Source organism: Geomonas diazotrophica (genome assembly GCF_018919385.1).
GTDB classification, from domain to species: domain Bacteria; phylum Desulfobacterota; class Desulfuromonadia; order Geobacterales; family Geobacteraceae; genus Geomonas; species Geomonas diazotrophica.
Genome location: NZ_JAHLMF010000008.1, coordinates 1 through 57,671, shown reverse-complemented (window position 1 = coordinate 57,671; position 57,671 = coordinate 1). Strand labels below are relative to the sequence as shown.

Annotated in this window: 54 protein-coding genes (1 of these 54 running past the window's edge); 40 read left to right on the top strand and 14 right to left on the bottom strand. The window is 60.0% G+C overall.

What is annotated here, in order from left to right; all coding sequences use genetic code 11:
- Together KOM00_RS10220 and KOM00_RS10215 are read left to right on the top strand one after the other, a co-directional pair.
- On the top strand, positions 1–954 hold the 3' portion of the coding sequence (locus KOM00_RS10220; protein WP_236026879.1) for an OFA family MFS transporter. Its footprint begins 303 nt before the window's first position; 954 of the gene's 1,257 nt are visible here — the last part of the coding sequence; the start codon falls outside the window, past its left edge; its stop codon occupies positions 952–954.
- Positions 955–1,040: 86 nt separating this feature from the next.
- Positions 1,041–1,208, top strand: coding sequence for a hypothetical protein (locus KOM00_RS10215; protein WP_216498821.1), 168 nt, complete (start codon positions 1,041–1,043; stop codon positions 1,206–1,208).
- Between the two features lie 805 nt (positions 1,209–2,013).
- Here the strand turns inward: KOM00_RS10215 and KOM00_RS10210 are convergent.
- Positions 2,014–2,598 (bottom strand): superoxide dismutase, encoded by a 585-nt coding sequence (locus tag KOM00_RS10210; protein WP_216498820.1) that lies wholly within the window; start codon positions 2,596–2,598, stop codon positions 2,014–2,016.
- A 286-nt stretch (positions 2,599–2,884) separates the two neighbouring features.
- Between KOM00_RS10210 and KOM00_RS10205 the strand changes: the two genes are divergently transcribed.
- The 6 genes from KOM00_RS10205 to KOM00_RS10180 all read left to right on the top strand — a co-directional run bounded on the left by KOM00_RS10205 (position 2,885) and on the right by KOM00_RS10180 (position 8,833).
- Positions 2,885–4,150: an efflux RND transporter periplasmic adaptor subunit gene (locus KOM00_RS10205; protein WP_216498819.1), complete on the top strand. Its 1,266-nt coding sequence runs from the start codon at positions 2,885–2,887 to the stop codon at positions 4,148–4,150.
- Complete coding sequence (locus KOM00_RS10200) at positions 4,151–4,873, top strand: ABC transporter ATP-binding protein (protein ID WP_236026878.1); 723 nt, start codon at positions 4,151–4,153, stop codon at positions 4,871–4,873.
- On the top strand, positions 4,873–6,102 hold the full coding sequence (locus KOM00_RS10195; RefSeq protein WP_216498818.1) for an ABC transporter permease: 1,230 nt from the start codon (positions 4,873–4,875) through the stop codon (positions 6,100–6,102). The genes KOM00_RS10200 and KOM00_RS10195 overlap by 1 nt, the downstream gene beginning before the upstream one ends.
- Positions 6,103–6,133: 31 nt before the next feature.
- A complete protein-coding gene (locus tag KOM00_RS10190) occupies positions 6,134–7,615 on the top strand; it encodes a TolC family protein (RefSeq protein ID WP_216498817.1) in 1,482 nt (493 codons plus the stop codon).
- A gap of 80 nt (positions 7,616–7,695) precedes the next feature.
- Complete coding sequence (locus tag KOM00_RS10185) at positions 7,696–7,953, top strand: hypothetical protein (protein ID WP_216498816.1); 258 nt, start codon at positions 7,696–7,698, stop codon at positions 7,951–7,953.
- Between the two features lie 103 nt (positions 7,954–8,056).
- Positions 8,057–8,833, top strand: coding sequence for a tRNA threonylcarbamoyladenosine dehydratase (locus tag KOM00_RS10180; protein ID WP_216498815.1), 777 nt, complete (start codon positions 8,057–8,059; stop codon positions 8,831–8,833).
- Positions 8,834–8,938: 105 nt separating this feature from the next.
- Here the strand turns inward: KOM00_RS10180 and KOM00_RS10175 are convergent, their stop codons facing one another.
- Complete coding sequence (locus tag KOM00_RS10175; protein ID WP_216498814.1) at positions 8,939–9,880, bottom strand: DUF72 domain-containing protein; 942 nt, start codon at positions 9,878–9,880, stop codon at positions 8,939–8,941.
- 86 nt (positions 9,881–9,966) lie between these two features.
- Between KOM00_RS10175 and KOM00_RS10170 the strand changes: the two genes are divergently transcribed.
- Positions 9,967–10,623, top strand: coding sequence for a methyltransferase (locus KOM00_RS10170; protein WP_216498813.1), 657 nt, complete (start codon positions 9,967–9,969; stop codon positions 10,621–10,623).
- Here the strand turns inward: KOM00_RS10170 and KOM00_RS10165 are convergent.
- Positions 10,620–10,952 carry a phage holin family protein gene (locus KOM00_RS10165; protein WP_216498812.1) on the bottom strand — a complete coding sequence of 111 codons (333 nt, stop codon included), beginning with the start codon at positions 10,950–10,952 and terminating at the stop codon, positions 10,620–10,622. The genes KOM00_RS10170 and KOM00_RS10165 overlap by 4 nt on opposite strands.
- A gap of 339 nt (positions 10,953–11,291) precedes the next feature.
- Between KOM00_RS10165 and iorA the strand changes: the two genes are divergently transcribed.
- From iorA to KOM00_RS10105, 12 genes are all read left to right on the top strand, one after another.
- Positions 11,292–13,046: an indolepyruvate ferredoxin oxidoreductase subunit alpha gene (iorA, locus tag KOM00_RS10160; protein WP_216498811.1), complete on the top strand. Its 1,755-nt coding sequence runs from the start codon at positions 11,292–11,294 to the stop codon at positions 13,044–13,046.
- A complete protein-coding gene (locus tag KOM00_RS10155; protein ID WP_216498810.1) occupies positions 13,043–13,624 on the top strand; it encodes an indolepyruvate oxidoreductase subunit beta in 582 nt (193 codons plus the stop codon). The genes iorA and KOM00_RS10155 overlap by 4 nt, the downstream gene beginning before the upstream one ends.
- Before the next feature lie 186 nt (positions 13,625–13,810).
- The gene (locus tag KOM00_RS10150; protein WP_216498809.1) at positions 13,811–15,115 is read left to right on the top strand and encodes a phenylacetate--CoA ligase family protein; all 1,305 of its coding nucleotides are present in this window, start codon (positions 13,811–13,813) and stop codon (positions 15,113–15,115) included.
- 12 nt (positions 15,116–15,127) lie between these two features.
- The gene (locus tag KOM00_RS10145) at positions 15,128–15,559 is read left to right on the top strand and encodes an ACT domain-containing protein (RefSeq protein ID WP_216498808.1); all 432 of its coding nucleotides are present in this window, start codon (positions 15,128–15,130) and stop codon (positions 15,557–15,559) included.
- A gap of 268 nt (positions 15,560–15,827) precedes the next feature.
- Positions 15,828–16,970, top strand: a complete 1,143-nt coding sequence (locus KOM00_RS10140) for an ABC transporter substrate-binding protein (RefSeq protein ID WP_216498807.1) — start codon at positions 15,828–15,830, stop codon at positions 16,968–16,970.
- A gap of 41 nt (positions 16,971–17,011) precedes the next feature.
- Entirely contained in the window at positions 17,012–18,151 is a 1,140-nt protein-coding gene (locus KOM00_RS10135) for an ABC transporter substrate-binding protein (protein WP_216498806.1), read from the top strand.
- A gap of 12 nt (positions 18,152–18,163) precedes the next feature.
- A complete protein-coding gene (locus tag KOM00_RS10130; protein WP_216498805.1) occupies positions 18,164–19,048 on the top strand; it encodes a branched-chain amino acid ABC transporter permease in 885 nt (294 codons plus the stop codon).
- A 9-nt stretch (positions 19,049–19,057) separates the two neighbouring features.
- The gene (locus tag KOM00_RS10125) at positions 19,058–20,023 is read left to right on the top strand and encodes a branched-chain amino acid ABC transporter permease (RefSeq protein WP_216498804.1); all 966 of its coding nucleotides are present in this window, start codon (positions 19,058–19,060) and stop codon (positions 20,021–20,023) included.
- A complete protein-coding gene (locus KOM00_RS10120; protein WP_216498803.1) occupies positions 20,016–20,768 on the top strand; it encodes an ABC transporter ATP-binding protein in 753 nt (250 codons plus the stop codon). Before KOM00_RS10125 ends, KOM00_RS10120 begins: the two co-directional genes overlap by 8 nt.
- A 190-nt stretch (positions 20,769–20,958) precedes the next feature.
- Positions 20,959–21,702: an ABC transporter ATP-binding protein gene (locus KOM00_RS10115; RefSeq protein WP_216498802.1), complete on the top strand. Its 744-nt coding sequence runs from the start codon at positions 20,959–20,961 to the stop codon at positions 21,700–21,702.
- A 2-nt stretch (positions 21,703–21,704) separates the two neighbouring features.
- Positions 21,705–23,006, top strand: a complete 1,302-nt coding sequence (locus KOM00_RS10110; protein ID WP_216498801.1) for a phenylacetate--CoA ligase family protein — start codon at positions 21,705–21,707, stop codon at positions 23,004–23,006.
- 105 nt (positions 23,007–23,111) lie between these two features.
- Positions 23,112–23,444, top strand: a complete 333-nt coding sequence (locus KOM00_RS10105; RefSeq protein ID WP_216498800.1) for a c-type cytochrome — start codon at positions 23,112–23,114, stop codon at positions 23,442–23,444.
- Between the two features lie 279 nt (positions 23,445–23,723).
- Here the strand turns inward: KOM00_RS10105 and KOM00_RS10100 are convergent, their stop codons facing one another.
- Both KOM00_RS10100 and KOM00_RS10095 read right to left on the bottom strand, forming a co-directional pair.
- Entirely contained in the window at positions 23,724–24,101 is a 378-nt protein-coding gene (locus KOM00_RS10100) for a pyridoxamine 5'-phosphate oxidase family protein (RefSeq protein WP_216498799.1), read from the bottom strand.
- Positions 24,102–24,180: 79 nt separating this feature from the next.
- Complete coding sequence (locus KOM00_RS10095) at positions 24,181–25,383, bottom strand: MFS transporter (protein ID WP_216498798.1); 1,203 nt, start codon at positions 25,381–25,383, stop codon at positions 24,181–24,183.
- Positions 25,384–25,608: 225 nt separating this feature from the next.
- Between KOM00_RS10095 and rd the strand changes: the two genes are divergently transcribed.
- From rd to KOM00_RS10020, 15 genes are all read left to right on the top strand, one after another.
- Positions 25,609–25,767 (top strand): rubredoxin, encoded by a 159-nt coding sequence (rd, locus tag KOM00_RS10090; RefSeq protein ID WP_135869943.1) that lies wholly within the window; start codon positions 25,609–25,611, stop codon positions 25,765–25,767.
- Between the two features lie 25 nt (positions 25,768–25,792).
- Positions 25,793–27,127: an FAD-dependent oxidoreductase gene (locus tag KOM00_RS10085; protein ID WP_216498797.1), complete on the top strand. Its 1,335-nt coding sequence runs from the start codon at positions 25,793–25,795 to the stop codon at positions 27,125–27,127.
- Between the two features lie 10 nt (positions 27,128–27,137).
- Complete coding sequence (acnA, locus tag KOM00_RS10080; RefSeq protein ID WP_216498796.1) at positions 27,138–29,942, top strand: aconitate hydratase AcnA; 2,805 nt, start codon at positions 27,138–27,140, stop codon at positions 29,940–29,942.
- A 344-nt stretch (positions 29,943–30,286) separates the two neighbouring features.
- The gene (locus tag KOM00_RS10075; protein ID WP_216498795.1) at positions 30,287–30,577 is read left to right on the top strand and encodes a metal-sensitive transcriptional regulator; all 291 of its coding nucleotides are present in this window, start codon (positions 30,287–30,289) and stop codon (positions 30,575–30,577) included.
- A gap of 22 nt (positions 30,578–30,599) precedes the next feature.
- Positions 30,600–33,086, top strand: a complete 2,487-nt coding sequence (locus KOM00_RS10070) for a heavy metal translocating P-type ATPase (RefSeq protein WP_216498794.1) — start codon at positions 30,600–30,602, stop codon at positions 33,084–33,086.
- 2 nt (positions 33,087–33,088) lie between these two features.
- Positions 33,089–33,304: a heavy metal-binding domain-containing protein gene (locus KOM00_RS10065; protein WP_216498793.1), complete on the top strand. Its 216-nt coding sequence runs from the start codon at positions 33,089–33,091 to the stop codon at positions 33,302–33,304.
- A 590-nt stretch (positions 33,305–33,894) separates the two neighbouring features.
- A complete protein-coding gene (locus KOM00_RS10060; RefSeq protein ID WP_216498792.1) occupies positions 33,895–35,055 on the top strand; it encodes an ABC transporter permease in 1,161 nt (386 codons plus the stop codon).
- Between the two features lie 11 nt (positions 35,056–35,066).
- Positions 35,067–35,735, top strand: coding sequence for an ABC transporter ATP-binding protein (locus KOM00_RS10055; RefSeq protein ID WP_216498791.1), 669 nt, complete (start codon positions 35,067–35,069; stop codon positions 35,733–35,735).
- A 268-nt stretch (positions 35,736–36,003) separates the two neighbouring features.
- A complete protein-coding gene (locus KOM00_RS10050) occupies positions 36,004–37,365 on the top strand; it encodes a TolC family protein (RefSeq protein ID WP_216498790.1) in 1,362 nt (453 codons plus the stop codon).
- A 66-nt stretch (positions 37,366–37,431) separates the two neighbouring features.
- Positions 37,432–38,835 carry an efflux RND transporter periplasmic adaptor subunit gene (locus KOM00_RS10045; protein WP_216498789.1) on the top strand — a complete coding sequence of 468 codons (1,404 nt, stop codon included), beginning with the start codon at positions 37,432–37,434 and terminating at the stop codon, positions 38,833–38,835.
- Positions 38,836–38,868: 33 nt separating this feature from the next.
- Positions 38,869–42,006: an efflux RND transporter permease subunit gene (locus KOM00_RS10040; protein ID WP_216498788.1), complete on the top strand. Its 3,138-nt coding sequence runs from the start codon at positions 38,869–38,871 to the stop codon at positions 42,004–42,006.
- Positions 42,007–42,152: 146 nt separating this feature from the next.
- Positions 42,153–42,632: a hypothetical protein gene (locus KOM00_RS10035; protein WP_216498787.1), complete on the top strand. Its 480-nt coding sequence runs from the start codon at positions 42,153–42,155 to the stop codon at positions 42,630–42,632.
- Positions 42,633–42,809: 177 nt separating this feature from the next.
- Positions 42,810–43,700, top strand: a complete 891-nt coding sequence (locus KOM00_RS10030; RefSeq protein WP_216498786.1) for a GerMN domain-containing protein — start codon at positions 42,810–42,812, stop codon at positions 43,698–43,700.
- A gap of 40 nt (positions 43,701–43,740) precedes the next feature.
- Positions 43,741–44,961 (top strand): ATP-binding protein, encoded by a 1,221-nt coding sequence (locus KOM00_RS10025; protein WP_216498785.1) that lies wholly within the window; start codon positions 43,741–43,743, stop codon positions 44,959–44,961.
- An 18-nt stretch (positions 44,962–44,979) separates the two neighbouring features.
- Positions 44,980–46,329 carry a sigma-54-dependent transcriptional regulator gene (locus KOM00_RS10020; protein WP_216498784.1) on the top strand — a complete coding sequence of 450 codons (1,350 nt, stop codon included), beginning with the start codon at positions 44,980–44,982 and terminating at the stop codon, positions 46,327–46,329.
- Positions 46,330–46,425: 96 nt separating this feature from the next.
- Here KOM00_RS10020 and KOM00_RS10015 read toward each other — a convergent pair whose 3' ends face one another.
- Positions 46,426–46,617, bottom strand: coding sequence for a hypothetical protein (locus tag KOM00_RS10015; RefSeq protein WP_216498783.1), 192 nt, complete (start codon positions 46,615–46,617; stop codon positions 46,426–46,428).
- 68 nt (positions 46,618–46,685) lie between these two features.
- Here KOM00_RS10015 and KOM00_RS10010 point away from each other — a divergent pair, with 68 nt between their 5' ends.
- The 3 genes from KOM00_RS10010 to KOM00_RS10000 are packed head-to-tail and all read left to right on the top strand — an operon-like array spanning position 46,686 to position 48,956.
- Positions 46,686–47,210, top strand: a complete 525-nt coding sequence (locus KOM00_RS10010) for a DNA-binding protein (RefSeq protein WP_236026876.1) — start codon at positions 46,686–46,688, stop codon at positions 47,208–47,210.
- Between the two features lie 31 nt (positions 47,211–47,241).
- Entirely contained in the window at positions 47,242–48,108 is an 867-nt protein-coding gene (locus tag KOM00_RS10005; RefSeq protein ID WP_216498781.1) for a transporter, read from the top strand.
- Positions 48,109–48,146: 38 nt separating this feature from the next.
- The gene (locus tag KOM00_RS10000; RefSeq protein ID WP_216498780.1) at positions 48,147–48,956 is read left to right on the top strand and encodes a hypothetical protein; all 810 of its coding nucleotides are present in this window, start codon (positions 48,147–48,149) and stop codon (positions 48,954–48,956) included.
- A 58-nt stretch (positions 48,957–49,014) separates the two neighbouring features.
- Here the strand turns inward: KOM00_RS10000 and KOM00_RS09995 are convergent, their stop codons facing one another.
- Together KOM00_RS09995 and KOM00_RS09990 are read right to left on the bottom strand one after the other, a co-directional pair.
- The gene (locus KOM00_RS09995) at positions 49,015–51,279 is read right to left on the bottom strand and encodes an ATP-binding protein (protein WP_216498779.1); all 2,265 of its coding nucleotides are present in this window, start codon (positions 51,277–51,279) and stop codon (positions 49,015–49,017) included.
- 12 nt (positions 51,280–51,291) lie between these two features.
- The gene (locus KOM00_RS09990) at positions 51,292–52,137 is read right to left on the bottom strand and encodes a phosphate/phosphite/phosphonate ABC transporter substrate-binding protein (RefSeq protein ID WP_216498778.1); all 846 of its coding nucleotides are present in this window, start codon (positions 52,135–52,137) and stop codon (positions 51,292–51,294) included.
- Between the two features lie 610 nt (positions 52,138–52,747).
- Here KOM00_RS09990 and KOM00_RS09985 point away from each other — a divergent pair.
- The gene (locus tag KOM00_RS09985; protein WP_216498777.1) at positions 52,748–53,002 is read left to right on the top strand and encodes a helix-turn-helix domain-containing protein; all 255 of its coding nucleotides are present in this window, start codon (positions 52,748–52,750) and stop codon (positions 53,000–53,002) included.
- Positions 53,003–53,114: 112 nt separating this feature from the next.
- On the opposite strand, the gene KOM00_RS09980 is transcribed toward KOM00_RS09985, so the two are convergent.
- The 6 genes from KOM00_RS09980 to KOM00_RS09955 form a co-directional block, all read right to left on the bottom strand.
- The gene (locus KOM00_RS09980; protein WP_216498776.1) at positions 53,115–54,299 is read right to left on the bottom strand and encodes a zonular occludens toxin domain-containing protein; all 1,185 of its coding nucleotides are present in this window, start codon (positions 54,297–54,299) and stop codon (positions 53,115–53,117) included.
- A 14-nt stretch (positions 54,300–54,313) separates the two neighbouring features.
- Entirely contained in the window at positions 54,314–54,685 is a 372-nt protein-coding gene (locus KOM00_RS09975) for a hypothetical protein (protein WP_216498775.1), read from the bottom strand.
- 3 nt (positions 54,686–54,688) lie between these two features.
- A complete protein-coding gene (locus KOM00_RS09970; protein WP_216498774.1) occupies positions 54,689–55,993 on the bottom strand; it encodes a hypothetical protein in 1,305 nt (434 codons plus the stop codon).
- Between the two features lie 81 nt (positions 55,994–56,074).
- Positions 56,075–56,284 (bottom strand): hypothetical protein, encoded by a 210-nt coding sequence (locus tag KOM00_RS09965; protein WP_216498773.1) that lies wholly within the window; start codon positions 56,282–56,284, stop codon positions 56,075–56,077.
- Between the two features lie 449 nt (positions 56,285–56,733).
- Positions 56,734–56,976 (bottom strand): hypothetical protein, encoded by a 243-nt coding sequence (locus KOM00_RS09960; protein WP_216498772.1) that lies wholly within the window; start codon positions 56,974–56,976, stop codon positions 56,734–56,736.
- 13 nt (positions 56,977–56,989) lie between these two features.
- On the bottom strand, positions 56,990–57,538 hold the full coding sequence (locus KOM00_RS09955) for a hypothetical protein (protein ID WP_456264250.1): 549 nt from the start codon (positions 57,536–57,538) through the stop codon (positions 56,990–56,992).
- Positions 57,539–57,671 lie beyond the last annotated feature (133 nt).

Sequence of the window (57,671 nt, the reverse complement as noted above, 5' to 3'; positions counted from 1 at the left end):
CCGCTCCTTTACCTCGGGTACGGCGTGATCGGCGGCATCGGGCTGGGGCTTGGCTACGTGACCCCCGTCGCCACCGTCGCCCGCTGGTTTCCCGACCGGAGGGGGCTGGCCACCGGGACGGTCGTAATGGGGTTCGGCTTCGGTGCGCTTCTCATGTCGAAGGTGATCGCTCCGTCCCTGCTGCGCACTGTCGGTGGGGACATGGTCCTTGCCTTCACGGTAATGGGTGTGCTTTTTCTTGCGCTTTCGCTCGCTTCCGCCGCCTTCATTCGTAATCCTACCGCATCGTCACTGGCTAACGATACAGCCGGTACCGTCTCGGATAGTGACACGGTGACTGCCGGAATTTGCATCTTCTCCAGACCGTTCGTCTTGATGTGGCTGATTTTCTTCTGCAATATTACCGCCGGGATCGCCCTCATCGGGTTCCAGTCACCATTGTTCCAGGATGTCTGCGCAAAGCGCGATCCTGCACTCGGAATGGAAGCTCTTGCCGGCTACGGCGGGACCCTGATCGCTGCAAGTTCGGTATTCAACGGCGTCGGGCGCTTTTTATGGGGAGCCTTTTCAGACCGCCTGGGGCGGCTTCGGACATTCAGGCTGATCCTCGTTTCGCAGATCGCGGCGTTCGCCCTTTTGATGCAGACCTCGCACCCATGGCTCTTCGCGACTCTCGTCTGCTACATCCTTCTCTGCTACGGGGGCGGATTCGGGACGATGCCTTCGTTCGTCCTCGACATGTTCGGAGCGCGGCTCATGCCGGCGGTCTACGGTGCCATCCTCACCGCCTGGTCGGCTGCCGGGATTGCCGGGCCGCAGATCGTTGCGACGATGAAAGACCACTTTCCCGGGCACCCCGGGCTTGCCTCCTTCTACAGCTTTGCCGTTGCCATCTGTTTCCTCGGCACAGGGCTGTTACTTTCTTTCTTCATGAAGGAGAGACGGAGGGGATAAGCAGTTCCTTATCCCTTCGCCACCGCTACGGCTGACTGGCGTAAGCGCGGTCGGCGAAGGTAACGCATCGAAAGGAGAGCAACGCGATGTTCGAGACTCAGTACAACGAGGAGATGGAGGCCGAGGTGAGGCGGTTGGAGGCCAAGAAACGGGCTGCTGACGCTGGACACCCGGAGTGGGACAATGCCTGTGCTTCCTGCGGCAGCCAGATTGCCGGCACGGCTGACCGTTTTTGCGGGACCTGCCACCGTTAGAGCGGAAGTCCCTGCAATTCCAGCTGAAATGCACGCCACTCGACGCTGACCAGCATGCCCTTAGGGGCTGACGGCATACCACTTAACTCCAAACGGTATGCCCTTTGGCTCTAACGGCATACCACTTAACTCCAAACGGTATGCCCTTAGGCTCTGATGGCATACCACTTAACTCCAACCGGTATGCCCTTTGGCTCTAACGGCATACCACTTAACTCTAACCGGTATGCCATTTGGCTCTGATGGCATACCACTTAACTCCAACCGGTATGCCCTTAGGCTCTGACGGCATACCACTTAAGTCCAAACGGTATGCCCTTTGGCTCTGATGGCATACCACTTAACTCCAAACGGTATGCCCTTAGGCTTTAACGGCATACCACTTAACTCCAAACGGTATGCCCTTTGGCTTTAACGGCATACCACTTAACTCCAAACGGTATGCCCTTAGGCTTTAACGGCATACCACTTAACTCCAAACGGTATGCCCTTAGGCTTTAACGGCATACCACTTAACTCCAAACGGTATGCCCTTTGGCTCTAACGGCATACCACTTAACTCCAAACGGTATGCCCTTAGGCTCTAGCGGCATACCACTTAACCCTAACTAGGTATGCCGTTAGGGTCCAACGGCACGCCCACTTGCCCCCCACCGACATGCCGTTAAGGTGGAAACACGCCCCTTAGACTTGCGGCACTTATATAGCTTGTAAAGATTGGGAAATGGCAACTGCCTGAGGATAAAAGAAAAGGGTCTCTTGCGGGAGACCCTTTTGTCACTTCAAGAGGCGGGGGGGCGCTGCGCTACATCTGCATCCGTTCCTCGGCCTTACTCCAGTCGACGTTCTGGAAGAAGGAGTTGATGTAGTCGGCGCGTTTGAGGCCGTAATCGGTCATGAAGGCGTGCTCGAACACGTCCATCACAAGAATGGGGGCGCAGCAGGCGGGGTGGCCGACATCATGTTCATTGATCCAACAGTTCATCAGCCTGCCGCTGTGCGCGTCCTGGTACAGGATGGCCCAGCCGATGCCGCGCATGGCGCCCACGGACTTGAAGTCCTGGACCCATTCGTCGTAGCTCCCGAAGTCCTGGTGCAGCCTTGCCGCCAGCCTGCCGTCCTGGTTGATAGGCTGGTTGCCTCCCAGGTTCTCGAAGTAGAGCTCGTGCAGCCTCATGCCGTTGAACTCCCACCCGAACCGCCTCTTCAGTTCCGCGAAGACAGGCTCGGAGCCCTTGCCGTCCTTGCGCAGTTGCATGAGCAGCTCGTCGAGGGCGTTGCTGTTTTTCACGTACCCCTGGTACAGCGTGAAGTGGTTGTTGAGGAGCGCCTCGCTGAACCCGGGCATCCCAATGAGTTGGGAGTAGTCTTTTGCCGTGAACGCCGTCATAACTCTCTCCTTTTAGTTGAATGTGACATTTGCAGCGGTTCCGCAAAAACTCGGACTAATTGTACAGGGGTGGTTAGTGGTGTCAAATGTTGCATGGCTACTGAACAGCTAAATTAATTTCATTGACCCCCGGTTCAGGGATGGTTAAAGTGACGGATTGACTGCGGATTGCAGATATTTCGCCGGTTTCATCTTTCTTGCACATTTGGCATTTACCCTTTCGCAGGACTGGTGCTGCCAGCCGGCAATGCAACGGCAGTCTTAAGAATATCAAAGAGGTGGACTCGTGAAAAAAATCGTAGGCGCCGTCATACTATTGACCGTTCTGGGAGCGGCCGGCTATTTCTACTTCAAGCAACCCCCGAAGGTGCAGTACAAGACGCTGAAGGTCGAGCGCGGTGCCATCACCTCCACGGTCTCCGCCACCGGCACCTTGAACGCGGTGGTTACCGTCCAGGTAGGTACTCAGGTTTCCGGGACCATCGCGAAGCTCTACGTCGACTTCAACTCGCCTGTGAAGAAGGGGCAGCCGATAGCCCAGATCGACCCGGCGCTGTTCAACTCGGCGGTGCAGCAGTCCCGCGGCAACGCCCTCAACGCCGAGGCGTCCCTCGCCAAGTCCAAGGTGACGCTTGCCGACGCCAAGAGAACGCTCGGGCGCAACCGGGAGTTGCTGAAGGAAGGGATCATCGCCCAGAGCGATCTCGATGCGGCCCAGACGGCCTATGACTCAGCCCTGACCGGCGTGAAGGCGGCGGAGGCCACCGTGCTGCAGACCCGCGGCGCCCTAAAGCAGGCCGAAACTAACCTCAACTACTCCACCATCAGGTCGCCGGTGGACGGCACCGTCGTCTCCCGCAACGTGGACGTGGGGCAGACCGTCGCCGCCTCCTTCCAGACGCCGACCTTGTTCACCATCGCCCAAGACCTCACCAAGATGCAGATCGACACCAGCGTGGACGAGTCGGACATCAGTAAATTGCAGATCGGCCAGAAGGCGACCTTCACCGTCGATGCCTACTCAGACCGGCAGTTCGAGGGTAAGGTGGTGCAGATCAGGAACGCGCCGGTGGTCACCCAGAACGTGGTCACCTACGTCACCGTTATCGCGGTGGACAACAAGGAGCTGAAACTGAAACCGGGGATGACCGCCAACGTCACCGTGGAGACCCTGAGAAAGGACAACCTCCTCAAGGTACCGGCCGCGGCGCTCCGCTTCAAGCCTCGTTCCGACAAGGAAAAACCGGGCGCGGCCAAAAATGGTGCCGGCGGCTCGGCCGGACCCGGCGGCATGACCGGTGCCGGCGGCGGGCGCGGCGCTGGCGCCGGCCCCAAGGGGAAAGGTGGCGGCAAGGAAGGCGGCCAAAAGGTCTATAAGCTCAGCGCCGAAGGCAAGCCGGTGCCGGTTGCCATCACCACCGGCATCAGCGACGGCAGTTACGTCGAGGTGCTGACCGGCAACCTAAAGGAAGGCGACGATGTCGTAGTGGAGCAGCTAAGCCAGGATAAGAAGAAAGGCGGCATGGGGTCGCCCATGGGGCCGAGGTTCTAAATGGACGAAGTGGTCCGTCTCACAGACGTGGTGAAGATTTACACCATGGGCGAGGAGCGCGTCGAGGCGATGAAGGGCGTTTCCTTCACCGTGCACCGCGGCGCATTCGTCTCCATCATGGGAGCCTCCGGCAGCGGCAAATCCACCTGCATGAACATCCTGGGGTGTCTGGACGTTCCCACCCGTGGCAGCTATTTCCTGGACGGGGTCGACGTCGGGAAACTTTCCGCCGACGCCCTGGCGGAGGTACGGAACAAGAAGCTCGGCTTCGTATTCCAGGGGTTCAACCTGCTGGCGCGGACCACCGCGCGTCAGAACGTCGAGCTGCCCCTGGTCTACGCCCAGATCCCGGCCGCCGAGCGCAGGGCGCGCGCCATGGAAGCACTCGAGAGGGTGGGGCTCGCGGGAAGGGAAGGGCACTACTCGAACCAGCTCTCCGGCGGCCAGCAGCAGCGCGTTGCCATCGCTCGCGCCCTGGTCAACCGCCCGTCGATCATCCTGGCCGACGAGCCCACCGGCAACCTCGATTCCAGGACCACCGTCGAGATCATGTCGATCTTCCAGGAACTGAACCGGCAGGGGATCACCATCATCATGGTCACCCATGAGCCCGAGGTCGCCGAGTTCACCAGCCGGCACATCATCTTCCGGGACGGCCTAGTCATCTCCGACCAGCCCTTCCAGGCGAAGACCGCGGTTCCGCCCGCCGAGGTGCAGCAATAATGACGACCCTTTGGCAAAGCCTGCTCATAGCCCTGCGCGCCCTGCGCGTCAACAAGATGCGCGCGCTGCTCACCATGCTGGGGATCATCATCGGCATCGCCGCCGTGATCGCCATGGTCGCCATCGGTTCCGGCGCCAGCAAAATGATCTCGGACCAGATCTCCAGCATCGGCTCGAACCTGCTCCTGGTGCTTCCCGGCTCAGTCACCTCCGGCGGCATGCGTTCCGGCTCCGGCGGCACCCAGACCCTCACCTACGACGACGCCCGCGCCATCAAGGCAGAATGCCCGTCGGTCGCGGCGGTGGCGCCCAACGTGCGCGGCTCCGGGCAGGTGGTGTACGGCAACCAGAACTGGTCCACCGTGGTCTACGGCGTCACCCCGGAGATGGTCGACGTCCGGGACTGGACCATCATCGCCGGCCGCAACATCACCCAGTCCGACGTCGACGGCGCCACCAAGAACTGCTTGATCGGCCAGACCGTCGCTGATAACCTCTTCGGCGGCACCGACCCGGTGGGGAAGATCATCAGGATCAAGAAGATTCCCTTCACCGTGGTGGGCCTTCTGGGGAGGAAGGGGCAGTCGCCGCAGGGGCAGGACCAGGACGACGTGATCTACGTACCGCTGCGTACCGCCCAGAGAAAGCTCCTGGGAAGCCAGTTTCCCAACGTGGTCGGCTCGATCATGGTGCAGGCCAAGGACGCCGAGGTGCTGGACAAGGCCGAGGAGGAGGTCACCGAGCTCTTGAACCAGCGTCACCGGATCGGTCCCAACCGCGAGGTCGACTACACCATCAGGAACCTCTCCGAGCTCCTGGCGGTCACCGAGCAGTCCTCGAAGGTGATGTCCATCCTGCTGGGCGCGGTGGCCTCGATCTCCTTGGTGGTTGGCGGCATCGGCATCATGAACATCATGCTGGTATCGGTCACCGAGAGGACCCGCGAGATCGGCATCCGCATCGCCATCGGCGCCAAAAAGCGCGACATACTGCTGCAGTTTCTGACCGAGGCCGTGCTTCTCACCACCTGCGGCGGGGTCATCGGGATGCTGCTGGGCGTAGCGGGTGCGAAACTCGTGGCGAGTTTCATCGGCTGGCCCACCCTGATTTCGGTCAACACCATCGTCATCGCCTTCGCCTTCTCGGCCGGGGTCGGGGTCTTCTTCGGCTTCTACCCGGCCCGCAAGGCGGCGTCGCTGAACCCGATCGACGCCCTGAGATACGAGTAACCGTTTAACAAGCTGGTCGAAAGGATCACCCATGAAGAGAAACAGGAAAACAGCGCTGGCCCTTTCCTTTTGCCTGACGTTCGGTGCCGCCACCTCGGCTTTCGCGCAGCCCACCATCAACCTGACGCTGAAGGACGCCATCAAGATGGCTTTCGAGAAAAACCTCGACCTGAAGGTGGAGCTCTACAATCCCGCCATGGCCGAGGCCGACATCCGGCGCAACCTCGGGATCTACGACCCCGTGCTGTCACTCGGGGTGAACTACGATCGCAGCAACAGCAGCAATATCCTGACCTTCCGGCCGCAGCAGATCGACCAGGTCACCGCGAATGCAGGGGTGAGCCAGCTCCTGCCCACCGGCGCCGTCGTCGGCGTCACCGCGCAGAGCGGCTGGATCAGCAATTCCGCGAAGTACTACTCCAACGCCATCGACCTGTCGCTGAAACAGCCGCTCCTCAAGGGATTCGGGAAGGATACCACCGACCTCGCCATCAACGTCTCCCGTTTCACCAAGGGGGAAACCCTGAACGTCTTCAGGACCCGGCTGAGCGACACCGTTGCCAAGGTGCGCAACGACTATTTCCAGCTCTATAACCTGCTCGAGGTGCTGGAGGTGCGCCGCACTTCGCTCGCGTTGGCCAAGCGCATCCTTCAGGACGACCAGGGGCGGGTAAAGGCGGGGGTGCTCCCCGCGTACGAGCTTTTGAACTCCGAGTTCCAGGTCGCCACGCGCGAGAAGCAGGTCATCGATGCGGAACGGGCGGTTCGGGACCAGATGGACGTGTTGCGCGTCGAACTGCAACTTCCACCCTCCGCGGAGATCGCTTTGGCCGACCAGCCCTACCGCAACAGCTACAACCTCTCGGAGCAGCAGGCGCTGGACGATGCGCTGGGCAACCGCACCGAACTGGCCACGCAGCGCGACGTGATCAGGATCAACGATCTGCAGCAGCGGGTGGCCAAGAACCAGACCCTGCCCGATCTGACCCTCAACGCCAGCGTCGGCACCGGTGGCTTCGATCGCCGCTTTCTGGGCGGTCTGGAAAAGACGGCAACGATCAGCGAGCCGAGTTGGGGGGTGGGGCTGCAGTTCAGCTATCCCTTGGGCAACCGCAGCGCCGAGAACGACTACATCAGGAAGAAGCTGGCCCTCGAGCAGGCCCAGACCCAGCTGCAAAGCATCGAATCCGGGGTCGTTAGGGACGTGAAGGCCGCGATCCGCCTGGTGGCGGCCAGCTACCAGCAGCTCGACGTGACCGCGCGCGGCACCGCCTACGCCGAGGACCGGTTGCGGGCCTTCCAGAAGAGGCACGACGTCGGGCTCGCCACCACCAAGGATGTCTTCGACGTGGAGAACGACCTGGTGGCGGCCAAGGGGAACCAGATCCAGGCCGTGGTCGACTACAACAACTCCATCACGCAACTGTGGCGTGTGACCGGGGTGATCCTCGACCAACAGGGGATCAGCGTCTCCGACTCTGAGGCCGACCATCTTTACGAAAAGATGAAATAGCCGCCACAGCCTCCGCGAGTTTGCCAGTAGCATGATTCACGCTACAATTGGCGAGTGTTAAGGTGGCTGGGGAGGTGGCTATGCAAAGAGTGCGCTACGAGCATGTTCATCAGATCAAGTTCACTGCAGTCGGCGCGAGGACCATCGCCGATCTGATCCGCAATTTCGAGGAGAGCCTGCAGCTTTTCAGGCAGTGGGAAGAGAAAGGGATACAGCTGGATCCGCATGGCGTAGGGAGCAACTACGCCATTTTTTATACCTACGATGAAGAAGTCGCCAAGCAGGAGGGGTTTGAACGGATACGGACCGAGTCGGGAAACCCGCTGCCCCGCCGCTGATAGTTGTTGATTCCCCTGTTAAAGTTTCGCTTCCAAGGCACGCCTCATCTATGAGATACTTTGCCGTTACCATCCCAGCAAAAGCGTCAAAGGCAAAGGAAACATGTCACATTTGCACCGTTTTTCACGTACCGAACTCCTCATTGGACCTGCCGGACTCGACAAACTGAAAAATTCCACCGTTGCCATCTTCGGCCTGGGCGGCGTAGGGAGCTATGCCGCTGAAGCCCTGGTGCGCGCCGGCATCGGACGCCTGGTGATCGTCGATTTCGACGACATCTGCCTCACCAACGTGAACCGCCAGCTGCACGCCATGGACGGCACCGTGGGCAAGGCCAAGGCCCTGGTCATGGCCGAGCGCATGCGCCAGATCAACCCGCAGGCGGAGATCGTCCCCTATCACGACTTCTACTCGGCCGAGAACAGCGATTTTCTGCTCCACGATCACTACGACTACGTGGTCGACGCCATCGATCACATCACCAGCAAGCTGCACCTGATCCGTACCTGCCGTGAGAAGGACATCCCCATCATATCCAGTATGGGTGCCGCTGCGAAACTCGACCCGACCAAGATCGGCGTGGCAGACATCTCCCAGACCCACAAGTGCCGCATGGCGCGCTCGGTGCGCAAGCTCTTGAAGAAGCAGGGGATCGAGCAGGGGGTTAAGGTGGTCTTCTCCACCGAGGAGTACCGCGAGCAGGAGGTCAAGGACGGCGGCTGCAAGGGGAACTGCATCTGCCCCAACAAGGACGACCAGAAGTTCTCCTGCGAGCACCGCCGCGTCATCCTGGGAAGTGTTTCCTTCATCCCTTCCATCTTCGGTCTGACCATGGCGGGGGTGGTGGTGAACGACCTGCTGGCGGCGCGGTCGGAGTAGGAATCTGCCTTTCTCCCTCGCCCTTCGGGAGAGGGGAGGGGTGAGGGCGTCAGTTGTCTCTACCCCTCTGTCCGGATGGCTGCCTTCCTGACTATGACACCGCCCTCACCCGGCCTTCGGCCACCCTCTCCCGGAGGGCGAGGGGGCTTGGGGAGGGGGGACCACTCTGCAATGCTCCCGCATCTCCAGCGCGTTTTTCACAGCGTAACCGCATCGGCAGTTGTTGAACATGATGAACGTCGTTCGCGCCGTCTCGCTCAGCCGCAGGGCGTGCCGCGCGATCTCCTGCAGTTCCGCTTCCGGGTAGAGGTACTCGTCGCCGGGGACATCGCTGTGCCAGCAGTCGCCGTTTCTGCCATGCAGCCTGAGGTAGGCGATCCCGGTGGTCGCTTCCGGATGGAAGGGGGCGGTGGAGAGGTTTCCGTACTGGGGCTCGTCGCAGGTGATGTAGGTGATCTTGTGTTCCTTGAGGAAGGCGAAGAGTTCGTCGCGGTGATGCGCGGTGAACCAGCTGCCGTGGCGGAACTCGACCGCAATCGGTATCCCCGCCATCAGTTCCTTGCAGTAGCGCAGGTAATCCAGGTTCGCCTTCTTGTAGCCGAACCAGGGAGGGAACTGGAAGATGGTGAATCCCATCTTGCGTGCCTGCCTGAGCGGTTCCAGGGCGTCCAGCAGCGCCTGGGCCATCGCTTTGAGCATCCCGGGCTCGGCCACGTGCAACTCCTCCCGGTCCAGCTCGCCCGGCGCCAGCAACGCTTGCAGTTCGGCCGGTAGCCGGCGCGGGTCGATGTTGTGACCCGTAAGGGCGCCGAACGCCTTGACGTGGAACAGGAAACCTGGCGGCGTGCGCTCCGTCCAGGCTTGCGCCATCTCGACCGAAGGTATCTGGTAGTAGGAACTCTCTATCTCAACGGTATCGAACTGGCGGGCGTAGAACTTCAGGCGTGCCTTGGGCGTGCCGGCACCGCGCGGATAGAAGGTGCCGCTTTCGATGAGGCTGCTTTCCGTCCAGGAGCAGGTGCCAATGCGGATTTTGCCTGGTGCCATGGGACCTCCCGATGCCCCCCAAAGCCCCTCTCCCGCCTGTCGGGCGTAGCGCCGGTGGGCGAGGGGAGTACAAGGAATTACCGAGAATGGACCGATCTTCCAAGAACCGACTGACCGAGCGCATGCTGCCGCATTTTCCCGGCGATACCCTCTTTGACCGCATCGCCCGCGCCGTGTGCCGGGCCGGGTGTCTCCCGCGAAAGGAGCTCTACGAGGCGTGGGAGGTGGCGCGACGGGTGCACCGGCGCTTTCGCGGGGGGCGGGTGGTGGACCTTGCCGCCGGGCACGGCTTGTTGGCGCAGGTGCTGCTCATCCTCGACCGCGAGCTTAAGGAAGGCATCGGCGTTGATTTGCGCGTTCCGCAAAGCGCCGCCCGGCTTTCCTGCGAAATCCGGGCGGAATGGCCGGTGGCAGCCGATCGGTTCTCCCTTCTGGAGCAGGACCTGAGCCTGGTCGAGTTGCACCCGGGCGACATCGTGGTCTCTGCCCATGCCTGCGGCTCCCTCACCGATCTCGTGCTGGAGCGGGCCGTCGCCTCGCGCTGCCGGGTCGCCGTGCTGCCGTGTTGCCACGACCTGCGCAGCTGTGACGATGGCGGAATTGGGGGGTGGTTGGATGGCCCTCTCGCCGTCGACGTCACCCGGGCCGCCCGTCTCCGCAGCCAGGGGTACCGGGTCTACACCCAGAGTATCCCCCTCGACATCACGCCGAAGAACCGCCTGCTGATGGGGGAGCCGCTCTAGAAGATCGCGTTCAGCAGGAAGTTGACCACAGACAGCACGAGGCTGAACAGGAGCGCCCACCAGAAACCGGCGACCGAGAAGCCGCTCACCAGGGCGCTGGTCAGCATGATGACCAGGGCGTTGATCACGAAGGTGAGCAGGCCCAGGGTCAGGATGTTGAGCGGCAGGGTGAGCAGCATCAGGACCGGCTTTATGAAGGTGTTGATGAGGCCCAGCACCAGGGCCGCGATGAGTGCGGCGCCGAACCCGGACAGGCGCACCCCCGGCAACAGGTACGCTGTAATGACGATCGCCAATCCGTTTAACAGCCACTTCACAATGAATCCCACGTGAACCTCCTTTTTTTCATCCAAAACGACCCGCCAATTATACCCGATTTCCCCCCATGACCAAGGTATTCCTGGGCCGCTCAGTACTAACAGTGCCGGCTCATTTTGGGCTGTTGTTTCGCCCAGTCAAAACGATGTTCAATCAGACAGTAAACATCCACTTGCCGACCTTTTCGAAAACTGCGAAAAGCTCTCGATCCTCTCAGTATGTGACCATCTAAGCCCTCATAAATATTGATTATAGCGATTAACTTGCTCCTATAAAGCAGTTGACAGCGCAGGTAATACTCGGGTATATTTCGCCGACTCTCACATTAATACAAAGAGGATACGCAACCCATGAAGGAAATACTTTCCGGCAACGAAGCCATTGCCAGAGGCGCATACGAGGCAGGGGTCAAAGTTGCCTGTGCCTACCCCGGCACCCCTTCCACGGAGATCCTGGAAAACACCATCCGCTACAGGGAAATCGACTCCTCCTGGGCCACCAATGAAAAGGTAGCCCTCGAGGTCGGCATCGGCGCTTCGTTCGTCGGCGCCAGGTCGCTGGTCACCATGAAGCACGTAGGCGTCAACGTCGCCGCCGACCCGCTTTTCACCCTCTCCTATACCGGTGTGAATGGCGGCCTCGTGCTGGTCTGCGCCGACGATCCCGAACTGCACTCCTCCCAGAACGAGCAGGACAGCCGCAACTACGCGAAGTTTGCCAAGGTGCCGATGCTTGAGCCCGGCGATTCGCAGGAATGTCTGGAGTTCACCAGGCTCGCCTACGAGATTTCCGAGAAGTACGATACCCCGGTCCTGCTGCGCACCACCACCCGCATCTCGCACAGCAAGTCGGTGGTAAACCTGGGCGAGCGCACCGACCTGGTCCGGGAGGCGAAGATAGAGAAAAACCCCGCCAAGTTCGTCATGCTGCCAGGCAACGCGCGCGTGCGCCACGTTGTGGTCGAGGAGCGCACCGTGCAGCTCTCCAAGGACGGCTGCAGCATGCCGATCAACCGCGTCGAGATGCGCGATACCAAGATCGGCGTCATCACCGCAGGCATCAGCTACCAGCATGTGCGCGAGGCGCTGCCGGAGGCTTCGGTGTTGAAGCTTGGGATGGTGCACCCGCTTCCCTTCGATCTCATCCGTGAGTTCGCCGCCAAGGTGGAAAAGCTGTACGTGGTCGAGGAGCTCGATCCGTTCATCGAGGAACAGGTGAAGGCGGTCGGCATTCCCGTCATCGGCAAGGAGATCATCTCGATCTGCGGCGAGCTCACCCCGGGGCGGGTCAGAAAGGCGTTCGGTCTTCCCGAGAATGCCCAGACCACCGTAGAGAAGCTCCCGGGGCGCCCCCCCAACATGTGCCCGGGCTGCCCGCACCGTGGCGTGTTCTACACCTTGAACCAGCTGAAGGCCTACGTCTCCGGCGACATCGGCTGCTACACCCTGGGCTTCATGCCGCCGCTTTCCGCCATGGATACCTGTGTCTGCATGGGCGCATCCATCGGCATGGCGACCGGCGCGGTCAAGGTGCTCCCCCCCGAGGAGCGGAAGAAGGTGGTCGCAGTCATCGGCGACTCCACGTTCCTGCATACCGGCATCAACGGCCTAATGGACATGGTCTACAACAAGGGTGCCGCCACCGTCATCATCCTGGACAACAGGATCACCGCCATGACCGGCCGCCAGGAAAACCCCGGTTCCGGCCATACCCTGATGAACGATCCCGCCAACGCCGTGGATTTCGAACTGCTCTGCAAGGCGATCGGGGTCAAGAACGTGCGCACCATCAACCCGCTCGATCTGGATGAGTGCCGCACGGTGATCTCCGAGGAGATGGAGCGCCCCGAGACTTCGGTCATCATAACCGACAAGCCCTGCGTCCTCATCAAGAGGGAAGGGATCTTCAAAGCGGGCGCACCGCTGCAGGTCGTTGACGAATCCTGCACCGGCTGCCGCGCCTGCCTGAAGATCGGCTGTCCGGCCATCGAGTGGATCCCTTCCAGCGGCAAGAAGGGTAAGGCGCACATAGACCCGCTTTTATGCAACGGTTGCGACGTCTGCAGCCAGCTGTGCAAGTTCTCTGCGATTCAGGAGGCGAAATGAGCGACAAGGTAACCAACATCGTCCTGGTAGGCGTGGGTGGCCAGGGCATTCTGCTCGCCGCCGAGATCCTTTCCGAGACCTTCATGCTGGCAGGCTTCGACGTCAAGAAGAGCGAGATCCACGGCATGTCCCAGCGCGGCGGCTCCGTCGTGTCCCACGTCCGTTACGGCAAGGAAGTCTTCTCCCCGATGGTTCCCGAAGGGGAGGGGGACATCCTGTTCGGCTTCGAGCTGATGGAGAGCTACCGCTACCTGTCGCTGTTGAAGCCCGGCGGCACCGTGGTGGTGAACGATCTCTGCATCGCACCCCCTGCCGTGCTGGTCGGGCAGGAGACCTACCCGGCGGACATGGCGCTGAAGATCCAGGAGCTTTGCCCGGACTGCCTGCTGGTGGACGGCCAGAACCTCGCCATCGAGGCGGGAAATGCCCGCGCCGCCAACACCGTGCTGCTTGGTGCGGTTTCCAAACGTCTGGACATCGAGGAGAAGTACTGGATCGAGGCGATCGAGAAGATGGTGCCCAAGAAGGCGCTGGACGTGAACCTCAAGGCCTTCCAGATGGGGCGCGGGCTTAAGTGATGCAAAGACGTAAAGCCAAGACCTACAAGCCTTAACGCAAAGGCGCAGAGGCACGAAGACGCAAAGGGAAGGGCACAACGAACTTCTTGTTGTAACCCCGTCATCGCTTTCTACTTTGCGCCGCTGCGGCTTTGCGACTTTGCGTTAAAGAATTTGCTTTTGACGTTGGTTTTTAAGGAGTCAGTCATGTTTTTCAACGAGGAGTTCGAGACACTGCCGAGGGAGGCGCTCGAGGCGCTGCAGCTCAAGAGGCTGAAGGCCATGGTGGCCCGGGTCGAGAAAAGCGTTCCCTTTTACAAGGAGGCCCTCGCCAAGGCCGGCGTCAGCTCCGATTCCATCAAGACGCTCGCGGACCTGCAACGACTCCCGTTCACCTACAAACAGGACATGCGGGACTCCTACCCCTACAACCTGTTCGCGGTCCCGATGGAGGACATCGTCCGCATCCACGCATCCTCCGGCACCACCGGCAAGCCGACCGTCGTCGGCTACACCAGGAAGGACATAGAGACCTGGAGCGAACTGATGGCGCGCTCCTTCGTCGCGGCCGGCGTGCACAAGGGTGACATCATCCACAACTCCTACGGCTACGGACTCTTCACCGGCGGCCTAGGCGCGCACTACGGCGCCGAACGGCTGGGGGCATCCGTCATCCCGATGTCCGGCGGCAACACGAAGAAGCAGATCATGATCATGCAGGACTTCGGCTCCACCGTCCTCACCTGCACCCCATCCTATTCGCTGTTCATGGCCGAGGCCGCCAAGGAGGAGGGGATCGACTTCCGCGATCTGAAACTGCGCGTCGGCATCTTCGGCGCCGAGCCCTGGTCCGAGGAGATGCGCCGCGACATCGAGACCAAGCTGAACCTCTCCGCGGTCGATATCTACGGCCTTTCCGAAATCATGGGCCCGGGCGTCGCCATCGAGTGCTGCGAGGCAAAGAAAGGGCTCCACGTCTGGGAGGATCACTTCATCCCCGAGATCATCAACCCCGAGACCTGCGAGGTGCTTCCCGAAGGGCAGATGGGCGAACTGGTCATCACCACCATCACCAAGGAAGGAATCCCGCTGATCCGCTACCGGACCCGCGACATCACCTCCATCACCTACGAGCCCTGCGTCTGCGGCAGGACCCACGCGCGCATCGCCCGCATGAGCGGCAGAAGCGACGACATGCTCATCATCCGCGGCGTCAACGTCTTCCCGTCCCAGATCGAAGCTATACTCATGGGGGTCGAGGGGGTCGAACCGCACTACGTGCTCATCGTGGAAAGAAAGGACAACCTCGACACGCTCGAGGTCCAGGTCGAGGTCGGCGAGAACATCTTCTCCGACGAGATCAAGCACCTCCAGGCTCTCTCTGTCAAGATCGAGAAGCAGATCAAGGAGATGCTGGGCGTCACCTGCCGTGTGAGACTGGTCGAGCCCAAGAGCATCACCCGCAGCGAAGGAAAGGCAAAGCGCGTCATCGACAACAGGAACAAGGCCTGAGGAGGGAAAGTCATGCACGTAGAACAGATCTCCATATTCATCGAAAACAAGTTCGGACGTCTGGCAGAGGTTACCCGCATCCTGGGCGATGCCGGGGTGAACATCCGTACCCTTTCCCTGGCGGACACCTCCGATTTCGGGATCCTGCGACTGATCGTGAACGACACGGAGAAGGCGAGAAACGTCCTCAAGGAGCGCGGCTTCACGGTGAGCAAGACCGAGGTGGTCGCGGTCGAGATCCCGGATCGTCCCGGCGGGCTCGCCGACATCCTGCAGGTGCTGGATGCCGACGGGATCAACGTCGAGTACATGTATGCCTTCGTGGAGCGCTGCGGCGAGAACGCGGTGATGATCTTCCGCTTCGACGAGACCCAGAAGGCGATCACCACCCTGACCGGCAAGAGCTTCAACGTGCTGCCGGGGGAGAGGCTTTATAGCATGTAGTTTCAGTGCCGGGAGGTCAGGCCGTTTATGCGCACGAGCGTCCCTTCGTAGGGGGGAGGGGGGCGAATGATTATTCGCCCCTACAGGTGGGGCCGTAGACGGGGGGAATCGTGGTCGCTGTAGGGGCGAATAAATATTCGCCCAGCGCACTCGCTCCGGCCGGACCGTCGCCCGGCGGCGTCCCAGCCTGGCATGAACCGTTTCTTTAACGGCAGTCGTACAACCTGTTCATATTCAATGCGGTTAACCAAGTAGAGGGGGGCAACAGATGAGAAAGATGTTCGCTGTAGTCGGTATCACCATGCTGCTTCTGTGCAGCGCCAGCGCGGCCTTCGCCGCAGCTCCCATCAAGATCGGGGGACTCTTCGCCGTCACCGGACCTGCTTCCTTTCTTGGCGAACCGGAAAAGAACACCCTTGAATTGCTGGTCAAGGAGACCAACGCCAGGGGGGGCATCAACGGCTCCAAGATCGAACTGTTCATCTACGACACCGGCGGGGACGCCACCAAGGCGGTGCAGCTCGCCAGCAAGCTGATCAAGAATGACAAGATTTCCGCCATCGTCGGCCCCAGCACCACCGGTGAATCCATGGCCGTTATCCCCATCGCGGAAAAAGAGCAGATCCCGCTGATCTCCTGCGCCGCCGGCATCAAGATCACCGATCCCGTCAAGAAATGGGTCTTCAAAACCCCTGCCAACGATCACGTCGCGGCGGAAAAGATCCTGATCCAGGCCGAGAAGCTGAAGCAGAAGAACATCGCCCTGATCACCGTTTCCGACTCCTTCGGCTCGTCCGGGCGGGAGCAGTTGAAGCAGATGGCGACCAAGCGCGGCTTCAAGATCGTGGCAGACGAGGTCTACTCCCCCAAAGATACCGACATGACGCCGCAGCTCACCAAGATCAAGGCGGCCAAGCCGGACGCGATCATCTGCTGGGGCACCAACCCCGGTCCCGCTATCATCACCCGCAATCTCCAGCAGCTCGGCATGAAAACACAGGTCTACCAGAGCCACGGTGTCGCCTCCAAGAAGTACATCGAGCTTGCCACCGCCCAGGCCGCTGAGGGGATCATGCTTCCGGCCGGCAAGCTGGCCGTGTTCGACCTGCTGAAGCCGAGCGATCCTCAGGCAAAACTGCTCAAGGACTACAACACCGACTACAAGAAGAGCTATGGCGTCGAGGCCTCCACCTTCGGCGGGTACGCCTACGACGGCTTCCAGCTCATCGCCGCGGCCATCAAGAAAGGCGCCGTCACCCCGGCGCAGATTCGCGACGGCATCGAGAAAAACGGCCGCATGGTGGGCGTGTCCGGCATCTTCAAGATGTCCCCGACCGACCACAACGGCCTCGACCTGGGCGCCTTCGAGATGGTACGCATCGTCAAGGGCGACTGGGTCATCGTGAAATAATGATCTGCGGCGAAAATGCCGCTCAAAAGGGGAGGGAAACCGTGAAAAAACTTGTCTCGACTGCTTTTGCTTCGTTTGCATTGTTCTGCCTGTCCACCGCCGCACTGGCAGCTCCGCCGATCAAGATCGGCGCGCTCTTCGCCGTGACCGGCCCCGCATCGTTCCTCGGGGAGCCCGAGCGCAACACCGCACAGATGGTCGTCGACGAGATCAACAAGGCGGGCGGCGTCAAGGGGCGCAAGCTGGAGCTGATCACCTACGATACCGGCGGGGATGCCACCAAGGCGGTACAGCTCGCCAACAAGCTGGTGAAGAACGACCAGGTGGTCGCCATCATCGGCCCCAGCACCACGGGTGACAGCATGGCCATCATCCCGGTCGTCGAGAAGGCCCAGATTCCGCTCATTTCCTGCGCTGCCGGCAGCAAGATCACCGAGCCGGTGAAGAAGTGGGTCTTCAAGACCGCCCAGAACGACGGGCTGGCCGTCGCCAGGATCTTCGAGCAGCTGAAGAAGGAGAAGAAAACCAAGGTGGCCATTCTCACCGTCTCCGACGGTTTCGGCGCCTCCGGCCGTGAACAGCTGAAGGCCCAGGCTGCCCACTACGGCATCCAGATCCTCTCCGACGACACGTATGGTCCGAAGGACACCGACATGACCGCACAGCTCGCCAAGATCCGCGGCTCCCAGGCCCAGGCGCTCATCTGCTGGGGCACGAACCCGGGCCCGGCCGTCATCGCCAGGAACGCGAAGCAGCTCGGTCTCACCATCCCGGTTTACATGAGCCACGGGGTCTCCTCCAAGAAGTTCATCGAGCTGGCCGGCGACGCTGCCGAGGGGATCAGGCTCCCCTCCGGCAAGGTGCTGGTGGCAGATCTGCTTCCCAAAAATGACAAGCAGCGGAACTCCCTGCTTGCCTTCATCAAGGACTACCAGAACCACTTCAAGGCTGAAGGGGACCACTTCGGCGGCCACGCCTGGGATGCGGTCATGCTGTTGAAAGGCGCCATAGAGAAAGGCGGGGACACCCCCGCCGGCATCCGCAACGCGCTGGAGTCCACCCGCAACTTTGCAGGCATCGGCGGCGTGTTCAGCTACTCCGCCAAAGACCACGCCGGTCTGACCAAGGACGCCTTCACCCTGGTCGAAGTGCGCAAAAAAGACTGGGTGCTGGTCAAGTAGGTAAGAGGATTCATGGAGCTTTTAAACCAAGTAACGCAGTTCGTCATATCGGGGCTCGCCACGGGTGCCATCTACGCCCTGATCGGCCTCAGCTTCGCCATCATCTTCAATTCCACCGGGATCATCAACTTCGCCCAGGGTGAGTTCGTCATGCTGGGCGGGGTGTTGACCATTTTCTCGCTGAACGTGCTGCACCTGCCGCTGGTGGCGGCCATCGTCGTCGCGGTAGCGGTAACCACCATCATCGGCCTTGTTTTCGAGCGGCTGGCCATCCGGCCGCTCAAAAACGCCACTCCGCTCGCACTCATCATCATCACCATCGGTGCCAGCATCCTGATCCGGGGCCTCGTGATGCTGCTTTGGGGCAAGGACACCCAGGCGCTTCCCGCCTTTTCCGGTACCGACCCCATCAGCATCGCCGGGGCGACCCTCTTGCCGCAGCACCTCTGGATCTTCGGCGTCACCATCCTGGTCATCGTGGGCTGCCGGCTCTTCTTCAACCACACCATCAGCGGCAAGGCCATGCGCGCCTGCTCCTTCAACCGTCGCGCCGCCAACCTGGTCGGCATCAGCGTCGGGCGCATGGTCCTCTTCTCCTTCGTGATCAGCGCGGCCGTCGGCTCGCTGGCCGGCGTGATCATCGCGCCGCTCACCATGACCGCCTACGACGTCGGCGTCATGCTGGGGCTCAAGGGGTTCTGCGCCGCCATCATGGGGGGGATGGGGAGCGGGCTCGGCACCGTTTTGGGCGGCCTGATCCTCGGGACCCTGGAGTCGCTTGGGGCCGGTCTGATCTCCTCCGGCTACAAGGACGCCATCGCATTTTTCATCCTGCTCCTGATCCTCTTCATCAGGCCGCAGGGACTTTTCAAGAAGGGCGAAACTGAAAGGGTTTAAGGTTTTACTTTGAAAACGGACAGAATAAAATTTCTCGTTTTTGCCCTCGTGGTGCTGCTCATCCCTCTACCGCTCTCGGGAGGGTATCTCACCAACGTTCTCATCTTCGTCGGGATCAACAGCGTGCTCGCCCTTGGGCTCAACCTCCTTTTGGGCTATGCAGGACAGATCTCCCTGGGGCAGGCCGCTTTCTTCGGCCTGGGCGCCTACGGCTCCGGCGTGCTGACCACCGCCTACGCCATGAACCCGTGGCTCGCCATGATCGCGGTCGCCCTCTGCGTCGCGGCCTTCGCCTTCGCCATCGGCTTCCCGGTGCTGCGACTGAAAGGTCACTACCTCGCCATGGCGACCCTGGGCGTCGGCGTCATCGTCAACATCGCCCTGAACGAAACCGTGGAGCTGACCGGCGGCCCCTCCGGGCTCTCCGGCATTCCCAACCTGCAAGTCGGCAGCCTCACCTTCGACTCGGACCTCAAGAACTACTACCTCGTCTGGGTCTTCGCGCTGGGGATGATCCTTCTCTCCTTGAACCTTGTGAACTCCCGCTTCGGCCGCGGTCTCCGGGCCATTCATGATTCGGAAGTTGCCGCCCGGGTGATGGGCGTCAACGCGAGGCTCATGAAGGTGCAGGTGTTCACGCTCTCGGCCTTCATGTCGGCCATCATGGGGAGTCTCTACTGCCACGTGATGACCTTCATCTCGCCTAGCTCCTTCGGGTTCAGCATGTCGGTGGAACTCCTTACCATGGTTGTCATCGGCGGCCTGGGGAGCGTGTACGGCTCCATCCTTGGGGCCCTGCTCCTGACCCTGCTCCCCGAGATGCTGCGCACCTTCCAGGACTACGACATCATCGTCTACGGCCTTTTGCTCATCACGATGACCATCTACCTGCCGGGCGGTCTCGCGGAGGGGATTCCGGCGCTGTTCCGGCGCCTGGTGCCGGTGAGGAAGGTAACGGAGGGGAGCGATGCTTAGCCTGAACGGTATCGGCAAGAGGTTCGGCGGGCTGACTGCCCTGGAGGGGATCAGTTTCAACGTCGGCAAGGGGTCCATCACCGGCATCATCGGCCCCAACGGAGCCGGCAAGACCACCCTGTTCAACGTCGCCACCGGGATCTATCCCCCGTCCTGCGGCGCGGTGCTTCTCGAGGGGAAGGACATCTCCAAGCTGCCGCCGGAAGGGCGCGCGCGGCTGGGGCTCGTACGTACCTTCCAGAACATCGAACTCTTCGGCAAGATGACCGTGCTGGAAAACGTCATGGTCGGGCTGCACACGCGGAGCAGTTCCGGGCTGTTCGCATGCTCCTTCCGTATGCCCTGGCAGATGAGCGAAGAGCGCCGCATCCGCGAGAGGGCCATGGAGTTGCTCGACTTCGTCGGTATCCCCGAGCTCGCCGCGGTCCAGGCCGGCACCCTTTCCTTCGGCAAGGGGAGGCTTTTGGAGATCGCCCGGGCGATGGCACTGGAGCCGAAGATCCTTTTGATGGACGAACCGGCGGCCGGCCTCAACAGCAGCGAGACCGCCGATCTTGCCGACTTGATCAAGAGGATCCGGGACCTGGGCGTCACCGTGGCCCTGGTCGAGCACGACATGGACCTGGTCATGGACATCTGCGACCAACTGGTGGTCTTGAACCTCGGCACCATGCTTGCCGAAGGGACGCCGCGTCAGATCCAGGACAACCCCGCCGTCATCACCGCGTATCTCGGCGAGGAATAGCTCCGTTCCCTTTCCCGACCCCTTTTCAGGAGGGTAGGGAAGAGTGCCTCCAGTCTCTCTCCCCCCGGGAGGGGGCGCCCGAAGGGGAGGGGAGGGAGATGCCCCGAGCGAGAGAGGCGCCCACTTGCGGCGCCCTCACCCCCAGCCCCTCTTCCGATGGGCGAGGGGGGACAATCAAGGACAACCGTTAATGCTAAAAATCAAGAACATCAACGCCTACTACGGCAAGGTGCACGCACTAAAAAACGTCTCGCTGCATCTCAAGGCCGGCGAAATAGTGACGCTCATCGGCGCCAACGGGGCCGGCAAGACCACGCTCCTCAACACCCTGTCGGGGATCATTCCGACTGCGAACGGCGAGATCCTGCTGGAGGGGCAGAACATAGCCGGACACGCGGCGGACCGCGTGGTTTCCCTCGGGCTGTCTCAGGTGCCGGAGGGGCGCCAGGTTTTTAACCCGCTCACGGTCGAGGAGAATCTGGAACTGGGCGCCTACCTGCGCTACCGTGCCGGCGGACAGAGGGCTGAGATCGGCGCCGACCTGGAGCGTATGTTCCAGATGTTCCCGAGGCTCAAGGAGCGCCGTCGCCAGGCCGCAGGGACGCTTTCCGGCGGGGAGCAGCAGATGCTCGCCATCGGCCGTGCGCTCATGGCCCGTCCCAAGCTGCTGCTTCTGGATGAGCCGTCCATGGGGCTCGCCCCGCTGGTTGTGCAGGACATCTTCAAGGTGATCGAGCGGCTGAGGGGCGAGGAGGGGACCACCATCCTCCTGGTCGAGCAGAACGCGCGCGCCGCCCTGAAGGTGGCCGACCGCGGCTACGTCCTTGAGACGGGTAAAGTGATACTTGAAGGAAAGGCGTCCGAGCTGCTGGAAAACAAGGACGTTCAGCGCGCCTATCTGGGGCGTGACAAGAAAGAAATTTGGGAGAGGTAGCTATGCAGATTTGGGATCCCGATTACGAGTGCATGCCGCGGGAAGAGATCGAGCAACTCCAGTTGGAGCGGCTCCAGGCTACTCTGAACCGCGTTTACAAGAACGTCACCTGCTACCGCACCAGGTTCAAGGAGATGGGGATCGTCCCCGAGGACGTCCGGTCCCTCGCGGACCTGTCCAAGCTCCCGTTCACCACCAAGGAGGACCTGCGCCTCAACTACCCGTACGGCATGTTCGCGGTGCCGCTGCGCGAGGTGGTCCGCATCCACTCCTCCTCCGGCACCACCGGTAAGCCCACCGTCGTGGGGTACACGAAGCACGACCTCAAGGTCTGGTCCGGCCTGGTGGCCCGCTTCATGACCGCAGCCGGCGTGAACAGCGACGACGTGGTGCAGATCGCCTTCGGTTACGGCCTCTTCACCGGCGCCTTCGGCCTGCATTACGGCTCCGAGATGATCGGCGCCTCCGTCATTCCGATGGGCGCGGGGAACACCGAAAAGCAGATCATGATCATGCAGGATTACCGCACCACCGCACTGGTTTCCACCCCGAGCTACGCGGTCACCATCGCGGAGCGGATGGAGAAGATGGGCATCGACCCCAAGAACCTCACCCTGAAGGTCGGTCTCTTCGGCGGTGAGCCCTGGTCGGAGTCGATGCGGCGCGAGATCGAGGAGAGGCTCGGCATCACCGCCACCGACAACTACGGCCTCTCCGAGGTCATAGGCCCGGGCGTCGCCGGCGAGTGCCTGTGCAAGCGCGGCATGCACATCTCCGAGGACCACTTCATCGCCGAGATCATCGACCCGGACACCGGCGCGGTGCTTCCCCCGGGGAGCGTCGGCGAGCTGGTGCTTACCTCGCTCACCAAGGAAGCGTTCCCGATGGTGCGTTACCGGACCCGCGACATCACCTCGCTCGACTACGACAAGTGCGACTGCGGCAGGACCATGGTCCGCATGAAGAAGACCATGGGGCGCTCCGATGACATGCTCATCATCAAGGGGGTCAACGTCTACCCGTCCCAGATCGAGGACGTGCTTTTCGCCATCGAGGGGTGCCAGCCGCATTACCAGCTGGTCGTGGACCGGAAGGGTGCGCTGGATACCCTGGAGATCCGCATCGAGGTCACCGAGAACATCTTCTTCGACGAGATGAAGAAGCAGAAGGCCTTCCTGGACAAGGTCGAGAAGAAGATCGATTCCGTCCTCGGGGTGGGGGCCGTGGTGAAGCTGGTTGAGCCCCACAGCATCCCCAGGGCTGAAGGCAAAGCATGCCGCGTCATTGACAACAGGAAAATCTAGACTAGCATTGATTCCGCTTTTGCTTTCTGGTTGGTGTTACCTGCCTACGAAAAGCTGACTCTCAGATGGGGCACGCCCCCCCGACACTACCAAGGAGGAATCAAAATGAAAAAAGTTGTCATTGCTACTGCTGCTGTGCTGTCTATGTCGGTAATCGCGGTTCCCGCCTTCGCCGACGTCAAGAAGGGCGAGAAGATCGACGCCAAGGCCGAGTTCGATAAGCACTGTGTCGCCTGCCACCCGAAAGGGGGCAACATCATCAACCCCAAGAAGGGGCTCGGCAAGAAGGACCTCGCCGCCAACGGGGTAAAGACCGAGAAGGATATCGTCGCCAAGATGCGCAACCCGGGTCCCGGGATGACCAAGTTCGACGCCAAGTCCGTTCCCGATGTCGAGGCCCACGCCATCGCCAAGTACATCATGGCTACCTTCAAATAGTTCAGCTTCAGATAGAGGGACGGCATAAGCAAAGAGCGCCGCAGGAAACCTGCGGCGCTCTTTTTGTGTTCACTTGAGGAGTTCTCCCCTCCCCTTGGGAGAGGGTGCCCGGAGGGCGGGTGAGGGGGCTTCGCGCGTCATGTTGCCTTTTGCCGCGCCCTCACCCCACCCCCTCTCCCGAAGGGCGAGGGGGATAGGGGGAAGCAGTTCGCGTTTTTGTTGCTAGACTCTGAGGCCGTTCTCTCTCCCGAAGGGCGAGGGGTACTCACGCGCGGTGCCTTAAAGCGTCTGCTTCGCTGCGGAAATCTTGATTTCCAGCACGGCCCTGGCCCAGGGGAAGGTGGCCTTGGTCGAGTCGAAAGAGGGGCCGGAATCGACGATGGTGCCCGTTCCCTCCAGGAAGAACCCGGTGCCGGGACCATGACTGCCCTCAACCTCGCGCGCACCCAGCGTGAGCAGAACCCTCGGGTTCTGGGCGAGGTTGTTCTCGGTCACGTGCATGTACCCGACCGGCACCAGCAGTTTCCCGTCCGCACTGATCCTCAGGTAGCTGTTCCAGGTGTTGACCATGTGTGGGCCTTCAATCCCCTGTGTCACTATGGCCACCACGCCCTCATGCGCCATCACTTCTTTCATCTTGTCCGGAATTGTAATCATCTCGGTTCCTCCTTTGGCAGTTGTCGCTGGCTTGATGGCGTACTTGTTTATCTACTTACCGCTTTACTTGTTTAGATGTTTATTTCGCCTCGGCTATGAGTGCGGCTTCAGGAGCTTTGTCCGGAACGCGCATCCATTGTGCGGCAATGAGTGAGATGACACCAAGCACGGTGCCGGCAATGAAAGGAATCCGGTAATCCATCATCCAGAAGTACCCGCCCAGGGCCGGCAGGAAGACGGCCGCGATGTGATTGATGGTGAACCCCACTGACATGGACGAGGCGATGTCGGCCGGGTCAGCCACCTTCTGGAAGTAGGTCCTGATGGCGACCTCGAAATTGTAGAGGATGTTGTCCAGTATGTACATCAGCATGACCAGATTTTTGGAGGTGGTGAAGGCGTAGACCAGGAAGATGACGATGACCCCCGAGTACTCGATGGAGGAGATGGTGCGCTCGCCGAAATGGTTGATCGCCTTGCCGATCAGCGAGTTGAGGATGTAGGCCACCACGTTGTTCACGATGAAGAGGATGGTCATCTCGCGCACCGTGAAATGGAATACCTGGACCAGGAGCAGGATGGAAAAGACTACGAAGATCTGCCGCCTGGCGCCGGAGAGGAGCGTGAGGAGGTAAAAGAGCGAATACCTGCGGCGCAGGATCATCTTCTTGCGTTGCGGCACGATCCCGGCGTGGGTCGGGTTCTGGAACAGCCCCCAGATCCCGGCGGCCAGCACCAGCGCCCCGATGGTCAGGTACATCTCGCGGTAATGTGCGACACCGCTCAGGCAGTACACGATGATCCCTGCCACAACGCTGGAAACGGCGGCGAGCGCCCGCAGGCGGCCGAAGATGAGCGGCGACACCGCCGTCGAGAAGTATTGCAGCGTGAGGGACTGGTTGGTGCTTTCGTAGTAGTGGAACCCGAAGCTCATCACCACGGTGGTGAAGATGACCCAGCCATAGGAGGGGAAAAGCGCCGTGATGCCGGTCCCAAGCCCCAGGAGCATCACCGAGAGCGCGGCCAGCTTGTGTTCCCGCACCAGCAGCAAAACGAAGACGACGAGCAGCGACAGGAGCCCGGGGATCTCGCGCACCGACTGCGTCACGCCCACCTGGCTGCCGTTCAGATGAACCATCTCGGCGGCGAAGTTGTTGAAGAGGATGGTGTAGCCCTGCAGGCCGATGGTCGAGGCGGCGGTCAGCACCACCAGGAAGCGCAGCATCGGACGCTGCTCGGAGCTCAAAAGCCCCGCGTCGAGTTTTCCCAGTACACCTTTCATGCAAATACTCCAGTTCGTCTCGCGGTTCGCGCCGGCTCCCGCCGCGCAGAGGGGTATCTTTAACACCGATGGCGCCCGCTGTATATACCACTCTCTTTAATGATCGGGCGTAGGCTTGACATTAATGGGGCGCCCGCTACTTTTTATGAATGTTTTCAGCTCACATCCCTGCACCAAGCTGGAACTGGCAAGGGGGAGGGATGTATCAATTCCAAGGAGGACGTCATGCAAAAGTATCGCTGCACGGTTTGCGGGTACATCTATGATCCGGAGGTAGGGGACATCGACAGCGGTGTAGCACCGGGGACCGCTTTTGAGGACATCCCGGAGGATTGGGTCTGCCCCGTGTGCGGTGTCGACAAGAGCATGTTCGAACCGGCATAAAGCTTCTTCTGGGGGAGACCATTTCATGAAGTGCGTGATCATCGGCGGCATAGCCGCCGGACTTTCCGCCGCCAGTCAGATCAAGCGGCAGTCCCCCGAGGCCAAGGTCATCGTCCTCGAAAAGAGCGGCGATGTCTCTTATGCCGCCTGCGGCATGCCGTACAACCTCTTCTTCAAAGACAAGCCGGTGGAGAAGCTGTACGCTCTTCCCCTGGAGACCATTCGCAAAGAGCGCGGTGTGGACTACCGGCTCTACCAGGAAGTGATCCGCATCGACGCGGGCGGGAAGAAGGTCGAGGTCACCGATCTGAAGAGCGGCAAAAGCTACTGCGAAAGTTACGACTTTCTGGTCTATGCCACCGGAAACAAGGCTATTCGCCTCGACTATCCGGGCTTCGACGGCAGCGACGTCTTCTACTTCAGGACCCTTGAGGACACCCGCCGCGCCAAGGAGTTCCTCTATCAAAAACCTCCTGCCAAGGTGCTCCTGATCGGAGCCGGCTACACCAACCTCGAAATCGCGGACGTCCTCACCAACATGAAGCTCACCCCGGTCATCATCGAGAAGGCGCCCGTCATCCTCCCATCCTTCTGCGAGGAGGTGCGCAGCAAGGTCATGGAAAAGGCCCGCGAGAAGGGGATCGAGCTCCTGACCGGCGTGGACGTCGAGGAGAAGGCTGGTCGCCAGGTGAAGACCTCGGCGGGGACCTTCGAGGCCGACATGGTGGTGGTGGCCGCCGGGGCCAGGCCCAACACGGCCCTCTTCGCCGCGGCGGGGGGCGAGCTGGGCGTTGCCGGCGCCGTGAAGGTGGACCGCTACCTGCGCACCAACCTGGACGGCGTATTCTCCGGGGGGGACTGCGCCGAGCACTACGTTCGGCAACTCGGGCTGAACTCCTACTTCCCGCTGGGGCCGGCAGCCAACAAGCAGGGGCGCGTCATCGGCCACAACATCTGCAACCCCGGCAGGATGACCGAATTCTGGGGCATCGACCAGACTGCCGTCTTCAAATTTTTCGACTACACCATCGCCACCACGGGCTTGAGCGAGCGGCAGTTGCAGACCCTCAACAAGGACGTGGTCAAGGTGGTGGTCGATGGCCCGACCCGGGGCGAGTTCCCCGGCGGCGGCACCATCCGGATCGTGCTCCTGTGCGAGAAGGGGAGCGGCCTTCTTCTGGGGGGGCAGATGGTGGGCGAGGACGTGGTCGCCAAGCGCCTGGACGTCCTGGCGACCGCCATCTACAAGAGCATGACCGTTTTCGAGATCGCCGAGCTCGATTTGAGCTATTCACCGCCCTATGCGCCGGTCTGGGACCCTATCCTGGTCGCGGCCAACGTGGCGGTAAAAAAAGTCTGAGGAGAACAGCATGAGCGTTACCAACAGCTACAACACCCTCTCCACGCTCACCGTGGACGGCAGGACCTACCGCTATCACTCGTTGAAGGCCTTCGCGGCGAACTCCGGCATCGATATCTCCCGGCTTCCCTATTCGATGAAGATCCTGCTGGAGAACCTGCTGCGCCGGGAGGACGGCGTGGTGGTCAAAAAGGAGGACATCGAGGCGGTGGCGCGCTGGGACGCGCAGGCCGAGCCGGACAAGGAGATGCAGTTCATGCCGGCCCGCATCCTGCTGCAGGACTTTACCGGGGTCCCCGCCGTGGCGGACCTGGCGGCCATGCGCTCCGCCCTCAGCCGGCTCGGCGGGCGCCCCTCCGACATCAACCCGATGCAGCGTGCCGACCTGGTCATCGACCACTCGGTGCAGGTGGACCAGTACGGCAGCCAACTGGCGCTCAAGGCGAATTCTGTGCTGGAGTTCGAGCGCAACCACGAGCGCTACCAGTTCCTGCGCTGGGGGCAATCCGCCTTCAGAAACTTCAGCGTCGTACCGCCGGCGACCGGCATCTGCCACCAGGTCAACCTGGAATACCTGGCACAGGTCGCCCTGGTCAACACGGTTGACGGCGAGGAGTGGGTGCTGCCGGACACGCTGGTCGGCACCGACTCGCACACAACCATGATCAACGGCTTAGGCGTGGTGGGCTGGGGGGTAGGGGGGATCGAGGCGGAAGCCGCCATGCTGGGTCAGCCCTGCTCGATGCTTATCCCGCAGGTGGTCGGCTTCCGGCTGACCGGTGCCTTGAGTCCGGGCGCCACCGCGACCGACCTGGTGCTGACCATCACCCAGATGCTCAGGAAGAAGGGGGTGGTGGGCAAGTTCGTCGAGTTCTACGGTCCCGGCTCCGCATCGCTCAACATCGCAGACCGGGCCACCATCGGCAACATGGCGCCCGAGTACGGCGCCACCATCGGCGTCTTCCCCGTCGACGAGCAGACCACCGCTTACCTGGGATTGACCGGCCGCGGGGGCGGGGTGCCGCTGGTGGAGGCGTACTTCAAGGAGCAGGAACTCTGGCGCTCTTCGGATCGCCCCGAGCCGATCTTCAGCGATACCATGGAGCTGGATCTGGCCGACGTGGAGCCCTCTCTCGCCGGACCCAGCCGCCCCATGGACCGCGTGCGCCTCAAAGAGGTGCGCGGTTCGTTCAGGAGGCAACTGGTTACCCTTCGCCAGCAGGACGCGGCGCACGTGGACAAGGAGACTCTCAACCGCTGGCTCGGGGAGGGAGGATCGCCGGTAACCGTCGCGCCGGAGCTGATGGCGGAACACCCGGACAAGGCCCTGGGTTCGCTCGGCCAGTGTGTCCCGGTGCGTCAGCCCGACGGCACGAGCTACAACCTCTGCCACGGTTCCATCGTCATCGCGGCCATCACCAGTTGCACCAACACCTCGAACCCCTCGGTGATGATCGGCGCAGGCCTCCTCGCCAGGAACGCGGTACGGCGCGGCTTGCAGGTGCGCCCCTGGGTGAAGACCAGCCTCGCACCCGGCTCCAAGGTGGTCACCGACTACCTGGCTGCCGCCTGTTTGACGCCCTACCTGGACGCGCTCCGCTTCCACCTGGTCGGCTACGGTTGCACCACCTGCATCGGCAACAGCGGTCCGCTGGCCGACCACATCTCCCGTGCCGTGGTCGAAGGCGATCTCGCTGTAGCGGCGGTCCTCTCAGGCAACCGCAACTTCGAGGGGCGCATCAACGCTCACGTGCGGGCCAACTACCTGGCCTCGCCGCCGCTCGTGGTCGCCTACGCGCTGGCCGGGAACATCAACATCGACCTCACCCGTGATCCCATCGGTACCGATCCCAACGGCGAGCCGGTGTACTTGAAGGACATCTGGCCGGATGACAAGGAGGTGGCTGAGCTTGTGCAAAGCTGCGTCCATGCCGAGTCCTTCGCCACCAACTACGCCGACGTCTTCCACGGCGAGGACGAGTGGCGCGGCCTTACCGTCCCTAGCGGCGAGTTGTACCAATGGCAGGAGGACTCCACCTACATCAAGGAACCTCCTTTCTTCCTGGAACTGCCGCCCCAGCCGGAATCCATCCCCGACATCACCGGGGCGCGCTGCCTGGCGCTTTTGGGGGACTCCATCACCACGGACCACATCTCCCCCGCCGGCTCGATCGGCAAGGCGACTCCAGCAGGGCGCTACCTGATGTCGCTTGGCATCGAGCCCAAGGACTTCAACTCCTACGGCGCACGGCGCGGCAACCACGAGGTGATGGTGCGCGGTACCTTCGCCAACACCCGGATCAGGAACGCCCTGGTGCCGGGTGTAGAGGGGGGCGTGACCATGTACTTTGCCAAGGGAGACGGCAGCGGCAGGCAGATGTCCATTTTCGAGGCCTCGGAGAACTACCAGGCCGAAGGCACCCCGCTGGTCGTCATCGCCGGGAAGGAGTACGGGACCGGTTCCTCGCGCGACTGGGCGGCCAAGGGGACCAAGCTCCTCGGCATCCGTGCCGTCATCGCCGAGAGCTTCGAGAGGATCCACCGCTCCAACCTGGTGGGAATGGGGATTCTCCCGCTGCAGTTCCTGCCGGGCGACAGCTACAAGGGGATCGGCCTGGACGGCACCGAGAGCTTCGACCTGACCGGGCTGGATTCGCTTACGCCTGGGCAGAAGCTCGAGGTGAAATTCACCAGGGTCGACGGTTCCGCAGGCACCTTCACCGTCCAGGTGCGCATCGACACTTCCAACGAACACGATTACTACCACCACGGCGGGATACTGCCGTTCGTGCTGAGGCAGTTCCTCAAAAGTTGATTTTCACCACGTGGTCCACCACCTGTAGGGGCGAATAATCATTCGCCCCTTTCTTTGTCATAACCGAAGACGCCCCCTCAGCGCCGTTGCGCCCCCCCCTAGCTTTACGTCCCAACCTTGAATCAAAGGCGGGCGAATGATCATTCGCCCTTACAAGGCATTTGGTGGCCTTTTCATACCCCATGCGGTCGTCGAGACACTCCGGAGGCGCAACCTCCCTGTCATCATTCCCCGCGCTTTATCCGTTGCATCGTGTGTGATTCCCTCTTGACCTTTATACCCCCTAGGGGTATTGTTGCCTTAGTCATATACCCCCGTGGGGTATCAAAGGTTCGGAGGGAGCCATGAGCGACTCGCCAAAAAACAAGTTGAACACCCGTGTGAAAAGAATCGCCGGGCAGGTGGCCGGAATAGAGCGGATGCTGGAGGAGAAGCGTTACTGCGTGGACATCCTGAACCAGATCTCCGCGGTGCGCTCCGCGCTGGATGCCCTGGGGGTGGAACTGCTGACCCGGCACCTGGAGAACTGCGTGCTGGGGCAGGGGGGCGACAAGCAACACGACCAGGCCAAGCCGATGAGCCAGCAGCAGTTGCTGGACGAGGTGAAGACGGCGCTGTCGCGTTTCCTGAAGTAGTGTTTTAGGGAGGATTAATACAATGGCTGAAAAAGTATCGTTACGCGACCCGGTCTGCGGGATGGAAGTCGGCGCAGCGGCGCCCCTTTCCGCGACGCACCAAGGGACCACCTACAAATTCTGCTCCGCGAGTTGCCTGGAAAAATTCCTGGCCTCGCCGGAGACCTACCTTGGGGAAAAGGCTGCGCCTGCACCGACTCCAGCACCTGCACATGTGGAACAGTGCGAGATGCCGCTTCTGGGCATGAGCTGCGCCGGTTGCGCCGGGCGGATCGAGAAGACCCTGAACGCGACGCCGGGAGTGGTGACTGCGGCGGTGAACTTCGCCACGACCCGCGCCACCGTCAAGTACGATCCCAAGGAAACGAGCCCCGACGGCCTTAAACAGGTGGTGCGCGACATGGGCTACGACGTGCTGGAGTCCGGTGGCGGCGAAACCGACGAGGCCGGCATGCTGGAAGCGCAGACCCAGGTGCATGAGGCACAGTACCGGAAGAACAGGACCAAGTTCTTCCTCGCGCTGGCCCTGACGCTGCCGGTTGCCGTACTTGCCATGGGCGGACACGTGGTGCCTGCACTGGCGGACCTCTTCAGCTTCCCGGGACGCGCCTGGGTCGAACTCGCCCTCACCACTCCGGTCTTGTTCTGGGCCGGGCGCGAGTTCTTTACCGGCGCCTGGACCGCTGCCAGGCACCGCGTCGCCGACATGAATACGCTGGTTGCCCTGGGCACGCTCTCCGCCTACATCTTCAGCCTGGTCGCGACCATCGCCCCGCAATGGTTGATGGCGGGAGCAGGCACGGCAGCCGAAGCGGGCGATCACGGCCACGCCATGGCTTCGCCGGTCGGCGTCTACTACGAGGTCGCTGCCATCATCGTCACCCTGATCCTGATGGGGCGCCTTCTGGAGGCACGTGCCCGCAGCAAAACCAGCGGAGCCATCCACGCCCTGATCGGCCTGCAGCCCAAGCTGGCCCGGGTGGTGCGCGACAAAAAGGAGATGGACATCCCCATCGCCGAGGTGCAACTGGGCGAGGTCATCGTGGTGCGCCCCGGAGAGAAGGTCCCCGTGGACGGCGAGGTGGTCGAGGGAACGTCGTCGGTCGACGAGAGCATGCTGACCGGCGAGCCGCTGCCGGTGCACAAGAAAACCGGCGACACGGTGATCGGCGCCACGCTCAACAAGACCGGCTCCTTCCGGATGCGCGCCACCAGGATCGGCAAGGACACCGTTTTGCAGCAGATCGTACGCCTGGTACAGCAGGCCCAGGGGAGCAAGGCTCCCATCCAGCGCCTGGCCGACCTGATCGCGAGCTACTTCGTACCGGTGGTCATCAGCCTGGCCATTGCCGCTTTCGTGGTCTGGTTCGATGTCTCGCCGCCCGAGACGCGCCTGAACATGGCGGTGCTGACCTTCGTGTCGGTGCTGATCATCGCCTGCCCCTGCGCCCTCGGTCTGGCCACACCGACCGCCATCATGGTCGGCACAGGACGGGGCGCCCAGAGCGGCATCCTGATCAAAGGTGGCGAGGCGCTGGAAACGGCACACAAGCTGACCACCATCGTACTGGACAAGACCGGCACCATCACCCGCGGCGTCCCGTCGGTGACCGACATCGAAAGCGAGGGACTCGACCGTCAAACCTTGCTGCAACTTGCGGCATCGGCTGAAGCCGGCAGCGAGCACCCGCTCGGGGAGGCGATCGTGCGCTCGGCCGACGAACAGGGGCTAGCAAGGCTCGCGGTAAACGGCTTTAACGCCATTCCCGGCCACGGCATCGAGGCGGAGATAGATGGCAGAAAGATCCTGATCGGCACCGAGTTGCTGCTCGCGAACCACGGCATCCGCGTCGAGCCTTCCAAGGCTCACCGGCTGGCGGATGAAGGCAAGACCCCTGTCATGGTTGCCGTCGACGGGACGTTCGCCGGCGTCATCGCCATAGCCGACCCCATCAAGGAAGGCTCCACCGGTGCCGTCCAGCGTCTGCACGCCCTCGGGCTCGAGGTGATCATGCTGACCGGCGACAACCGCCGCACCGCCGACTCCATCGCGCGCCAGGTCGGCGTCGACCGCGTGGTGGCCGAAGTGCTGCCGGACGGGAAGGGGGAGGAGATCAAGAAGTTGCAGGCGCAGGGGAAGGTGGTGGCGATGGTGGGCGACGGCATCAACGACGCCCCCGCGCTCGCCCAGGCCGACGTCGGCATCGCCATGGGTAGCGGCACCGACGTGGCCATCGAGGCGGCCGACATCACGCTGGTGCGCGGCGACCTGAACGGCGTCATCTCCAGCATCGCGCTCTCCCGCGCCACCATCGCCAACATCAAGCAGAACCTGTTCTTCGCCTTCATCTACAACATCCTCGGCATCCCGATCGCCGCTGGGATCCTGTACCCGTTCACCGGCTGGCTGTTGAGCCCGATCATCGCCTCGCTCACCATGGCGCTCTCGTCGGTCAGCGTGGTAACCAACGCCCTGCGGCTGCGCGGGTTCACCGTAGAGAGGGGATAACCATGGAAACGTCTCAAATACTGGTCACTGTGGCCGGAGTAGCCCTGATAGCCGGCAACCTCTGGTTCTTTTTCGGCAAAAAGACTACCATCAAGCCTGTTGCCAAGGGTGCTCTCTACGCCTGCCCGATGCATCCCTGGATCACCAGCGACGATCCGACCGCGGATTGTTCGATCTGCGGGATGAAGCTGGTCAGAAGCGACAAGGCGGGCAAGTAACGGCACCGCGGCCGTGTGTGGAATATTCTGCTGGGTACGTGGAATATTCCCCCGCGGCCGTTGCCGTGCCCTGCCGCCGGCACTTTGCTGAAACGGGAATACGGGGAGTTAGCCCCTGTATCGTCCTTTGGCATGACACTTGATTAAACGCTATCCGGTAGTCGTTGAAAAAGGCTGCCGCGGGGCTCCTCCTCCTCGGTCCCGCGGCAGCTTTCAATGCCGGCAACCTCCCTCACCCGGCCTTCGGCCACCCTCTCCCGGAGGGCGAGGGTATGGTCAGCAACGAACACAGGACCCGGCCTTCGGCCATCCTCTCCCGGAGGGCGAGGGTATGGTCAGCAACGAACAACCACCCGGCCTTCGGCCACCCTTTCCTGGAGGGCGAGGGTATGGTCAGCAACGAACACAGCACCCGGCCTTCGGCCACCCTTTCCCGGAGGGCGACGGTATGGTCAGCGCCGAACACAGCACCCGGCCGCCACCCTCTCCCAGAGGGAGAGGGTATGGTCAGCAACGAACACACGTCCACTGTAGGGGCGAATAATCATTCGCCCTTACTTGCACCGATCGACACGCATCTCGGAGACAAGATGAAACTGCACACCATCTCGATCAACAACCTGAAACGCCGCAAGGCCAAGATGGCCTTTCTGACCATTGGGCTCATGGTCGGCATCGCCACCATCGTGACCCTGGTCACCCTGACCCGTTCCATGTCCAACGATATCGAAAGGAAGATGGACGAATTCGGGGCCAACATCCTGATCACCCCCCAGAGCAACGGCCTCTCCATGAACTACGGCGGCATCAGCCTGGGGGGCGTCACTTTCGACCAGCGCGAGATCAAGGAGGCGGACCTGGACAAGGTCCGCAAGATCAAGAACAACAAGAACATCTCCTCCATCTCTCCCAAGGTGCTGGGTGGCGTCAAAGTGGGTACCCACGACGTGCTGCTGGTGGGGGTGGATTTCGCTGCAGAGCTCAAGATGAAGCAGTGGTGGCAGATCTTCGGCAGCGAGCCCAAGGGTGACAACGAGGTGCTTCTGGGCAGCGATGCATCCAACACCCTCAACGCAACTTCCGGCGACAACATTGAGATCAAGGGTGAGAAGTTCAAGGTGGCTGGTGTCCTGAACCAGACCGGCTCGCAGGACGATTCGCTCGTCTTCATGGCGCTCCCGAAGGCACAAAAGGTGCTCGGCAAGGAAGGGAAGATCACCATGGCCGAGGTGGCGGCTCTCTGCTCCGGCTGCCCGATTTCCGACATGGTGAACCAGATCGCCGAACTGCTTCCGGACAGCAAGGTCTCTGCGATCCAGCAGGTTGTGGCAGGCCGGCTGAAGGCGTTGGACCAGTTCAAGAGATTCTCCTACGCCATGGGGAGCGTGGTGGTCTTCATCGGATCGCTCATCGTCTTCGTGACCATGATGGGGAGCGTGAACGAGCGCACCACCGAGATCGGCGTCTTCCGTGCCATCGGCTTCAGAAAGAGCCACATCATGCGCATCATTCTGCTGGAGGCTGCGCTCGTGAGCCTTTTGGCAGGCATCCTCGGCTACGCGGCGGGCATGGGGGGGGCGAAGCTCGCGCTCCCGTTCATGGCCGAAACCAAGAACGCCCACCTGGTTTGGGACGCAACCGTTGCCTTCGGCTCGATAGGGCTGGCGCTTCTTCTTGGCATCCTCGCGAGCCTGTACCCCGCGCTGCATGCCAGCAAGATGGACCCGACCGAAGCCCTCCGGGCGCTTTAAGAGAGGACGACATGGCGATTATAGAGATGAAGAACGTGAAGAAGCAGTACCAGACGGGGTCCGACCTGGTCGAGGCGCTGCGCGGCGTGGACATAAGCATCGAGGCGGGCGAGTTCATCACCATCATGGGGCAGTCCGGCTCCGGCAAAAGCACGCTGCTCTCGGTGCTCGGCGGGATGAACCACCCGACCAGCGGCGAGGTCGAGATGGCCGGGGTGAAGCTGTACCAGTTGAAGAGCGAGGAATTGGCAGACTTTCGCGCCCAGAACCTCGGGTTCGTGTTCCAGTCCTTCCACCTGATCCAGTACCTGACCGCCCTGGAGAACGTCATGCTGCCGCTGGCCATCGTGAAGATGAGCACGGCTGCCAAGAGGGAGGCCGCGCGCCAGGCGCTGGAGCGGGTCGGTCTCGGTGCCAAGACCGATCGTCTGCCCAACCAGCTATCGGGCGGCGAGCAGGAGCGGGTCGCCATCGCCCGCGCCATCGTCAACAATCCGCACATCCTGCTGGCGGACGAACCGACCGGAAACCTCGACTCGAAAACCAGCGAGGAAGTCATGGCACTGTTCAGGCAACTGAATGAGGCTGGGCAGACCGTGGTGATGGTTACTCATAACCCGGAGAACGGCGCTTATTCGGACCGTACCATTCATTTAAAGGATGGCTTGATCAGCGCCTAGGGGCCGATTGCTTCTTATAAAACTGAAAAATCTGAGGAGCACATACTTCTTTTACTTGGTGCTCTTCAGATTTTTCTTTTTGTGTCGATTACTGAAGCTGAGAGCAAAATGTGACGAAGTGTGTATAATATTCCACGGTAACTGCTGAATATCCTTCGCATTGTAGACCAGTTGCAGTGCCTGATGCATTGTAAAACGAGCACTTATAGGTCGGGCACGGATCGTGTAACACCTTGTGAAAGCTACCGCCAAGTTTTCTGGAGTCACCATGAAATACCGGCTTTTTCCGCTGTACCTGTTGTTGTCCATACTGATGACCGCTCCTGCGGTCCACGCCGAAGAGGCAAAACCCGCCCCCGAAAGCCTCGATCAGCTCGTGCAGACGGCACTGTCCGGCAACCCGGAACTGAAGTCCTCCTCCGCACGCTGGGAGATGTACAAGAGCCGCATCAAGCAGGCGGGCGCCCTGGAAGATCCCATGGTGATGTTCAAGCTGCAGAACATGATCGTCACCGATCCCTTGAGCTTCAACAAGGACTCCATGACCCAGAAGGTGGTCGGCATCAGCCAGCAGATCCCCTTTGCGGGCAAGCGGAAGCTCAAGGAAGACATTGCCGCTGCCGAGGCCGAAAGCTACCGCTGGAGCGTCGAGGAACGAAAGCTCGAACTGACCCGCATGGTGCGGGAAGCCTACTACCAGGTCTACTTCACCGATAAATCCCTTGGCATCATCGATAAGAACATAAAGATCCTGGATGACTTCATCACCCTGGCGCAGACCAAGTATTCGGTTGGGCAGGGTGCGCAGCAGGACATCTACAAGGCGCTCCTGGAGCGCTCCAAGATGCTGGACATGAAGATCTCGCTCGAGCAGCAGCGCAGGAGCCTCGAGGTGAGCCTCAACTCGCTGTTGAACCGCCCCCAGAGCACCAAGCTCGGTGCAATCCCCGACTTCAAGCTGGCCCCCTTCGCCTACACCCCTGAACAGCTGCTCGACGTAGCCGAGGAGAACCGGCCCCAGCTGAAGTCGGTCAAGGCGCAGATCGAGAAGGGGAGGGCGGGGCACCTGCTGGCGCAGAAGGAATCCTACCCGGACTTCAACGTCTCCTTCGAATACATGCAGCGCCAGAAGGCCATGGGGAGCGACGGCTCGGACATGTACTCGCTGGGTGTCACCTTTAACCTCCCCATCCAGAAGGAGAGGCGCGCCGCGATGAGGGCCGAGTCGAACTCGGAGGTCAACATGGCGAGAGAGGAGTTAAACGGCGCCCGGAACACCATCTCCTCCGGCATCAACGACCTCCTGGCCCAGATGGAGCGGCGCAGGAAGCTGATCGAACTCTACACCACCGGCATCATTCCCCAGGCTGAGCAGTCGCTGGAGTCGGCCGTGATCGGCTACCGGGTCAACAAGGTCGATTTCCTGACCCTGCTGGACAACCGGGTCACCCTGTTCAATTACGAGCGTGAATACTACGATTCGATGGCGGATTACCAGATGAAGCTGGCCCAGTTGGAAGCCCTGGTCGGCAAGGATCTTTCCTCTCCTCCCGTCGCGAAGCAGGACGGCAACGCTGGTGCCGAGGCTGTGCAGCATGCCGTACCGCACCAGGCGCACCAGGCGCAGTAATAGTCCCATCCCCCCTGGAGGGGGAGGAGCTGAACGCGAATTTTCTACCCCTGCGAGGTATTAACAATGAACAAAAGCGTGAAGGTCGCAATTCCCATCGTCCTGATCCTGGTAGCGGCGGCAGCCGGCGGAGGATACTACCTGTGGCAGCAGAAGCACCAGGCCCCGTCAGGAAAGGAAAAGGCGGCCCAGGGACAGGTCCTCTACACCTGCGCCATGCACCCCTTCATCATCAAGGACAAGCCCGGCACCTGCCCCATCTGCGGGATGCAGCTGATCAAGAAGGTGGAGGGAACCCAGGCGAGTGCCGAGGAGCAGAAGATGCTAGGCCACGTCTCGCTTTCCCCGACCCAGTCGGTGATGGCCAACGTGGCCACGGTACCGGCCGAGTACGCCCCGCTCTCCAAGGAGATCAACGCCGTCGGGATCGTGCAGTACGACCAGGCCAGGCAGGCCAAGGTGACGGCATGGGTGGCCGGGCGCATCGACAAACTGAACGTTAATACCGTGGGGGCCTTCGTTTCCAAGGGGAGGCCGGTGGCGGAGATCTACTCCCCCGACCTGGTGGCCGCGCAGCAGGAGTACCTCCTGGCGCTGAGAAGCCGCGAACAGTTCAAGAAATCGAGCATCGACGCCATCTCCCAGGGGGGGGAGGGTCTGGTCGCCTCCGCGCGCCAGCGGCTTAAGCTCCTCGGGGTGAAGGACGAGCAGATCGCGGGCCTGGAGAAGGCGGGGCACCCCAACATCAAGCTCCCCATCTACACGCCGCTTTCCGGCGTGGTGATCGAGAAGGTGGTGCAGGAAGGGCAGTACGTGAACATGGGCGACCCGCTCTTCAACATCGCCGACCTCTCCACCGTCTGGGTCGAGGTCGAGGTGTACGAAAACGAGTTCAGCTTCGTGAAGATGGGACAACGGGTCGAGATCGTTTCCCAGTCGTATCCGGGCAAGACCTTCGCCGGGCGCGTCTCCTTCATTTACCCGTTCCTCGATCCCAAGACCCGTACCGTGAAGGTGAGGGTGGAGCTTGGCAACCCCGGTCTCAAGCTGAAGCCCGACATGTTCGTCAATGCCAAGATCAAGGCCCCCCTGGGGAACGCCTTGGTCGTGCCGGCAACCGCGCTCATGGACACCGGCAAGCGGCAGGTGGTCTGGGTGGAATCGCAGCCCGGCATGTTTGAGCCGCACGACGTGCAGGTGGGCGCCCGGGTCGGGGACAAGGTGCAGATCCTTTCCGGCCTGAAACAGGGTGACAAGGTGGCGGCTTCCGGCGGCTACCTGATCGATTCCGAATCGCAGCTTTCCGGCGGCAGCGGCGGTGGCGGTCACGAGGGGCACGCCGGCGGGGCTGCCGCACCCGCGGCGCCTGGGGGAGCCGGCGAGCACCAGGGGCACGGCGCTCCGGCTCCGGCTGCGCCTGCCGCACCGAAGAAGGGCGGCGGCTTGGACATGGGCGATATGAAGATGTAGTTGCTGGCATTCCTATGAGCACTGAGGTTTTACATGATTGAAAAGATCATCGAATATTCCGCCCGCAACCGGGTGATAGTGCTGATGCTCTTCGCCCTGCTGATAGCCTGGGGCGTCTGGGCAGTCTACAAGACGCCGGTGGACGCGATACCGGATCTCTCCGACAACCAGGTCATCGTTTTCACCGATTACCCGGGTCGTTCGCCGCAGGTGGTCGAAGACCAGGTTACCTACCCGCTGGCCGTGAACCTGCAGGGGCTGCCGCAGGTGCGCGCGGTGCGCGCCTCCTCCGCCTTCGGTTTCTCCATGATCTACGTGATCTTCGAGGACAAGGCGGACATCTACTGGGCCAGGACCCGCGTCCTCGAGCGCCTGAACTACGCCGCGAGCCTCCTTCCCTCGGGTGTCGTACCCACCCTCGGGCCGGACGGCACCGGCGTCGGTCACGTCTTCTGGTACACGCTTGAAGGGAAGGGGTACGACCTCGAGCAGCTGAGGACCCTGCAGGACTGGTTCGTACGTTACCAGCTGAACACGGTGCCGGGCGTGGCCGAGGTCGCCTCCATCGGCGGTTTCGTGCGCGAGTACCAGGTCGACCTCGACCCCAACCGCCTCTTTGCCTACAACATCAAGGTCGGGCAGGTGGCCGATGCGATCAAGAAGTCCAACAACGACGTGGGGGGGAGGCTCTTAGAGCAGGCCGACGCCGAATACCTGATCCGCGGACGTGGCTACGTGAAATCCACCGCGGACCTCGAGGACATCGTGGTCGGCGCCGACATGCGCGGCACCCCCATCTACGTGAAGAACCTGGGCACCGTGCAGCTCGGCGGCGCCATACGGCGCGGCATGCTGGACATGAACGGCCAGGGTGAGGCCGTCGGCGGCATCGTGGTCATGCGCTACGGCGAGAACGCCAAGGACGTCATCGACCGGGTCAAGGAGAAGATCGTCTCCCTGGAGAAGGGGCTCCCTCCCGGCGTCAAGATCATGGTTTCCTATGACCGAAGCGACCTGATCGAGCGGGCGATCCACACCCTGAAGTCCTCGCTCATAGAGGAATCGATCGTGGTGTCGCTGGTCATCCTGGTCTTCCTGCTCCACTTCCAGAGCGCGCTGGTCATCGTCCTGACGCTCCCCATCGCGGTGCTCATATCCTTCATCACCATGAAGCTTATGGGGGTTACCTCGAACATCATGTCGCTCGGGGGGATCGCCATCGCCATCGGCGTGCTGGTCGACGCCGGCGTCATCATGGTGGAGAACTGCTACCGACACCTCTCCGAGATGCCCCCCGAGGAGCGCAAGGAGAAGCGCCTGGATGTCATCATCGCCTCGGCCAAGCAGGTCGGGCGTGCCATCTTCTTCTCGCTCGCCATCATCATCCTCTCCTTCGTGCCGGTGTTCCTGCTCGAAGGGCAGGAAGGCAAGATGTTCCACCCGCTCGCCTTTACCAAGACCTTCTCCATGATGGGGTCCGCCGTCATCGCCATCACCCTGGTCCCGGTGCTGATGTATTTCCTGATGCGCGGCAAGATGCCGCCGGAGAGCTCCAACCCGGTCTCCACTTTCTTCATCAAGCTCTACTCCCCGGTGATCCGGTGGGTGCTCAAGTGGAAGAAGACCACCATCGCGCTCAACGTGGTGGCGCTCGCCATCGCCATCCCGATGTTCATGAGCATCGGCAGCGAGTTCATGCCCCCCCTGGACGAGGGGTCTCTCCTCTACATGCCGGTGACGCTCCCCAACATCTCCATCAACGAGGCGAAGCGGCTGATCCAGGTGCAGGATACCGTGATCAAGAGCGTGCCGGAGGTGGAGCACGTGCTCGGCAAGGTAGGACGCGCCGAGACGTCGACCGACCCGGCGCCGGTCTCCATGTTCGAGAGTATCATCATCCTGAAGCCCAAGGACAAGTGGCGCCCCGGCGTCACCAAGGCCGATATCGTGGCGGAACTCGACGGCAAGCTGCAGCAGATCGGGGTCAGAAACGGCTGGACCCAGCCCATCATCAACCGCATCAACATGCTCTCAACCGGGGTGCGCACCGACCTGGGGGTCAAGTTCTTCGGCTCCGACCTGAACGTGCTGAAGGACCTGGCGGTGCAGGCCGAGGGGATACTGAAGACCGTCCCCGGGGCGGCCGATGTCGTCGCGGAAAGGGTCACCGGCGGCAACTACATCGACATCGACATTGACCGCGAGGCGGCCGCCCGCTACGGCGTTGCCGTTGGGGACATCCAGGAGGTGATTTCCACCGCGCTCGGCGGCGAGATGCTCTCCACGTCGGTCGAAGGGCGAAACCGCTTCCCGATCCGCCTGCGTTACATGCGCGATATGCGCAGCGACATCCCTTCCATCCAGCGCATCCTCGTCTCCGGGATGGGGGGGGCCCAGGTTCCGCTCTCGCTGGTGACCAAGTTGAAGGTTTCCACCGGCGCCCCCGAGATCAACAGCGAGGGGGGACTCCTGCGTTCCATCGTCTTCCTCAACGTGCGCGGTCGCGACATGGGGGGCTTCGTGAACGAGGCGAAGACGGTGCTCGAGAAGCAGATGAAGCTTCCCCCGGGGTACTACGTCGCCTGGTCGGGGCAGTGGGAGAACCAGGTACGCGCCAAGGCGCGCCTGCAGATGCTGGTCCCGGCGGGGATCCTGATCATCTTCATCCTGCTCTACTTCACCTTCCACTCCGCGCTGGAGGCGAGCATGGTCATGCTCTCGGTCCCGTTCGCGCTGGTAGGGGGGGTGTACCTGGTGAAACTGCTCGGGTACAATATGTCGGTTGCCGTCTGGGTCGGCTTCATCGCCCTGTACGGTATCGCGGTCGAGACCGGTGTGGTCATGGTCATCTACCTGCACGAAGCCCTCGACAAGAAGCTGCTCAAGGGACCGGTCACCGAACAGGATATCTACGATGCCACCTTCGAGGGGGCGGTGCTCAGGCTGCGTCCCAAACTGATGACCGTCGCGGTGGCGCTGATCGGCCTTGTGCCGATCATGTGGTCCTCCGGGACCGGCGCTGACGTCATGAAGCCGATCGCGGCGCCCATGATCGGGGGGATGATATCGTCCGCCGTGCACGTGCTGATCATGACCCCGGTGATCTTCGTGCTGATGAAGAAGCACGACCTGAAGAAAGGGAAATTGAAGTACTCGGGGATGAAGCATTAGCCGAATATGCTACTGTTGCAGTAGAATATTCTTCATCTTGCTGCGGCTCATTTTCGGGAGACCGCATGGAATCCGCACTTTAGCTCTTGGCACACCGCGTGCTTAGTCAGTAACAGATTATTTTTCAAGCAAAAGGAGAACTTACCATGAAGAAACTCGTCGTTCTGGTTGCCGCCGCACTCGCTCTGACCGCTCCGATCGCTTCCTATGCAACGGATCACGGTTCCATGAACATGGATCATGGCAGCATGAAGATGGACCATGACATGGGGGGCGTAGCTCACGAAGAGGTCGTCAAGGGCGTCAAGGCCACCTTCAAGGTCATGAGCATGAAGGAGCACATGGCCGCCATGAAAATGGAACTCCCCAAAGGGATGAAAGAAACCCATCACATCGCGGTCGAATTCAAGGACGCCAAGACCGGTAAACCGATCACCGAAGGTGAGGTGACGGCGAAGGTCCAGGGGCCTGACAAGGCCGAGCAGACCAAGGATCTCATGGGTATGCAGGGGCACTTCGGCGCAGACTTCGACCTCTCCAAGAAGGGCAAGTACGGCGTGATGTGCAAGTTCAAGGTTAAAGACGGCCAGGTGCGCACCTCCAAGTTCTGGTATACCGTCAAGTAGTACAGCCCGGGCGGCTTCGATACCGGAGCCGCCCTTTGCTTCAGTCTTCCCCACCCGGTTGCTCCCGTCCTCTTCCGCTGTCGCTGTCTCGCGCAGGTTGCTTTGAAGCGTAACTGATCGAACCATAAGAATTTTCGGCTGGCGTTTTTCTCCAGAATATCTTAGAGGATACTTGCCATGGCAAATATGAACCTCGCCCGGACCGTTCGGTGCGTATGCCTGCTTCTTCTTGTCACCGCTTTCGCAGGGTGCACTTCCCGTCAGGAGCCGCCTCCCGAGGCCAAGGGGAGGGTTAACGCCACCGGCGCTTTCGTTAAGCACTTCGGGGCGGTTCCACCGGTGGACAAGGGGAGCTGCTACGGATTTGTCATCTACTTCCCTTCCGCAAGGGAGGCCGGCAAGGTGCTTCCTTTCCCGTTCTTCAGTTTCGACGAGGCCAGCCTGAAAAAGGTGGCGCTGGGGAAACTGATAGCAGGTATGGGCGACCAGAAATCCTACCAGGGGGAACTCACCCAACCGTTTCCGGTCGGCAGCCGCGTCCTCGACGTCTCCCAGTCCGCAGGCACGGTGACCGTCAACTTCAGCAAGGAACTGAATTCGATAAAGTCCGACCCGCAGGTGCAGCAGGCAGTGGTAAATGCAGTGACGCTCACCTTGCGCCAGTTCGCCGGCGTGACCACGGTCGTCTTCAAGGTAGAAGGCGCCGATAGTTCCCTAAATAAGCTCGTCGCGAAGGCCGATGAGAGTGCGGTGCTTCCTCTTGCCGCACCGCGGCTTTTGGGCGTCACCGGCATGAAGGAGAAGGGAGCCGCCAACGTCGAGGAAATCGACGCCTTCTTCGACCGGCCGGTGGACATCAAGGAGCTCACGCTGTCTGGTGCCGATGGCAGGAAGATCGAGGGAGACATCTATCAATCGGTGTTCGACATGGCGGGGGTGCTGAAGGCCAGGAATCCCCAGCCGTACCAGCCCGGTACCCCGCTGAAGGTGCGCTGGAAGGTTACCGACAAGCTCGGGCGCAGCGCCTCGGGCGACGCCGATGTTGCCCTTGAGATAAAGGAACACTGACCGGAGCGGTGCCCGGTTAGTGACGGGGCCTGGGACGCACATGTTCAAGAAAGCCATATTGCTGCTCGGCCTCGCCGTCACCTGCTGTCTGCTCTGGTTCGCCGTCTACGACTACCGCGAGGCCGGCCCCATAGCCAGGGAAAACCTGCGTGGGCTCGCGCTGTCGCTTACCACTGCCATAGAAAAACTTGCAGCCAACGACCCCTCTCTGGAGACGCTGCACTCCTTCCATCCCCCCGATGTTGCATATTTCACCCTTGTCGACCGCCGGGGCGTCTACCGCTTCCACTCCAACCGCGATCTGGTCGGCACCCCTGTCGATGGCCGGTCCGCCAAGGAGGTGCCGCTGCTCACCAGATCCGAAACCCGCGTCACCCTCGGTACCGGCGAGCGCGCCTACCAGTTCGCCTCACCTGTGACGGTGCGTGGGGAGCCGCTTGTCCTGGTGCTCACCCTGCATACGTACCGTGCCGACGCGGTAGTCCGGCGCGCCAGGCTTAACATGACCATCGTGCTCATGCTGGTCGTGATGGGGTGGCTTTTGAGTTTTGGCCTGGCGCGGTATGCGCGGCGCGACGAGCGCCACCGGGAGGAACTGGCACGCAGGGAGGCACTGGCGAAACTGGGCGAAATGGGGGCCGTCCTGGCCCATGAGATACGCAATCCCCTGGCGGGTATCAAGGGGTTCGCCCAGGTAATAGCCGCCAAGCCCCAGGAGTCCCGCAACGCTGCCTTTGCCCAGAGCATCGTGACCGAGGCGGTGCGCCTGGAGAGCCTCGTGAACGATCTTTTGGCCTACGCGGCGAACGAGCCGGAGGCGCGGGAGGATTTTCCTCTTGCTCCCCTTTTTGCCCAAACCGTCTCCCTGCTCCAGCCGGATGCCCGTGCTCAGGGGGTCGGCGTCACCTGGCGCTGCCCCGACGACTTGCTGGTGCACGGCAAGCGGGACCGGATCGAGCAGGCGCTGCTTAATCTCGGGCATAACGCGCTTCAGGCCATGCCTGACGGCGGGCTACTGCAATTATTGGCGGAGCGGTCGGGCAGGGATGCCGTCATCAGCATTCGGGACAACGGCAGCGGCATAGCCGAGGAGCATCGCCAGCAAGTTTTCGACCCGTTTTTCACCACGAAAAGCCGGGGGACCGGGCTTGGGCTTGCCCTGTGCAAGAAGATCGTAGAAGCGAACAGTGGCAGCATCACGCTGCAAAGCAGGGAAGGGGAGGGGACGGTGGTCACGCTCACCCTCCCCCGTGCCCGCTGACCAGGTAGAGGAGCCGAGATGAAGGGATCAGTACTGGTTGTTGAGGATGACGAAACCTTTCGCGCCTTTGTGCAGACCATCCTGCAGGACGAAGGGTACCAGGTGGAGGCCGCCGCCGACGGCGTAAAGGCGTTGCGCCTTTTGCGCCAGACCGGCTTTGACGTGGTGGTTTCCGACCTGAAGCTTCCCGGGAAAAGTGGTCTTGACCTGTTTCGGGAGACGAGGCCGGATCCCGGTGCGCCCCCCTTTATCTTCCTCACCGCTTTCGGTACCGTCGACGAGGCCGTCTGCGCCATCAAAGAGGGAGCGGTGGACTTCCTGACCAAGCCATTGAAGGACCCCCAGGCACTGCTCGCCCTGGTACAAAGGACCATTGAGACGCAAAGCCGGACCCGGGAATACCTTTCCCTCAAGGAATCCGAGTCCGCCGGGCTGCCGCCGGAGGAGCTTCTTTTCGCCAGCGATGCCATGCGCGCCGTGCGGCAACTGGTCCATGACGTGGCCGCCACTATGGCGAACGTGCTGATCTACGGTGAAAGCGGCACCGGCAAAGAGCTGGTGGCCCGGACCATTCACCTCATGAGCCAGAGAAGCAAGGGCGCCTTTGTCGCCATAAACTGTGCCGCCATACCGGAAAACCTCCTGGAGAGCGAGCTGTTCGGTCACGAAAAGGGTGCTTTTACCGGTGCTATACAGGCGCGCCAGGGTAAATTCGAGTTGGCAAAGGGAGGCACCATCTTTCTGGACGAAATTGGGGAGATGCCCCTTTCCCTTCAGGCGAAACTGCTGCGCGTTATACAGGAGCGGTCGTTCGAGAGGGTGGGGGGGACCCGGGAGATAAAGGCCGACGTCCGCATCATCGCCGCGACCAACAGGAACCTGCGCGAGGAAGTCACCCAGCGTCGCTTCCGTGAAGACCTCTACTACCGGCTCAACGTCTTCCCGCTGCAACTCCCGCCGCTAAGGGAAAGGTCGGGTGCCATCGATATTTTGGCCGAATACTTCATGCAACGCTTCAGCTCACAGCTGGGCAAGACGCTGAAGGGGATCGAGCACGATGCCCTCGCCGCTCTACGTCGCTATGAGTGGCCCGGCAACGTCCGCGAACTGCAAAACGTGATGGAAAGGGCGGTGATCCTGTCCAAAGACCAGGTCCGGGCGTCTACGCTTCCGGACGAGATCGTGTCCAAGATCCAGGGAGGGCAACTGGACAGCAGGGAGCGCCTGAAAGGGGCCGAGCGCGACCTGATCGCGCAGGCGATCGCGAAACATGGCGGCAACCGCCGCCTCGCGGCAGCGGAGCTCGGCATCTCCCGCCGCTCTTTGCAGTACAAGCTGAAAGAGTACGGCTTTCTCGATGAGGGGTGAGTGGTGCAAGACTGGTGAGTGACGGTGCAATTTCTTGCACCCAATAGGCTTCCCCAGGACAAGTGCGGCAGCGACAGACCGAGTGAAATCGGCGAGTTACGATGCCGCCGCGAACTGGCACGGACCGTGATACCCCTTGACCATCCACATTTCAAAAAAGGAGGTCGAGGCGTTGGAAGGTAGCGTGTTGTTCAGTAGTGCCGGTAACCGGAAAAAAGGGGGAGCGATGAAGACGATGGCGGTGGTTGTACTAGTGGCGGCATTTGCGCTGCTGACCGGATGCTGCATGTTGCATCCGATGTGGTGACCAATCGGAAGGACGGTGCATTGTTATGGCAGGTGGGCGGCTTATTTTTATGATAATGACTTTGCTCCTGAACGGGCTGTGGCTCGGGGATGCTTCCGCGGGGTTTCTCGGCTTCGGTTCGGACAACACAGGGAAAAGCGGTCTTGACTTCAACCGGGGCTACGACCTCAACACCGTGGGGAGCGTTTCCGGTCGTGTCAGTGCCGCGCCGCACCAGGTTGAAAACGAGCAGTACATCTTGGAGGTTCACACGGCGTCCGGCACCGTGAACCTGAGCGTAGGGCCGGGCGGCTTCTGGCAGAAAAAGGGAATCGCCGTTCGGGTCAACGACGAGATCAGCGCCAAAGGCGCCAGGGCGCAGGGGCAGGATGGCAAAGACTACCTGCTGACCCAAAAGCTGGTGAACAAGACCACGGGAGCCGCTGTCGAACTGCGCAGCGAAAGCGGCGAACCAGCCTGGTCGAGCAAGGGAGCCGGGGCAAGTATGCGATCGCAGGATGGCCGGTTCGGCGGTGGTTTGGGCGGCGGTTTCATGCGTGGCGGCGGTATGATGGGCGGCGGCATGCGGCGCTAGCGCCGAACTCCGGCTGTGCCATGAGGTGATGATGATCAAGGCGGGTATCAGTTTCAAGGTCGTTGGCGTTTTGTTGGTTGCGGGATGTCTGTTGGTTCCGCAGCGGGTCCACGCGGAAGGGCCTGCGCTTTCCGCAACCCTCGGCTTCGAGTTCGCCTCGGGCGATTACGGTACCGGCGTCACAACGCGGTCCATCTCCATTCCCGTGACCTTGTCGCTCGCTGCCACCGATCGCCTCGGCTTTTCCCTGGAAATACCGTACGTCTACCAGAGCAACTCTGCCGTGAATACCGGCGTTCTCCTCGGCTCGGGTGGGCAGATGGCAGGGATGCAGAAAGAAGTGGCAGCGATGAACGGCCAGCACGGCGGCAACGGCTCCATGTCCTCTGCACAGCCGGACAGCTACGGCCGCTCCGCGAGCGGTCCCGGCGACATGACCGCCAAGGCCGGCTACGTGCTGGTACCGGAGGGGGAGTTCATGCCGCGGATCCGACCCTACCTCTTCGTGAAGTTCCCCACCGGAGACGAGAGCAAGGCGCTGGGCACAGGGGCCTTTGACGAAGGAGGCGCGGTTGAACTCTTCAAACAGATGGACAGGTGGTACTCCTTCGTCGAGACGGGCTACACCTTCCAGGGGCATTCCTCGGTTCTCGCATTGAAGGACTACTTGAGCTTCAGTGCAGGAACAGGTTACGCAGTAACAGATTCGCTGATGCCCATGGTGGTGGTGAAGACTTCCACGGCTCCCATAGAGGGAGCCAGCGCACTGGTGGAAACGAGGCTGAAACTGAAGTACCTGGTTACCGGTCGCACCAGCATCGAAGGGTACGTGGCCAAGGGGTGGACCCGCAGCAGTGCCGATTACGGCAGCGGCATCGCGGTTTCTTACGACTTTTGAAATTGACAACTTACAGGGATAGAAGAGGGGGTATTACTATGAAACGAGAGATTATTGCAGCGGCAGCAGCTGTATTGGCGGTCGGTATGCTGGCAGGGTGTGGCGGTGGTTCTTCCTCCACCACTGCGGCCAAGGTTGCAGGCAAGGTGGCCGACGGTTACCTGGAGAAGGCGACGGTCTTCATGGACAAGAACAACAACTACCGTCTCGATGACGGCGAGCCGAACATGCAGACCGATGCCAACGGCGTTTATTCGCTCACCGTGGACCCCGCCGATCTCGGCAAATACCCGATCGTCGCCCTCGCCGTCAAGGACGTCACCATCGACCAGGATACCGGTCTGCCGGTGGCACACAGCTACCTCTTGAGCCTTCCCAAGGACAGCGTTTCCGGAACGGTGAGCAGCAACTTCATCAGTCCCCTTACCACCCAGGTGCGGGAGATGATGGAGACCGGCAACTACACCATGACCGAGGCGATGGAGCAGTTGCGGCTCAAATTGCACGTTGCGCAGGACTCCGACGTGATGGGGGACTACATGGCCGGGCAGAACCAGGCGCTTCACGCGACCGCCCAGAAGATGGCTACCCTGATGGGGGGGCAGATGGGGCAGGTCTACCAGTCCGGCAGTGATACCGTGGTGGACGTCAACCGTTACCGGGGCATGATGGGGGCGATGTTCAGCAACATGTCATCGGTGCGGGCCGCCGCTACCGACGCGGACATGACCCAGTTGATGACCCAGATGTCCTCGAATCTCAACAACATCACCATCGGCCAACCGTTCCACAACATGTCCTCCTACTTCGGCGGCATGACGGGGAGTGGGGGGATGATGGGGAGGTAGCCTTCCTTACTCGCGGCACCTCCGGGGCGGATGTCACCGGGGGGGGCCGCGAGGCCTCTTATGGCTCGGTCAGGACCTCCCTCACCTTGGTCGCCAGCGAATGCATGGTGAAGGGCTTTTGCAGAAAACACATGTCCTCGTCCACCTTGCCCCTCTCCGCGATGACATCGGCCGTATAGCCCGACATAAACAGACACTTCAGGCCGGGGCGGCTTTTCAAGAGCCGCTCGGACAGGTCGCGACCGTTCATCCCCGGCATGATGATATCGGTCAGAAGGAGGTCGATCGCTTTTTTGTGGTCGGCCGCGATCTCGATGGCCTGGTCCGGTGAGCCCGCCGCATAGACGGTGTACCCCAACTGGGACAGGATCGTCGTCCCTATCTCCATGATGGCGGGTTCGTCCTCGACCAGCAGGATGCTTTCCGTACCTCCCACGGGTTTTTCCACTTCCGGCTTCGACTCCTGGGCAACCTCATGCACCGCAGGCAGGTAGATACGGAAGGTCGCGCCATGGCCGGGTTCGCTGGCGACCTCGATGTTGCCCCTGTTTTGCTTCACGATGCCGAACACGGTGGCGAGCCCGAGGCCGGTGCCGCGTCCAAGTTCCTTGGTGGTGTAGAAGGGTTCGAAGATCCGGTCCATAACCTCCCGCGACATCCCTTTTCCGCTGTCAGACACCACCAGCATCACGTAGTCGCCCGGCACCAGGTCGGCCATCCGCGCCTGGTCGTGCAGGTTGAGGGCGACGTTTTGGGTGTAGATCTCTATCTTGCCGACCCCGGCGATGGCGTCGCGCGCGTTGACGCAAAGATTGGCCATGACCTGGTCCAGTTGGGACGGGTCGAGCTTTACTTTCCAAAGGTCGAAGCCCGGTGACCACGAAAGATCTATATCCTCGCCGATCAGGCGATGCAGCATTTTAAGCATCTTGGCTATGGTCTCGTTCAGGTCGAGGACCTTGGGCTCGGCGTGCTGCTGCCTGGAGAAGGCCAGCAACTGCTTGGTGATGTCGGCCGAGCGCCGTGCTGCATCGAGAATTTCCTTGAGCCGGTCGTGCATCTGACCGGAAGGCTCGGCAGTGAGCATCCCGAGTTCCGCATGCCCCATGATGACGCCGAGCATGTTGTTGAAGTCATGGGCAACTCCGCCTGCCAACTGGCCAACCGCCTCCATCTTCTGAGATTGCACCAGCTGTTGCGCCAGTCCCCGCTTTTCGGCCTCCATTTTGGCTTTTTCCGTGATGTCGCGGATTACCAGGACCATCCCGCCCAGTTCCCCCGAGCTGTTGATGATAGGCGCGCTGTTGACGGTTACTGTCCGTTCGGCGCCGCTTTTGGAAAAAAGTCTATGTTGACCCGGTAGTTCAAGGGCCTGCCTCGCCTCGATCACGTGGTGAAGCTCCGCCATCACTTCCGAGTGCTCTCTTTCTCCCGCCAGTTTAAGCACTTGGTCCAGCCGGTGCCATCGGGCTTCAGCCTCGCTCCAGCCGGTGAGAACCTCGGCGACCTGGTTCAGCAGCACGATCCGGTCGCCGGTGTCGGTGGCGATGACGCCGTCGCCTATGGATTGCAGGGTGACGGTTAGCCGTTCCTGCTCAGCTATCAGGCGCTGTTCGGCGTCGCGCAGTTCGGTAGAGGAATGGTTCAGGGCGTCGGCCAGCTGGTCGATCTCGTAGACTCCGCGCTGCACCGAGACCTGGGCCCCCTTGTGATCCTGTAAATCCTGTGCGAACCGGCTGAGCTCACGTACCGCCCGCAGCGGTCGTTTGACCACCAGGACCATCAGGAGGGTGCCAACCAGGATCCAGAGAGCGCCGATCTGCAGACTGCTGTGCCAGGTGGCCCGTTGCAGCTGGTTTGCCGTTTCCAGGCTGAGTGCCATCCGTACCCACCCGAGGTGGGTCCCGGCTGAGATGGGCGCCCAGCAAACCAACTGGTCTCCCTGGCGTCTCAGCAGAGGTTCCCGCGTGGTGAGGACGGTAACGGCCTTCTTGCCGTATATGAGCCGGGGAGGGACGCTGCGCGAAGGACGCTCGATGTTGCACAGCAGGTTGCCGTTGGGCTCCACTACCTGGATGGAGACTACGTCAGGCATCTGCGCCGCGTTCAGCATGTGCGCTTCGAGCCCGGCGTACTCCTGGGTCACGATGAAGCCCGCGGCGTTGTCCGCAAGGCTATGGGCGAGGACCCGCAGGTTGTCCGAAAGCGCCTGGACGTAAATCGACTGCTGCCGACTGCCGGTCCACCAGCCGTAAACGGCGATCATGGCGGTCAGGATCAGGGCCAGCGATACGGTGATTTTTACCTCTAGGCGCTTGAACATCACGGGACCGGGCTACTTGGGTTGCTGTTTGTCGAGCAGGTCGAAGTTGACGTCGGCAAAGAAGGCGTAATCCCGTCGGAAATCAGCTTTCACGGGCGCCACGAGCTTGACCGCTTTCAGCATGTTGCGCCCCTGCTCGGTGTGGTCCAGGTTGAGCAGGGCGGTCGTCACCGCATCCCGAACCTTTTTGGGGACCCTCGGGTGAGCGGCGAAAGGGTGGGAGGCCACCTCCTGGGTTTTCATGATAACCCGGAACTCCTTCTGCATCTCGGGAAAGTCGTCGATCATGCTGCTGTCCAAGGTGGCTCCGGCATCTGCCTTGCCGACCAGGACGCTCTTGGCAACGTTGATGGTGGATCCGCTGTAGAATACGTTGAAATCGATCTGCTGTCCGGTGAGAACGGCGTGGCGCGTGATCACGCTGCAGACGTTCTTGGGGCCGACGATGGCGATCGTTTTCCCCTTGAGGTCTTTCACCTGGTTGTACGGAGAGTCCTTGCGGACGAATACCTGGCCGCGCAGCATGTTCGATCCCCGTACCAGTGGTATGTATTTCTGCTTCTGATAGGCCAGGTAGAACATGTTGGGGGCGGCATACATGAAGTCGACATGTTCACCCTTGGTGTCTTCCAGGAAGGTGGTGATCTTGTCGTAGAGTTTGAGCTCGATTTTTATGCCCGTCTGCTGTGAAAGATAATACACCAGCGGTGTCCAGTTCTTGTGTAGTGTCACTGCGGGGAGATTAGGCACTACTGCCAGGGTATATACTTTTTCTGTGGCTGAGGCCTGGAAGGGAAGGGCTACCGCGATGAGAAAAGCCAAAATAAGACAGTAGAACTTGACCTTTAGACATGACATAAGAATCTCCACTTGAGGCTGTTTTGGTGTGGTAGTACTCGGTAGTTCGTTTTTACGAGAAGCCTTAAACTGATACCACACAATCAGACATTGTCAGCATCATCACAATTCCTACTCGGCATATGACAAGCTACACTTGATCCATTTTTTCCATGACTTTACGCGCGGGTACGGAAAGAGTCACTGCATCTTCGAATCCGGACTTCGAAAACAGATTCAGTTCCAGTTCGGTTGGTTGTTGCTGTGTTGTGTTGTTGCGGGAGGATCGAAGGGGATAGCTGTGATTGTCTCATAAGATATAGAAAGTAAAGTTATTTTGCGCATTTCCCCATTTTTCACTTGTTCAGCCTCATGAATCTGCTAGGATATGCGGCAAAATTGCCACACTTGTGTGAACGACTACGGCGAGCAATCCAGCGGGAAGCGTGAATTGCATGTTCGGCAAGCGCCGTAATGTCATCAAGCATGTCGAGGGGAATGCGAAGGGTAACTATTGCGATCCCCTCGGAGGTCACTTTCTCAACGGTCATGTGCTCATTGATGAAGGATTCCATGGGAACAATGTATTACCACGAGTAATATATTACTGTCAATAATATTTGAGGCTAATATGATAAAGAAATTTTTAGAGTCTCTTAAATCAAGGGGATATACACAGGAACAGATAGCCGAAAAGGTAGGATTAGGGCAATCTTATATAAGCCATTTGATGAACGGCAAAAATTGCAGCTTAGAAACTGTTATCAAATTTGCTGATGCTTTTGGCGTATCTCTTGATGAAGTGGTAGGGAGGACACCGCCTGAAAAGAAGCCTCTCAGCAACTCGCTAAAGGATCATGGGAAAGGCTTGGCTTTGAAGGGGTGAATGGGCGGGGACGGCTCCGATGGGGGAGCAGTGGCACAATGAAAGCGCCCATATAGGCACGGTCAGAGGGGTAAGGCGCTTTGACCGCCCTAAAGGGCGCTAGTTGGGCAAGTTATCGCTTAACAGGTTGGGACACGAAAGCAGGATCATTTGCAACAGGGTGAATATTACCAGTGGAAGGGGAGGGGGGAGCCGGATCGGCAACCCTTGCCACCTGTAGCACCCGCGAATTGTCCACCCAAAGACCAGGACGAAGTGCCGCCACTACATCATCTGGAACGGATACGAGCGCCCGCCTATTTTTACGGTCCACCGAATAGCTATACGGCAACTCGGAAATCGGGACCACTTGCCCGAACAGATCGACCGCCACCAATTTATCCCCGAACCACGCCCCAGCCAGAGAAACCTGAACGTAAGACTGTTTTTTGACCGCAGGAGGCTTAAGGCTACTGTATGACCTTTGTACGGGAGCTGACATTATTTCAAGAGTGGGTTTTATTGGCATGTTTGCCACTCCTGGCACCAACGCGCCCCCCGCCCCCGCCCTCACAGCGGGGCGGGGCGCTGGTTTTATGGAATTCTTGGTGTTGCCGAAATGACCCATGAACTTAAGAAAGAAAAACACGGAGACAACACACAGAGCAATAATTATATAAAGTTGTTTTCGGATTGGTTTAATTTCGTTTGTTTTATGTTCACCATTGGAGGACAGATACATCATGTGAATCTTTTTATCGGATTTGACTACTTGAGTATTTAATTTCTCCTGAGTTTTGGGGTGCAGATAGAAATAACGGAATTCACCAACGGCAGAAAGGGTGCGTCTTTCGGCATCAATCTGATATTCAGCCCTTTGAGCTATAGAAGGACATAAATCAGTCCATGAATGTGTAATAAGATAAATATCAATTGGATAATGACCATGATAACCAAAGAAATAAAGGGTGGATTTTTGGGGATCACCAGCACCTTTATCTTTGAAATTAAATGGGAATGTACCATGAGCCTCGTCGAGAAGAAGAACAAATGGTACACCAATTTTTTCGATGAAGGGAACAACCCTATCTAGGGTAAGGAAATCTGCTAGAGTACAACTTTGTTGTTTAAGGAAAACATCAAGATTGACATGAGGAATCCGAAGACCATCTATATTGGTAAGGATGAAGGGGGTTTTATCTGATTTGGGAACCCAGGTAAATAATTCGTTATCCCACTTGAAATAGGTAACGAGTACATGACGAACAGCCCAATAGGTTTTACCAGCACGTGGTGGACCAGTTATCACTTTTTGCATTGGGGAGACTCCTATTAATGACTGTATCGGTCAGTTGTAAATTTAGAGAAGATACCACCAATTTTCACCATATTAAGTACAGCACGTTTTGCAACGAACCCAAGAAACACGGAAAGACAGGCGGGAAGTTTGAGACAAACAGCGAACCATGCGCCGAGTTGAGTCAGTTGGATAGACTGGGGAGAAAGACCGAGAGTATCGAACATGGGAGCAGAGAAATTCTGCATTACTTTGAAAATACCCCAGTTAATAGCAAGAGGAATCCCAATGGTAAAAAGGCCAGCAGAGAGAAGCCCCTTAAAAAATGTGAGCACACGAGAAAAAGAGAGAAGGGCAGGCAGAATACGAGCGAGCCAAGCAAGAGCAGCAGCAATTAGAGCAGGCATTTTTTACCCCCTGTCGAAAAGATAAATGAATCCAGCTAAATATGTTACAGCCAGGAGGAAAACCCCCATTGATTCCAGAAATGATTGATACTTGCAAAAACTGATTGTATAGGAACGACCCATAATTGAACCAGTAATAGCGCAGGTTGGATCAGATGTAAGTATTTGATTACCTGTTATAGAATTGGATAGTTCTTGAAGTTTTGAATCTATATCTGTCTTTATTGATTCCCAGTTAGGACCTTGACCATATTCTGATTCTGAAATACTGATTGAACCGTCAGGTGCAATAGCTGGATTATAGTCATAGTTTGATGGATTATCTTCAGGTAGTCCAGTTTCTTCAGTAGTCGTATCAGAGCCTAGTTTGTCACCAGTACCACCGGCGCCACTATAATAATTATTAGTAGTGGTTGTTGTAGTGGTTGTTTTTGTAGTTGTACCGGTATTGAATGTTTTACTGGAAACGGTTGTAGTAGTGGTATATGACTGAGTGCCAGCGGGAGCACCGGATTTAGTCCCTTCATTGGTAGTGGTAGAGGTGTTGGGATTTGTGGTTGTACCACCGGAACCACTGCCAAAATCGGTGTAAGAGGTTGTTCCAGTTTGCCAACCAGGAGGAGGCTCAACTGTAGGCGTATTTTCGGGGCCAACATCGGGCGAAGTTTCTACATAATCGGCAGGAGCTGCACAGATAGGAGTTCCTGTCGGATAAATGGTGGAATCAGCCGTTTTGGTCTTTTGATATCCATTCGGACAATTCCCGGCACTATCGGGCATGACCACTGCGGCGCATACATAGCCACCTTCACCTGTACCATCTAAATTTTTAACGTAAAACTCTGAAGTACCATTTGGACACTTTTTGATACATGCCTTACAGGAACCACCGCAATCTATGCCGGTTTCATCTTGATCCTGAGCTTTATTGGAACAGTGACCCGGAAAGTTAGTGGGATCGGGAGGGGGAGGAACATCACAGGCAATTTTTGTGATTGAGTATTTGCTATAAGTACCCCAGTATGTGAGATTATCGCAGGTGCCACCAGCCGTAGGAACGCATGTCCTGTAGGAACCATCACCATCAAAAATTTTATAGGTGTTTTCGGTCCCTTTCCCGAGACAGGCATCACCAGATTCAGACCCTATAAGCGCACCGGGAATGTAAGCATATCCGTTTTTTTGGTAGGAACGAAATTGGGATATTGGACCACCGGACGCCATATCGGTAGGAATCTGAGTGCAGTCAATGGCATAAGCCGAAACCGGAATGATAACCAGAAGAAGCAGAAAAAATAATGACCTCATAGGAACCACCTTTGAAGGAAATTAAAAAAGGGGCAGGGCATAAACCCCACCCCCTTTTTTGCTGGAGCTGTACCCCGCCGATTAGGAACGGTTGGTCAGCTTGATCAGCTTCCGGATCGCCCACATGACGAAGAGCGCCGGCAGGATCATCTTGGCCAGATCTTCCGGGCCGGTGGTGTCGATGGTGATCCCGGTGAGATCGACAGCAGCCGCAGCCTGACCAGCAGCAGCACCCACGGCGAGGGCAGCCCCGCCAACCGCTTTACCGCACTTCTTGACCATCTGTTTCATTTTGCTACCTCCTGTTTTTTATTTGCTACCAGTCGAGAAGCACCCACAATGTAATACCCCCGACAATTAGCCCCGCGAAACCTGCAATTACTTGGTAATTTTCGGCAAGTGTCATTTTAAGACCTCGTGGCAAGGCGTACTATTGCCTTGATACCGAAAAGGGCAGGGAGCCACGCTACAACGAGCGTGAAGGCCCAGTTGAATTCCTGAATGTCCGAAACAGCAATGACGTTATAGGTAATCATGCAAATCCCCTTAGAAGGGCGCTGTTTGTTGCCACCGGACGAACGCTTCCGAGGCGGGAGCCATGTGACAGAACCCCTGCATGTCATTGGTCGCCCTGGAGGACGAACAGCCAGAGCAGAGACACGCAAGAATAATCACAGCCAGAAAGGAACCGAAGAACCAGCAAAGGTTATTTGACGCCCTTATCAGTTCCTCACCCATGACTAGGCCGCCGCCTTGAAGCCGAGGAAAGTGACTTTTTCGGTTTTTGCATCGAAGCCGAGGCTGGCGACGCCTTCTTTGCCCTCATAGGGGCGAATCCCGGCGATCATGCCGTCGGGCAGACGCAAGCTGAGCTTGTCGAAGGACTCCAGATCGAGCAGGGTGATGTTGTCGAAGCTCCATGCACGGCCTTCTTTGTTACCGGACTTGGTGGATACGTTGAGAACACGAACTTTTGCTTGCATTGGCATTACTCCTTTAGAACGGCGCTATCTGCGCGTTTATTTGCTCTCCGAAGGTGGAGAGCATGGAAACAATCCGTTTACCGAGTCGGGGATCTACTCCGCGACTCCTTTTCTTTTCCCCCGTTTTGCGGTCGGTGTACTCCTTGGAGGAGCGGGGGGCCGGGACGGAGAAACCGAAACCGGCATCTATGACACGACCACCGCGAGCTTCAATCATGGACTGAGCGGCCATGAGGGTATCCCGCATTTCTTCTAAAATTTCGCCGCCTTTTTGGCCTATTGCCTGACTGTGAGTCATTTCAGCAATGACTTTTTCGATTGGCTTCATGGTAGCCCTCAACCCGGCACTTATGTTGTACCGGTTCCCACGTATATGGGACGTTTGATCCTTCGTTATGTATTTCCGCATGTAGTTTGCGGCATGAAGTGGATTCTTCATTTTCTCTATGTCAACGCTGTTAGAGGCTTGCCCCCAAATCTTCGTAAGCCACTTGATAGGAAAAAACTGATCCCAAAGGATATGAAAATGAATATTTCCATTTTCCTGCAGCTCCGCTGTCAATCGGCTTTGAAAATTGACCCACCATCGGCGTCCAAAATTGACCCACCCCAGGTAGCAGTTTTCAGTTCTTGATTCTGGTCTTGATCCTCCAGCTATCGTTCCCGGTTTCGATGATCTCGCAGTGGTGAGTGAC

Coding starts and splice junctions, on each gene's coding strand:
- KOM00_RS10215 (WP_216498821.1), top strand. CDS start 1,041: ATGTTCGAGACTCAGTACAACGAGGAGATGGAGGCCGAGGTGAGGCGG.
- KOM00_RS10210 (WP_216498820.1), bottom strand. CDS start 2,598: ATGACGGCGTTCACGGCAAAAGACTACTCCCAACTCATTGGGATGCCC.
- KOM00_RS10200 (WP_236026878.1), top strand. CDS start 4,151: ATGGACGAAGTGGTCCGTCTCACAGACGTGGTGAAGATTTACACCATG.
- KOM00_RS10195 (WP_216498818.1), top strand. CDS start 4,873: ATGACGACCCTTTGGCAAAGCCTGCTCATAGCCCTGCGCGCCCTGCGC.
- KOM00_RS10190 (WP_216498817.1), top strand. CDS start 6,134: ATGAAGAGAAACAGGAAAACAGCGCTGGCCCTTTCCTTTTGCCTGACG.
- KOM00_RS10185 (WP_216498816.1), top strand. CDS start 7,696: ATGCAAAGAGTGCGCTACGAGCATGTTCATCAGATCAAGTTCACTGCA.
- KOM00_RS10180 (WP_216498815.1), top strand. CDS start 8,057: ATGTCACATTTGCACCGTTTTTCACGTACCGAACTCCTCATTGGACCT.
- KOM00_RS10175 (WP_216498814.1), bottom strand. CDS start 9,880: ATGGCACCAGGCAAAATCCGCATTGGCACCTGCTCCTGGACGGAAAGC.
- KOM00_RS10170 (WP_216498813.1), top strand. CDS start 9,967: ATGGACCGATCTTCCAAGAACCGACTGACCGAGCGCATGCTGCCGCAT.
- iorA (WP_216498811.1), top strand. CDS start 11,292: ATGAAGGAAATACTTTCCGGCAACGAAGCCATTGCCAGAGGCGCATAC.
- KOM00_RS10155 (WP_216498810.1), top strand. CDS start 13,043: ATGAGCGACAAGGTAACCAACATCGTCCTGGTAGGCGTGGGTGGCCAG.
- KOM00_RS10150 (WP_216498809.1), top strand. CDS start 13,811: ATGTTTTTCAACGAGGAGTTCGAGACACTGCCGAGGGAGGCGCTCGAG.
- KOM00_RS10145 (WP_216498808.1), top strand. CDS start 15,128: ATGCACGTAGAACAGATCTCCATATTCATCGAAAACAAGTTCGGACGT.
- KOM00_RS10140 (WP_216498807.1), top strand. CDS start 15,828: ATGAGAAAGATGTTCGCTGTAGTCGGTATCACCATGCTGCTTCTGTGC.
- KOM00_RS10130 (WP_216498805.1), top strand. CDS start 18,164: ATGGAGCTTTTAAACCAAGTAACGCAGTTCGTCATATCGGGGCTCGCC.
- KOM00_RS10120 (WP_216498803.1), top strand. CDS start 20,016: ATGCTTAGCCTGAACGGTATCGGCAAGAGGTTCGGCGGGCTGACTGCC.
- KOM00_RS10115 (WP_216498802.1), top strand. CDS start 20,959: ATGCTAAAAATCAAGAACATCAACGCCTACTACGGCAAGGTGCACGCA.
- KOM00_RS10110 (WP_216498801.1), top strand. CDS start 21,705: ATGCAGATTTGGGATCCCGATTACGAGTGCATGCCGCGGGAAGAGATC.
- KOM00_RS10105 (WP_216498800.1), top strand. CDS start 23,112: ATGAAAAAAGTTGTCATTGCTACTGCTGCTGTGCTGTCTATGTCGGTA.
- KOM00_RS10100 (WP_216498799.1), bottom strand. CDS start 24,101: ATGATTACAATTCCGGACAAGATGAAAGAAGTGATGGCGCATGAGGGC.
- KOM00_RS10095 (WP_216498798.1), bottom strand. CDS start 25,383: ATGAAAGGTGTACTGGGAAAACTCGACGCGGGGCTTTTGAGCTCCGAG.
- rd (WP_135869943.1), top strand. CDS start 25,609: ATGCAAAAGTATCGCTGCACGGTTTGCGGGTACATCTATGATCCGGAG.
- KOM00_RS10085 (WP_216498797.1), top strand. CDS start 25,793: ATGAAGTGCGTGATCATCGGCGGCATAGCCGCCGGACTTTCCGCCGCC.
- acnA (WP_216498796.1), top strand. CDS start 27,138: ATGAGCGTTACCAACAGCTACAACACCCTCTCCACGCTCACCGTGGAC.
- KOM00_RS10075 (WP_216498795.1), top strand. CDS start 30,287: ATGAGCGACTCGCCAAAAAACAAGTTGAACACCCGTGTGAAAAGAATC.
- KOM00_RS10070 (WP_216498794.1), top strand. CDS start 30,600: ATGGCTGAAAAAGTATCGTTACGCGACCCGGTCTGCGGGATGGAAGTC.
- KOM00_RS10065 (WP_216498793.1), top strand. CDS start 33,089: ATGGAAACGTCTCAAATACTGGTCACTGTGGCCGGAGTAGCCCTGATA.
- KOM00_RS10060 (WP_216498792.1), top strand. CDS start 33,895: ATGAAACTGCACACCATCTCGATCAACAACCTGAAACGCCGCAAGGCC.
- KOM00_RS10055 (WP_216498791.1), top strand. CDS start 35,067: ATGGCGATTATAGAGATGAAGAACGTGAAGAAGCAGTACCAGACGGGG.
- KOM00_RS10050 (WP_216498790.1), top strand. CDS start 36,004: ATGAAATACCGGCTTTTTCCGCTGTACCTGTTGTTGTCCATACTGATG.
- KOM00_RS10045 (WP_216498789.1), top strand. CDS start 37,432: ATGAACAAAAGCGTGAAGGTCGCAATTCCCATCGTCCTGATCCTGGTA.
- KOM00_RS10040 (WP_216498788.1), top strand. CDS start 38,869: ATGATTGAAAAGATCATCGAATATTCCGCCCGCAACCGGGTGATAGTG.
- KOM00_RS10035 (WP_216498787.1), top strand. CDS start 42,153: ATGAAGAAACTCGTCGTTCTGGTTGCCGCCGCACTCGCTCTGACCGCT.
- KOM00_RS10030 (WP_216498786.1), top strand. CDS start 42,810: ATGGCAAATATGAACCTCGCCCGGACCGTTCGGTGCGTATGCCTGCTT.
- KOM00_RS10025 (WP_216498785.1), top strand. CDS start 43,741: ATGTTCAAGAAAGCCATATTGCTGCTCGGCCTCGCCGTCACCTGCTGT.
- KOM00_RS10020 (WP_216498784.1), top strand. CDS start 44,980: ATGAAGGGATCAGTACTGGTTGTTGAGGATGACGAAACCTTTCGCGCC.
- KOM00_RS10015 (WP_216498783.1), bottom strand. CDS start 46,617: ATGCAGCATCCGGTCAGCAGCGCAAATGCCGCCACTAGTACAACCACC.
- KOM00_RS10010 (WP_236026876.1), top strand. CDS start 46,686: ATGATAATGACTTTGCTCCTGAACGGGCTGTGGCTCGGGGATGCTTCC.
- KOM00_RS10005 (WP_216498781.1), top strand. CDS start 47,242: ATGATCAAGGCGGGTATCAGTTTCAAGGTCGTTGGCGTTTTGTTGGTT.
- KOM00_RS10000 (WP_216498780.1), top strand. CDS start 48,147: ATGAAACGAGAGATTATTGCAGCGGCAGCAGCTGTATTGGCGGTCGGT.
- KOM00_RS09995 (WP_216498779.1), bottom strand. CDS start 51,279: ATGTTCAAGCGCCTAGAGGTAAAAATCACCGTATCGCTGGCCCTGATC.
- KOM00_RS09990 (WP_216498778.1), bottom strand. CDS start 52,137: ATGTCATGTCTAAAGGTCAAGTTCTACTGTCTTATTTTGGCTTTTCTC.
- KOM00_RS09985 (WP_216498777.1), top strand. CDS start 52,748: ATGATAAAGAAATTTTTAGAGTCTCTTAAATCAAGGGGATATACACAG.
- KOM00_RS09980 (WP_216498776.1), bottom strand. CDS start 54,299: ATGCAAAAAGTGATAACTGGTCCACCACGTGCTGGTAAAACCTATTGG.
- KOM00_RS09975 (WP_216498775.1), bottom strand. CDS start 54,685: ATGCCTGCTCTAATTGCTGCTGCTCTTGCTTGGCTCGCTCGTATTCTG.
- KOM00_RS09970 (WP_216498774.1), bottom strand. CDS start 55,993: ATGAGGTCATTATTTTTTCTGCTTCTTCTGGTTATCATTCCGGTTTCG.
- KOM00_RS09965 (WP_216498773.1), bottom strand. CDS start 56,284: ATGAAACAGATGGTCAAGAAGTGCGGTAAAGCGGTTGGCGGGGCTGCC.
- KOM00_RS09960 (WP_216498772.1), bottom strand. CDS start 56,976: ATGCAAGCAAAAGTTCGTGTTCTCAACGTATCCACCAAGTCCGGTAAC.